General features: G+C 70.5%; 12 protein-coding genes and 1 tRNA gene. 10 read left to right on the plus strand and 3 right to left on the minus strand.

What is annotated here, in order from left to right; translation table 11 throughout:
* On the plus strand, positions 1-44,742 hold a 44,742-nt coding region (locus G4D86_RS49725), incomplete at its 5' end, for a non-ribosomal peptide synthase/polyketide synthase (RefSeq protein ID WP_164002736.1).
* 6 nt (positions 44,743-44,748) lie between these two features.
* Here the strand turns inward: G4D86_RS49725 and G4D86_RS49730 are convergent.
* Positions 44,749-45,429, minus strand: coding sequence for an aspartyl/asparaginyl beta-hydroxylase domain-containing protein (locus tag G4D86_RS49730; protein WP_164002737.1), 681 nt, complete (start codon positions 45,427-45,429; stop codon positions 44,749-44,751).
* Positions 45,430-45,732: 303 nt separating this feature from the next.
* Between G4D86_RS49730 and G4D86_RS49735 the strand changes: the two genes are divergently transcribed.
* From G4D86_RS49735 to G4D86_RS49750, 4 genes are read left to right on the plus strand one after another with little or no spacing between them, the layout of a single operon-like run.
* The gene (locus G4D86_RS49735) at positions 45,733-46,374 is read left to right on the plus strand and encodes a sugar transferase (protein WP_164002738.1); all 642 of its coding nucleotides are present in this window, start codon (positions 45,733-45,735) and stop codon (positions 46,372-46,374) included.
* Positions 46,371-46,916, plus strand: coding sequence for a GNAT family N-acetyltransferase (locus tag G4D86_RS49740; protein WP_164002739.1), 546 nt, complete (start codon positions 46,371-46,373; stop codon positions 46,914-46,916). Before G4D86_RS49735 ends, G4D86_RS49740 begins: the two co-directional genes overlap by 4 nt.
* A 12-nt stretch (positions 46,917-46,928) precedes the next feature.
* Positions 46,929-47,888 carry a 1-aminocyclopropane-1-carboxylate deaminase/D-cysteine desulfhydrase gene (locus G4D86_RS49745; RefSeq protein ID WP_164002740.1) on the plus strand — a complete coding sequence of 320 codons (960 nt, stop codon included), beginning with the start codon at positions 46,929-46,931 and terminating at the stop codon, positions 47,886-47,888.
* The gene (locus G4D86_RS49750) at positions 47,885-48,931 is read left to right on the plus strand and encodes an ATP-grasp domain-containing protein (protein ID WP_164002741.1); all 1,047 of its coding nucleotides are present in this window, start codon (positions 47,885-47,887) and stop codon (positions 48,929-48,931) included. The genes G4D86_RS49745 and G4D86_RS49750 overlap by 4 nt, the downstream gene beginning before the upstream one ends.
* A gap of 34 nt (positions 48,932-48,965) precedes the next feature.
* Here G4D86_RS49750 and G4D86_RS49755 read toward each other — a convergent pair.
* Positions 48,966-49,051 (minus strand) — tRNA-Leu (locus G4D86_RS49755).
* Positions 49,052-49,397: 346 nt separating this feature from the next.
* Here G4D86_RS49755 and sitA5 point away from each other — a divergent pair.
* From sitA5 to G4D86_RS49770, 3 genes are read left to right on the plus strand one after another with little or no spacing between them, the layout of a single operon-like run.
* Positions 49,398-50,753, plus strand: coding sequence for a SitA5 family polymorphic toxin (gene sitA5 / locus G4D86_RS49760; protein WP_164002742.1), 1,356 nt, complete (start codon positions 49,398-49,400; stop codon positions 50,751-50,753).
* The gene (locus G4D86_RS49765; RefSeq protein ID WP_164002743.1) at positions 50,753-51,103 is read left to right on the plus strand and encodes a DUF2019 domain-containing protein; all 351 of its coding nucleotides are present in this window, start codon (positions 50,753-50,755) and stop codon (positions 51,101-51,103) included. The genes sitA5 and G4D86_RS49765 overlap by 1 nt, the downstream gene beginning before the upstream one ends.
* 55 nt (positions 51,104-51,158) lie before the next feature.
* Positions 51,159-51,509, plus strand: coding sequence for a DUF2019 domain-containing protein (locus G4D86_RS49770; RefSeq protein ID WP_205520405.1), 351 nt, complete (start codon positions 51,159-51,161; stop codon positions 51,507-51,509).
* A 27-nt stretch (positions 51,510-51,536) separates the two neighbouring features.
* Here G4D86_RS49770 and G4D86_RS49775 read toward each other — a convergent pair whose 3' ends face one another.
* Positions 51,537-54,587 carry a hypothetical protein gene (locus tag G4D86_RS49775; protein ID WP_164002744.1) on the minus strand — a complete coding sequence of 1,017 codons (3,051 nt, stop codon included), beginning with the start codon at positions 54,585-54,587 and terminating at the stop codon, positions 51,537-51,539.
* 36 nt (positions 54,588-54,623) lie between these two features.
* Here G4D86_RS49775 and G4D86_RS49780 point away from each other — a divergent pair, with 36 nt between their 5' ends.
* Together G4D86_RS49780 and G4D86_RS49785 are read left to right on the plus strand one after the other, a co-directional pair.
* A complete protein-coding gene (locus G4D86_RS49780; RefSeq protein WP_164002745.1) occupies positions 54,624-55,931 on the plus strand; it encodes a glycosyltransferase in 1,308 nt (435 codons plus the stop codon).
* Positions 55,932-56,025: 94 nt separating this feature from the next.
* Positions 56,026-57,651: a cyclic peptide export ABC transporter gene (locus G4D86_RS49785; protein ID WP_164002746.1), complete on the plus strand. Its 1,626-nt coding sequence runs from the start codon at positions 56,026-56,028 to the stop codon at positions 57,649-57,651.
* Positions 57,652-57,671 lie beyond the last annotated feature (20 nt).

Below are 57,671 nucleotides of genomic sequence, written 5' to 3' on the forward strand. Positions count from 1 at the left end.
CAGGCCGAGGGTGTCACGCCCTTCATGGCGCTCCTGGCCGGCTACCAGGCCCTGCTCTCCCGCTACTCGGGCCAGGACGACGTGAGCGTCGGCAGCGCCATGGCGGGCCGCACCCGGAGCGAGACGGAAGGGCTCATCGGCTTCTTCGTCAACACGCTGGTGTACCGCACGCGCCTGCATGGAGACCCCACCTTCCGCGAGCTGCTCGCGCGCGTGCGCGACACCACGCTGGAGGCCCACGCCCACCAGGACCTGCCCTTCGAGAAGCTCGTCGAGGAGCTGAGGCCCGAGCGCGACACTGCACGCTCCCCGCTGTTCCAGGTGAACTTCACCTTCCAGAACATGCCCACCGGCGCGCTGGAGGTGCCGGGGCTGCGCGTCCAGCCGCTGCCCGTCGAGGGCGGCGCCGGACGCTTCGACCTCACCCTGGTGCTGACCGACACGCCGCAAGGGCTGTCCGGCACCCTGCAGTACGCCACGGACCTCTTCCGCGAGGAGACGGCCCGCCGCTTCGTGACGCACTTGCAGCTGCTGCTGGAGGGCGCGCTGGGCAACCCCCACCTACGCCTGTCCGAGCTGCCGCTGTTGACGAGCGCCGAGCGCCACCAGTTGCTGGTGGAGTGGAATGACACCACGTCCGACTTCCCGAGCGAGACGTGCCTGCACACCCTCTTCGAGGCCCAGGCCCGGCGCACCCCGGACGCGCAGGCGCTCATCTTCGAGGATGAGCGTCTCACGTACCGGCAGTTCGATGAGCGCGCCAACCAGCTCGCGCACCACCTGCGCACACTGGGTGTCGGCCCCGAGGTGCTCGTGGGGCTGTGCGTGGAGCGCTCCGCGGAGCTGGTGGTGGGCATGCTCGCCATCCTCAAGGCGGGCGGCGCCTTCCTCTGCCTGGACCCGGCTCACCCCACCGCTCGCATCACGTTGATGCTGGAGGACTCCGGCCTTCAGGTGCTGGTGACGCACGAAGCGCTGCTCAACCAGCTCCCCGCGCCCCTGGCCTGCGTGCCGTGCTGCCTGGATGCCGACGCGAGGGTCATCTCCCGACACCCCACCACTGTGCCCGGCTTGGACGTCCTCACCAGCCAGCTCGCCTACGTCATCTACACCTCGGGCAGCACCGGCCGCCCCAAGGGCACCCTCCTGAGCCACCGCGGGCTGACCAACTCCGCGCTCGCCGCCGTCCAGGCCCACCGCCTGTCCTCCTCCAGCCGCGTGCTGCAGTTCGCCTCGCCGACATTCGACGCCGCCATCCTCGAAATCTTCGCGCCGCTGCTCGCGGGCGCCACCCTGGTGATGGCACCGAGGGAGCGGCTGCTGCCGGACGTGCCGCTGCGCACGCTGCTGCGCGAGCATGAAGTCACCACCGTCACCCTGACGCCCTCGGTGCTGGCGCAGCTGTCGCCCGCGGAGTTGCCCCTGCTGCGCACCGTCATCTCCGCAGGCGAGGCGCTGCCCGCCGAGGTGGCCCGGCGCTGGAGCCAGGGCCGCACCCTGCTCAATGCCTACGGGCCCACCGAGGCCACGGTGTGCGCCTCCATCACCCCGGAGTCCGTCTCCCCGGCAGAGCCCTCCATCGGAAAGCCCTGGCCCAATACGCGGCTGTACGTGCTGGATGCGCGCCTGCGGCCGGTGCCCGTCGGAGTGCCCGGCGAGCTGTTCATCGGCGGCGTGGGCCTGGCGCGTGGCTACCTGCGCCGTGCGGACCTCACCGCAGAGCACTTCATCCCCCACCCCTTCAGCACCGAGCCCGGTGCGCGCCTGTACCGCACCGGAGACCTGGTGCGCTGGCGGGCCGACGGCGAAGTCGAGTACCTGGGGCGCACGGACTCGCAGGTGAAGCTGCGTGGCTTCCGGATCGAGTTGGGAGAGGTGGAGGCCGCGCTGGAGGCGAACCCCTCCGTACGCCAGGCCGTGGCCATGGTGCGCGAGGATGCGCCGGGGCTGCGGCGACTGGTGGCGTACGTGGCGCCAGCGCCCGGGGACGATCTGGACACGGCCGCGCTGCGCGCCGCGCTCCAGCAGCGGCTGCCCGAGTACATGGTCCCCGCCGCCTTCGCCGTGCTAGAGGCGCTGCCCCTCACCTCCAGCGGCAAGGTGGACCGCAAGGCCCTGCCCGTCCCTGACGCCGCGTCCTCCGCTTCCGAATACATCGCCCCGCGCACCCCCACCGAGGAGAAGCTCGCCGCCCTCTGGACCGAGGTGCTGCGCCTGCCCCGCGTGGGCGTGAAGGACCACTTCTTCGAGGTGGGCGGACACTCGCTGCTGGCCACGCAGCTCATCTCCCGCGTGCGGGGAGCCTTCGGCGTGGAGCTGTCCCTGCGCGCCGTCTTCGAGGCCCCCACCCTGGAGGCCTTCGCCCGTCGCCTCGACGCCGCGGCGCCCCAGACCTCCGCGTCCCTGGTGCCCGTGCCGCGCACGGTGCCACCTCCGCTGTCCTTCGCGCAGCAGCGCCTGTGGCTCCTCGATCAGCTCGATCCCAACAGCCCCGCCTACAACATCCCCGCCGCGCTGCGCATCTCCGGCGCGCTGGACACCGAGGCCCTGCGGCGCACCTTCGAAGCACTGGTGCACCGCCACGAGTCACTGCGCACCACCTTCCGCGAAGATTCGTCGGTCCCCGTCCAGGTCATCGCGCCGCCCGCCGCCGTGCCGCTGGACGTCGTCGACCTGCGCCACCTGCCCGAAGACGCGCGCGAGGCCGAAGCGCGCCGCCTGGCTACCGCAGAGGCCCTGCGCCCCTTCCTCCTCTCCACGGGCCCCCTGCTGCGGGCCTCGCTGCTGCGCCTCAAGGCGCACGAGCACGTGCTGCTGGTGACGATGCACCACATCGTCTCCGACGGCTGGTCCCTGGGCGTGCTGGTGCGTGAGCTGGTCGCCCTCTACGGAGCCTTCTCCTCCGGCCGGCCCCCGGCGCTTCCACCGCTGCCGGTGCAGTACGCGGACTACGCGGTGTGGCAGCGCCAGTGGCTCAAGGGTGAGGTCCTGGAGCGGCAGCTGGGCTGGTGGCGCAAGCAACTTGAAGGCGCCCCCGCGGCCCTGGAGCTGCCCACGGACTTCCCGCGCCCGCCGGTGCAGTCCTTCCGCGGCGATGCCGTTCCCGTCTTCCTGCCCATCTCCAAGGCCCTGACGGCCTTCTGTCAGGCCGAGGGTGTCACGCCCTTCATGGCGCTCCTGGCCGGCTACCAGGCCCTGCTCTCCCGCTACTCGGGCCAGGACGACGTGAGCGTCGGCAGCGCCATGGCGGGCCGCACCCGGAGCGAGACGGAAGGGCTCATCGGCTTCTTCGTCAACACGCTGGTGTACCGCACGCGCCTGCATGGAGACCCCACCTTCCGCGAGCTGCTCGCGCGCGTGCGCGACACCACGCTGGAGGCCCACGCCCACCAGGACCTGCCCTTCGAGAAGCTCGTCGAGGAGCTGAGGCCCGAGCGCGACACTGCACGCTCCCCGCTGTTCCAGGTGAACTTCACCTTCCAGAACATGCCCACCGGCGCGCTGGAGGTGCCGGGGCTGCGCGTCCAGCCGCTGCCCGTCGAGGGCGGCGCCGGACGCTTCGACCTCACCCTGGTGCTGACCGACACGCCGCAAGGCCTGTCCGGCACCCTGCAATACGCCACGGACCTCTTCCGCAGGGAGACGGCCCGCCGCTTCGTGACGCACTTGCAGTTGCTGCTGGAGGGCGCGCTGGGCAACCCCCACCTGCGCCTCTCCGAGCTGCCGCTGCTCACCGAAGCCGAGCGCCACCATCTGCTGGTGGAGTGGAACGACACCACGTCCGACTTCCCGAGCGAGACGTGCCTGCACACCCTCTTCGAGGCCCAGGCCCGGAGCACCCCGGACGCGCAGGCGCTCGTCTTCGAGGGCGAGCGCCTCACGTACCGGCAGCTCGATGAGCGCGCCAACCAACTCGCGCACCACCTGCGCACGCTGGGTGTCGGCCCCGAGGTGCTCGTGGGGCTGTGCGTGGAGCGCTCGGTGGAGCTGGTGGTGGGCATGCTCGCCATCCTCAAGGCCGGCGGCGCCTTCCTCTGCCTGGACCCGGCTCACCCCACCGCTCGCATCACGTTGATGCTGGAGGACTCCGGCCTCCAGGTGCTGGTGACGCACGAAGCGCTGCTCGACCAACTCCCCGCGTCCCTGGCCTGCGTGCCGTGCTGCCTGGATGCCGACGCCAGGGCCATCTCCCGGCATCCCACCACCGCGCCCGGCGTAGAGGTCCTCGCCAGCCAGCTCGCCTACGTCATCTACACCTCGGGCAGCACCGGCCGGCCCAAGGGCACGCTCCTGAGCCACCGCGGGTTCTGCAACTCCGCGCTCGCTGCGGTGCGGGCCCACCGCCTCTCCGCCTCCAGTCGCGCCTTGCAGTTCGCGTCTCCGACGTTCGACGCCGCCATCCTCGAAATCTTCGCGCCGCTGCTCGCGGGCGCCACCCTGGTGATGGCGCCGAGGGAGCGGCTGCTGCCGGACGTGCCGCTGCGCACGCTACTGCGCGAGCATGAAGTCACCACCGTCACCCTGACGCCCTCGGTGCTGGCGCAGCTGTCGCCCGAGGAGCTGCCCCTGCTGCGCACCGTCATCTCCGCGGGCGAGGCGCTGCCCGCCGAGGTGGCCCGGCGCTGGAGCCAGGGCCGCACCCTGCTCAATGCCTATGGCCCCACCGAGGCCACGGTGTGCGCCTCCATCACCCCGCAGTCCGTCTCCCCGGCAGAGCCCTCCATCGGAAAGCCCTGGCCCAACACGCAACTGTACGTAATGGATGCGCGCCTGCGGCCGGTGCCCGTCGGAGTGCCCGGCGAGCTGTTCATCGGCGGCGTGGGCCTGGCGCGTGGCTACCTGCGCCGTGCGGACCTCACCGCCGAGCGCTTCATCCCCCACCCCTTCAGCACCGAGCCCGGTGCGCGCCTGTACCGCACCGGAGACCTGGTGCGCTGGCGGGCCGACGGCGAAGTCGAGTACCTGGGGCGCACGGACTCGCAGGTGAAGCTGCGCGGCTTCCGGATTGAGTTGGGAGAGGTGGAGGCCGCCCTGGAGGCGAACCCCTCCGTGCGCCAGGCCGTGGCCATGGTGCGCGAGGATGCGCCGGGGCTGCGGCGACTGGTGGCGTACGTGGTGCCGGCACCCGGGGACGAGCTGGACACGGCCGCGCTGCGTGCCTCGCTCCAGCAGCGGCTGCCCGAGTACATGGTGCCCGCCGTCATCGCCGTGCTGGAAGCGCTGCCGCTCAGCTCCAGCGGAAAGGTGGACCGCAAGGCCCTGCCCTCGCCGGAGCAAAGCACCATTCCCACCGGCGTCTACGTCGCCCCGCGCACGCCCACCGAGGAGCGGCTGGCCGCGCTCTGGTCGCAGTTGCTGCACGTGGAACGTGTGGGAGCGGAAGACCACTTCTTCGAGGTGGGCGGACACTCGCTGCTGGCCACGCAGCTCATCTCCCGCCTCCGCGCCACCTTCGGCGTGGAGCTGGCCCTGCAGGTCATCTTCGAAGCGCCCACGCTCTCCGCGCTCGCTCGCAAGCTGGATGAAGCGCAGCCCGTGGGAGCCCCGAAGGCACCACCCCTGCTGCCGGTGCCGCGGACCGGCGCGCTGCCGCTGTCCTTCGCGCAGCAGCGACTGTGGTTCCTGGACCAGCTCGACCCGGCCAGCCCGCTCTACAACATGCCTGTCGTGCTGAAGCTGCGGGGCACGCTGGATGCGGACGCGCTCGGGCAGAGCCTCACCGAGCTGATGCGCCGCCACGAGTCGCTGCGCACCACGTTCCACGGAGCGCCGGAAGGCCCCGTGCAGGTCATCCATGAGGCCCTGCCGCTGTCGCTCTCCGTGGAGGACCTGTCCGGCCTCCCCGAGGAGCAGCGCCAGACCGAGGCCCGCCGTTGGGTGAATGAAGAGGTGCTGCACCCGTTCAACCTGTCCACGGGTCCGCTGGTGCGCGCCGCGCTGCTGAAGCTGTCACCCGACGAGCACGTGCTGGCGCTCACCCTGCACCACTCCGTCACGGACGGCTGGTCCATGGGTGTGCTGGTGCGCGAGCTGGCGGCGCTCTACCCCGCCCTTGCCGCCGGCCAGCCGTCGCCCCTGGCGGAGCCGCCGGTGCAGTACGCGGACTTCGCCGTCTGGCAGCGCGGATGGCTGCGGGGCGACGTGCTGGAGGAGCAGCTGGGCTGGTGGCGTGAGGCGCTGTCCGGAGCGCCGCGCGCGCTGGAGCTGCCCACGGACAAGCCCCGTCCCGCCGTGCAGTCCTCGCGCGGCGCCCTGCTGCGCCTCCAGCTCTCCGCGCCCGTGTCCGAGGCCCTGGAGGCACTGTGCCACCGCGAGGGCGTCACGCCCTTCATGGCCCTGCTGTCCGCCTGGCAGCTCCTGCTGAGCCGTTACACGGGCCAGGAGGACTTCGTCATCGGCTCACCCATCGCCGGCCGCAATCGCACCGAGCTCGAGGGCCTGGTCGGCTTCTTCGTCAACACGCTGCCGCTGCGCGCCCGGCTCGCGTCGCGGGAATCCTTCTCCGCGCTGCTGGCACGAGTGCGGGACACCACCCTGGGGGCCTTCGCCCACCAGGACGTTCCCTTCGAGCAGGTCATCGACGCGCTGCAGGTGGAACGGGACCTGAGCTGGCCGCCCCTGGCGCAGGTGTTGTTCGCCCTGCAGAACGCACCCATCCCAGCGCTGGAGCTGCCCGGCCTCTCGCTGGAGACCGTGGAGCTGGAGGGAACCACCGCGCGATTCGAGCTGGAGCTCAACCTGTGGCGCCTGCCGCGGGGCTACGCCGGACAGCTCAACTACAACACGGACCTGTTCGAGGCGGGCACCGCTGTACGCATGGCGGAGCACTTCCGCATGCTGGTGGAAGCGCTGGTGGCCCGGCCCGAGGCGGCGCTGGCTTCCGTATCGATGCTGTCGGAGGCGGAGCGCCAGCAGGTAGCCGTGGAGTGGAACGCCACTGCCTCCGAATACCCGCGCGGCGCCACCCTGCCCGAGGTCTTCGCGCTGGTCGTGGCACGCCATGGGGACAAGGTCGCCGTTGAGTTCGGCGACTCGAAGCTCACCTACCGGCAGTTGGATGAGCGTGCCAATCAGCTCGCATGGCACCTGCGCGCCCTCGGTGTGTCCACCGACTCGCGCGTCGCGCTGGCCGTGGAGCGCTCGCTGGAGCTGATTGTCTCGCTCGTCGCCATCCTCAAGGCGGGCGGCGCCTACGTCCCGCTCGATTCCTCGTACCCACGTGAGCGGCTTGCCGCCATGGTGGAGGACTCACGCCCGACGGTGCTCATCACCACCCGAGAGCTGCTGGAGAAGCTCCCCGCCGAAGGTCTGTCCACCGTCGTCCTGGGAGAAGTGTCTCTGGAGGCGCAGCCCACGCATGCGCTCCCTCTGTCCGCGCTGCCCGGCAGCCTCGCGTACATCGACTTCACGTCTGGCTCTACCGGCAGGCCCAAGGGCGTCGGGACTCCGCAGTCCGCAGTCCTGCGCACCGTCTTCGGCGTCGACTACGCGCACCTCGGCCCGGATGAGACCTTCCTCCTCATCGCACCCGTCTCCTTCGATGCCTCCACCTTGGAGCTGTGGGGCCCGCTGCTCCATGGCGCACGACTCGTCGTCTTCCCTCCGCACTCGCCTTCCGACTTGAAGGAGTTGGAGTCCGTGCTGACGAGGCACGGCGTCACCACCCTGCACCTCACCTCCGGCCTCTTCACCCAGGTGGTGGACCACAACCCCGCCGCGCTTCGTGGGGTGAGGCAGCTCCTCACCGGTGGCGACGTCGTTTCCGCGCCGCACGTGCGCCGCGTCCTCGAAGAGCTGCGCATCCCCGTGACGGCTTGCTACGGCCCCACTGAATCCACGCTCTTCGCCTCCTGCTTCCGCATGACGTCCGCGGATCAGGTCGGCACGGCCGTGCCCATCGGCCGTCCCATTGGCAACACGCAGGTGTACGTGTTGGACGCCTCCGGCCAGCTCGTGCCCTCCGGCGTCACCGGAGAGCTGTTCATCGGAGGTGACGGCGTGGCCCGGGGCTACGTCGAGCAGCCTGCCCTCACCGCGGAACGCTTCGTTCCCGACTCCTTCTCCGGCGTGCCCGGTGCCCGCCTCTACCGCACGGGTGACCTGGCCCGCTGGCGCAATGACGGCGTGCTGGAGTTCCTCGGCCGCGCCGACGCCCAGGTGAAGGTGCGCGGCTACCGCATCGAGCTGGCTGAAGTCGAAGCGGCCCTGCTCGCCTTCCCGGACGTAGCCCAGGCCGTGGCCCTGGTGCGTGAGGACGTCCCCGGCGACAAGCGCCTCGTCGGCTATGTCGCCGCTCCCGAGTCCCTCGACACGGCCGAGCTGCGCGCCTTCCTCAAGCAGCGGCTGCCCGAGTACATGGTGCCCTCCGCCCTGGTGCGCCTGGACGTCATGCCCCTCACGGCAAACGCCAAGGTGGACCGCAGGGCCCTGCCCGCCCCGGAGTCGCTGGCGTCCTCCTCGGCCGACACCTACGTCGCCCCGCGCACTCCCACCGAGGAGCTGCTCACCGGTCTCTTCGCCCAGGTGCTGCGCGTGCCGCGCGTCGGCGTCCGCGACAACTTCTTCGAGTTGGGCGGCCACTCCCTGCTGGCCACCCAGCTCATCTCCCGCGTGCGCTCCACCTTCGGCGCGGAGCTGCCGCTGCGTGCCCTCTTCGAGGCCCCCACCATCGAGGGGCTCGCGGCAAGCATCGACTCCGCGTCCGAGAGCCAGGCACCCGCCCTCATCCCCGTGCCTCGCACCGGCACACTGCCCCTGTCCTTCGCGCAGCAGCGCTTGTGGTTCCTCGACCAGCTCGAGCCCGACAGCCCCGCCTACAACATCCCCTCCGCCCTGCGCGCCTCCGGTGTGCTGGACATCGAGGCCCTGCGACAGAGCCTCGAAGCGCTGGTGCATCGCCACGAGTCCCTGCGCACCACCTTCCGCGAGGACTCCTCGGGCCCCGTCCAGGTCATCGCGCTGTCCGCCGCCCTGCCGCTGGACGTCGTCGACCTGAGCCACCTGCCCGAAGACGAGCGCCAGGCCGAAGCACTCCGGCTGGCCACCGCCGAGGCCCTGCGCCCCTTCGACCTCGCCACCGGTCCGCTGCTGCGCGTCTCGCTGCTGCGTCTCGACTCGCAAGAGCACGTGCTGCTGCTGACCCTGCACCACATCGTCTCCGACGGTTGGTCCATGGGCGTGCTGGTGCGCGAGCTGGTCTCCTTCTACGAGGCCCTCTCGTCCGGCCACACGCCGCGCCTCGAGGCACTCCCCGTCCAGTACGCGGACTTCGCTTCGTGGCAGCGCTCCTGGCTGCAAGGCGAGGTCCTCCAGGCGCAGCTCGACTACTGGAAGCAGCAGCTCTCCGGCGCGCCCGCCCTGCTGGAGCTACCCACCGACAGGCCCCGCCCCGCCGTCCAGTCCCAGCGCGGCGCGGCGTTGCCTGTCCACCTGCCCGTGCACCTGTCCGAGGCGCTCTCCGCCTTCTGCCAGCGCGAAGGCGTCACGCCCTTCATGGCGTTGCTTGCCGTCTGGCAGGTGTTGCTGGCGCGTTACTCCGGACAGGATGACGTCACTGTCGGCTCTCCCATCGCCGGCCGCACCCGCGCGGAGACCGAAGGCCTCATCGGCTTCTTCATCAATACCCTGGTGCTGCGTGCACGCGTGGCGGCGCAGGCCACCTTCCGCGAGTTGCTCGCCCAGGTGCGCTCCACCACCCTGAGTGCCTACGAGCACCAGCACCTGCCCTTCGAGAAGCTCGTCGAGGAGCTGCAGCCCCAGCGCAGCCTCAGTCACTCGCCTCTCTTCCAGGTCATGCTGGTGCTTCAGAACGCACCAGTCGCGGTGCTGTCCCTGCCCGGCCTGTCCTTCCTCCCGCTGGAGCGTGAGGCCGAAGCCACCAAGTTCGACCTGACGCTCTCCCTGGCTCAGACGTCCCAGGGACTCACTGGCACCCTGGGCTATCGCACCGACCTGTTCGACGCCTCCACCGTGACGCGCATGGTGGAGCACCTGCGCACCCTGCTGGAGGCCGCGCTCGCTTCACCCGACGCGCGCGTGGGCGAGCTGTCCCTGCTGCCCACCTCCGAGCGCCAGCAGGTGCTCGCGCAGTGGAACGACACGCACCGCGAGCTGCCGTGGGACGGGGCCCTTCACGAGCGCTTCGAGTCCCAGGTCGCGCGCACTCCGGACGCCCTCGCCGTCCTTGATGACTCGGCCTCGCTTTCCTTCGCGCAGGTCAATCGCCGCGCCAACCAGCTCGCGCATGTTCTGCGCCAGCATGGCGTGGGGCCCGAGGTGCGCGTCGCGCTCTGCATGGAGCGCGGCGTGGACATGGTCGTGGCCGTACTGGCCATCCTCAAGTCCGGCGGCGCCTACGTCCCCATGGACCCCGCATACCCGCGTGAGCGCCTGGCCTTCATGCTCCAGGACTGCGGCGCGCAACTGGCCCTCACCCAGAGCCACCTGAAGCCTCAGCTCGAAGGCGCGTCCGTGGAGGCCGTGTACCTGGATGACTCGCACGTGAGCGAAGCGCTCTCGCGCGAGTCCGAGGCCAACCCGTCTCGCGTCACCTCGCCCGAGCACCTCGCCTACGTCATCTACACCTCGGGAAGCACCGGCCGTCCCAAGGGCGTCATGGTGCAGCACGCCTCGGTGATGAACCTGCGCGCCGCGCTCGCCTCCGCCGTGTACTCCGGCGTGGAAGGGGCGCTGCGCGTCAGCCTCAACGCGCCTCTGTCTTTCGACGCCTCGGTGAAGCAACTCATCCAGGTGGCGGATGGCCATGCTCTGTGTGTGGTGTCCCAGGCGGCACGCGAAGACGTCGCGCTGCTGAAGTCCTGGGTGGAGACGCACGGCGTGGACGCGCTGGACTGCTCGCCCTCGCACCTGCGTCTGCTGCTGGAAGAGGGCCTTGGCTCCGGCCGTCCGCTGCGCGTGTTGGTGGGCGGCGAGGCGGTGGATGAGGCGATGTGGGCGAAGCTCTCGGTCCACCCCTTCATCCGCTGCTTCAACGTCTACGGCCCCACCGAGTGCACCGTGGACACCACCGCCCGCGCCATTCGCGGCGCTTCCCGGCCCACGCTGGGCGGTCCGCTGGCCAACGTGCAGGTGTACGTCCTCGATGAGCGCATGCAGCCGGTGCCCACCGGCGTCCCAGGTGAGCTCTTCATCGGCGGAGCGGGCGTGGCGCGTGGCTACCTCGGCCGCCCCGAGCTCACCGCCGAGAAGTTCGTGCCCGACCCGTTCGGCACCCTTGCGGGCGGCCGCCTCTACCGCACCGGAGACAAGGTGCGCTGGCTGGCCACGGGCGAGCTGGACTACCTGGGCCGCATCGACTTCCAGGTGAAGCTGCGCGGGTTCCGCATCGAGCTGGGCGAAATCGAAGCCGCGCTGGAGGAAGCAGCGGGAGTCCGTCGCGCCGTGGTGCTCGCCCGCGAGGACGTGCCCGGCAACCCGCGCCTCGTCGCTTACCTCGTCACCGCCGAAGGCCAGGCGGTGGACACGGCCGCGCTGCGCGCCACGCTGCTGCGGAAGCTGCCCGAGTACATGGTGCCCTCGGCCTTCGTCGCCCTGGAGGCCCTGCCGCTCAACACCCACGGCAAGGTGGACAGGAAGGCCCTGCCCACCCCCGACACGGAAGCCGGCTCCAGCACCGCCTTCGTCGCCCCGAGGACTCCGACCGAAGAGACGCTGGCCACCCTGTGGGCCGAGGTGCTGCGCCTGCCCAGGGTGAGCGTGGTGGAGGACTTCTTCGCCCTCGGAGGCCACTCCCTGCTGGCCACGCAGGTGGTCTCCCGGGTGCGCAGGGCCTTCTCGGTGGAGCTGCCCGTTCGGGCCCTCTTCGAGGCTCCCACCATCTCCGCCCTCGCCCAGCGCCTCGACGCCACCCAGCGAGACAAGGGGCCCCAGGCCCCGTCGCTGGTGCCCGTGCCTCGCACCGGCGCGCTGCCCCTGTCCTTCGCGCAGCAGCGCCTGTGGTTCCTCGACCAGCTCCAGCCCGGCGGCGCCGTCTACAACATGCCCGCCTCCGTGCGGCTGGTGGGCGCGTTGGACCAGGAAGCCCTCCAGCGCAGCCTGTCTGAGCTGGTGCAGCGCCACGAGTCGCTGCGCACCACCTTCCGCGAGGAGTCCTCGGGCCCCGTCCAGGTCATCGCTCCGCCCGCCGACGTGCCGCTGGACGTGGTGGACCTGAGCCACCTGCCCGAAGACACGCGTCAGGCCGAAGCACTCCGCCTGGCGACCGCCGAGGCCCTGCGTCCCTTCAACCTCTCCACGGGTCCGCTGCTGCGCATGTCCCTGCTGGTGCTCGATGAGCGCGAGCACGTGCTGCTGCTGACCCTGCACCACATCGTCTCGGATGGCTGGTCCACCGGCGTGCTGGTGCGCGAGCTGGTCTCCGCCTACGAGGCCTTCTCCTCCGGCCGCACGCCGCAGCTCGCCCCGCTTCCCATCCAGTACGCCGACTTCGCTTCGTGGCAGCGCTCGTGGCTGCAGGGCGCGGTCCTCCAGGCGCAGCTCGACTACTGGAAGCACCAGCTCTCCGGCGCGCCCGCCCTGCTGGAGTTGCCCACCGACAGGCCCCGCCCCGCCGTCCAGTCCCAGCGTGGCGCCCTGCTGCCCGTCCACCTGCCCGTGCATCTGTCCGAGGCGCTCTCCGCCTTCTGCCAACGCGAAGGCGTCACGCCCTTCATGGCGTTGCTTGCCGTGTGGCAGCTCCTCCTCTCGCGCTACTCCGGACAAGACGACGTCACCGTCGGCTCCCCCATCGCCGGCCGTACTCGCGCGGAGACCGAAGGCCTCATCGGCTTCTTCATCAACACCCTCGTGCTGCGCGCACGCGTGGCGCCTCGAGCCACCTTCCGCGAGCTGCTCGCCCAGGTGCGCTCCACCACCCTGAGTGCCTACGAGCACCAGCACCTTCCCTTCGAGAAGCTCGTCGAGGAGCTGCAGCCCCAGCGCAGCCTCAGTCACTCGCCTCTCTTCCAGGTCATGCTCGTGCTGCAGAACGCGCCGGCCTCGGCGCTGTCCGTGCCCGGCTTGTCCTTCCTCCCGCTGGAGAGCGAAGCCGAAGCCACCAAGTTCGACCTGACGCTCTCCCTGGCCCAGACGCCCCGAGGGCTGTCGGGCGCCCTCCGCTACCGGTCTGACTTGTTCGACGCTTCCACCGTGACGCGCGTGGTGGAGCACCTGCGCACGCTGCTGGAGGCAGTGCTCGCTTCGCCCGACGCACGCGTGGATGAGCTGCCCATGCTTGCCCCCGCCGAGCGCACGCTGCTGCTCGAGTCCTTCAACGCCGCGCCGGAGCACGCTCCGTCGCTGGAGCCCCTGCACGCGCTCATCGAGGCGCAGGCCGCACTCCGGCCGACTCAACCCGCGGTGGCCTGCGAGAACCAGGTCCTCACGTACGCGGAGCTGAACGCTCGGGCCAACCAGCTCGCCTGGCACCTGCGCTCGCTGGGCGTGGGCCCCGAGACATGCGTGGCCCTGTGCCTGGAGCGCTCCGTGGACACGGTGGTGGCACTGCTTGGCGTCTGGAAGGCCGGCGCCGCCTACGTCCCGCTGGACCCTGCTCAGCCCGCCCTTCGCCTCCAAGCCCTGGTGGAAGAGGTCGCCGCGCCCGTCGTGGTGACGGTGTCCTCGCACGCGGCCGCCTTCGCATCCTCCCAGGCCCACCCGGTGCTGCTGGATACAGATGCCGGCCTGCTCGCGAGCCTGAACACCGATGCACCTTTCTGCCAGGTGCATCCGGACAACGTGGCCTACGTCCTCTTCACCTCGGGTAGCACGGGCCGTCCCAAGGGCGTCGCCGTCTCCCACGGGCAGCTCGCCCACTACGTCCACGCCGCTACCCAGCGCCTGGGCCTCGCCGACTGCTCCAGCTTCGCCCTCGTCTCCACCTTCGTCGCCGACCTCGGCAACACCGTCCTCTTCCCTGCCCTGTGCACCGGCGGCCAGCTTCACGTCCTCACTCACGAGCGCGCCAGCAACCCGGCCGGCGTGGCCGACTACTTCCAGCGCCACGCCGTCGACTGCGTGAAGCTCGTCCCCTCGCACCTCGCGGCCCTCATGACGGCGGCGGAGCCCCGCCACGTCCTGCCTCGAAAGAAGCTGGTGCTCGGCGGTGAGTCCTCTTCCTGGGCACTCCTGGAGCAGGTGCGCGCGCTCGCGCCTGACTGCGAGGTCTTCAACCACTACGGCCCCACCGAGACGACGGTGGGCGTGCTCGCCGGCCGCGTCGAGTGGCCCACCCCGGGCTCCTCACCGGCCACCGTGCCGCTTGGCCGGCCCCTGGCCCTCTCGCGCCTGTATGTCCTCGACGAGCACCTGCAGCCCGCCCCCATCGGCGTACCGGGAGAGCTGTTCATCGGCGGCGCCCAGGTGACGCGTGGCTACCTGCACCGCCCCGAGCTGACGGCGGAGCGCTACGTGCCCGACCTCTACTCTCCGGTGCCCGGCGCGCGCATGTACCGCAGCGGCGACAAGGTGCGCTGGCTGGAAGACGGGCGCGTCGAGTTCCTCGGCCGCGCTGACTTCCAGGTGAAGGTGCGTGGCTTCCGCGTGGAGCCGGGTGAAATCACCACCGTGCTGCGCGAGCACCCCTCCGTGCGCGAGGCCCTGGTGGTCGCCCGCGAGGACGTCCCCGGTGACAAGCGCCTGGTCGCCTACGTCGTGGGCGCAGCGGACCTCTCCGCGGACGCGCTGCGCGAGGCCCTCAGGGCCCGCCTGCCCGAGTACATGGTGCCCTCGGCCTTCGTCGCACTGGAGGCCATGCCGCTGACGCCCAACGGCAAGGTGGACCGCAAGGCCCTGCCCGTACCTGACGCCACCTCCTCGGCTTCCGAGTACGTCGCCCCCCGCACCCCCACCGAGGAGATTCTGGCCTCTCTCTGGGCCGCACTGCTTCGCGTGCCGCACGTCAGCGTGCAGGACGACTTCTTCGCCCTCGGCGGCCATTCCCTGCTCGCCACTCAAGTCGTGTCGCGCGTCCGCTCCGCCCTCGGAGTCGAGCTGCCCCTGCGCGCCCTCTTCGAGGCGCCCACTGTCTCCGCCCTCGCCGCCCGCATCGACTCCGCCCGCGACGCCGCCACCGGCCTCGAAGCCCCCGCCATCCTCCCGGTGCCTCGCACGGGGCCTCTGCCCCTCTCCTTCGCCCAGCAGCGCCTGTGGTTCATCGACCAGCTCCAGCCCGGCGGCTCCTCCTACTCCATGCCCCGCTTCGTGCGCATGGAGGGCCCCCTCGACGTGGCCGCCCTGCGCCGTGCCTTCGAGGAACTGGTGCTGCGCCATGAGGCGCTGCGCACCACCTTCACCCAGCACGAAGGACAGCCCCTCCAGCTCATTGCTCCTCACGCCGAGCTGCCGCTGAACGTCGTGGACCTCAGTGGCCTGGAGCCCCAGGCCGCTCGCGCGGAGCTGGAGCGGCAACTGCGCGAAGACACGCTCAAGCCCTTCCACCTCGCCACCGGCCCGCTGGTGCGCGCCGGCCTGTGGAAGCTGGGCACGGCGGAGCACGTGCTCTCGCTCAACATGCACCACATCGTCTCCGACGGTTGGTCCATGGGCGTGCTCGTGCGCGAAGTCGCCGCGCTCTACGACGCATTCGCTCACGGCAGGCCCTCGCCGCTTGCCCCGCTGGCCCTCCAGTACGCCGACTACGCCGTCTGGCAGCGTCAGTGGCTCCAGGGTGAAGTCCTCGACGCGCAGCTCGCATATTGGCGCGGCCAGCTGGCGGGTGCTGTTCCGCTACAGCTGCCCATCGACAAGCCCCGTCCGCCCATGCAGACGTTCCAGGGCGCCCAGGTCCCCATCGAGCTGTCGCTCACCACGTCCGGCAAGCTCAAGACCTTGAGCCAGCAGGAGGGCGCCACGCCCTTCATGCTGCTGCTGGCCGCCTTCCAGGTGCTGCTGTCGCGCTACTCCAGCCAGGAGGACATCTCCGTCGGCACGCCCATCGCGGGCCGTCAGCGCGGTGAGCTCGAAAACCTCATCGGCTTCTTCGTCAACAGCCTGGTCATGCGCGCGCGAGTGGACTCGCGCCTCACCTTCCGCGACCTGCTCCGGCAGGTGCGGGAGTCGGCGCTGGGAGCATACGCACACCAGGATGTGCCCTTCGAGCGGCTGGTGGAGGAGCTGCAACCCGCTCGCGACCTGAGCCGCAGCCCGCTGTTCCAGGTCTTCTTTGCTCTGCAGAACGTTCCCGCGGCCACGCTACGGAATGAGGAGCTGACGCTGAGCCCGATGGAGGTGGACAACCCCTCCATCAAGTTCGAGCTGCAGCTGAGCCTGGCGGACTCGCCCGAGGGCTACCAGGGCGTGCTGGGTTACAACACAGCCCTGTATGAGGCGGGCACCGCCGTGCGCATGGCGGAGCACTTCCGCACGCTGGTGGAAGCGCTGGCCTCCCAGCCAGATGCACCGATGGGGCGCATCCCCATGCTCGCGGCGGACGAGCGGCAGCAGGTGCTCGTGGAGTGGAACGCCACTGCCTCCGAGTACCCGCGCGGTTCCACCCTGCCCGAGGTCTTCGCGCAGGTCGTGGCCCGCTTCCCCGACAAGGTCGCCGTCGAGTTCGGCGACTCGAAGCTCACCTACCGAGAGCTGGATGAGCGTGCGAACCAGCTCGCGTGGCACCTGCGCGCCCTTGGCGTGTCCACTGACTCGCGCGTGGCGCTGGCCGTGGAGCGCTCGCTGGAGCTGATGGTCGCGTTGGTGGGCACCCTCAAGGCCGGCGGCGCCTACGTCCCGCTGGACTCCTCGTATCCGCGAGAGCGCCTTGCCGCGATGGTGGAGGACGCGCGCCCGACAGTGCTCGTCACCACGCGAGAGCTGCTGGAGAAGCTCCCCGCCGAAGGTCTGTCCACCGTCCTCCTGGGAGAGGTGTCTCTGGAGGGGCAGCCGAAGTCGGCGCCTCCTGCGGCTGCGCTGCCCAACAGCCTCGCGTACATCGACTTCACCTCCGGCTCCACCGGCAGGCCCAAGGGCGTCGGCACTCCGCAGGCCGCCGTCCTTCGCACCGTCTTCGGTGTCGACTACGCACACCTCGGGCCGGATGAAACCTTCCTCCTCATCGCGCCTGTCTCCTTCGACGCCTCCACCCTGGAGCTGTGGGGCCCGCTGCTCCATGGAGCGCGGTTGGTGGTCTTCCCACCCCATTCGCCTTCCGACTTGAAGGAGCTGGAGTCCGTGCTGGTGAAGCACGGCGTCACCACGCTCCACCTCACCTCCGGCCTCTTCACCCAGGTGGTGGACCACAACCCCGCCGCGCTTCGTGGGGTGAAGCAGTTGCTCACCGGTGGCGACGTGGTGAGTGCACCCCACGTGCGGCGCGTGCTGGAAGGAATGTTCATTCCGGTGACGGCCTGCTACGGCCCCACCGAGTCCACCCTCTTCGCCTCCTGCTTCCGCATGACGTCCGCAGAGCAGGTGGGCGCTGCCGTGCCCATCGGCCGTCCCATTGGCAACACGCAGGTGTACGTGCTGGACGCCTCCGGCCAGCCGGTGCCTTCCGGCATCACCGGAGAGCTGTTCATCGGCGGTGACGGCGTGGCCCGGGGCTACGTCGAGCAGCCCGCGTTGACGGCGGAGCGCTTCGTCCCCGACTCCTTCTGCTCCACGCCCGGTGCCCGCCTCTACCGCACGGGCGACCTGGCCCGCTGGCGCCATGACGGCGTGCTGGAGTTCCTCGGCCGCGCCGACGCCCAGGTGAAGGTGCGCGGCTACCGCATCGAGCTGGCCGAAGTCGAAGCCGCTCTCGTGTCCCACTCCATGGTGGCCGAAGCCGTCGCGCTGGTGCGCGAGGACGTCCCCGGTGACAAGCGCCTCGTCGGCTACGTCGTCGCCCCGGACTCCCTGGACTCCGCCGAGCTGCGTGCCTTCCTCAAGCAGCGGCTGCCTGAGTACATGGTGCCCTCCGCCCTGGTGCGCCTGGACGCATTCCCGCTCACGGCCAACGCCAAGGTGGACCGCAGGGCCCTGCCCGCCCCGGGGTCAGTAGCTTCCTCCTCGGCTGACACCTACGTCGCCCCGCGAACTCCCACCGAGGAGTTGCTCGCCGGCCTCTTCGCCCAGGTGCTGCGCGTGCCGCGCGTCGGCGTGCGCGACAACTTCTTCGAGTTGGGCGGCCACTCCCTGCTGGCCACCCAGCTCATCTCCCGCGTGCGCTCCACCTTCGGCGCGGAGCTGCCGCTTCGCGCCCTCTTCGAGGCGCCTACCGTTGAGGGGCTCGCCGGGAGCATCAACGCCGCCTCCGGAAGCCGTGCGCCCGCCATCGTCCCGGTGCCCCGCACCGGCGCGCTGTCCCTGTCCTTCGCGCAGCAGCGCCTGTGGTTCCTCGACCAGCTCGAGCCCAACAGCCCCGCCTACAACATGCCCGCCTTCGTGCGGCTGGAGGGGCCGCTCGACGCGGACGTGCTGCGGCGCAGCCTTGCCGCGCTGGTGCAGCGCCATGAGGCGCTGCGCACCGTCTTCACGCAGCACGAGGGACAACCCCTCCAGCTCATCGTGCCTGACGTCGAGCTGCCTCTCACCCAGATGGACCTGACCGGCCTCCCGCCGGAAGCCGCCCAGGAGGAGCTGCGAAGCCAGCTCCGAGAAGACAGCCAGCACCCCTTCAACCTCGCCACCGGTCCGCTGGTGCGCGCGGGGCTGTGGAAGCTGAGCCCCACCGAGCACGTGCTCGCGCTCAACATGCACCACGTCGTCTCGGACGGCTGGTCCATGGGCGTGCTGGTGCGGGAAGTGGCCGCGCTCTACGAGGCCTTCTCGGCCGGCCAGCCCTCGCCCCTGGCGCCGCTGCCGCTCCAGTACGCGGACTACGCTGTCTGGCAGCGGCAGTGGTTGCAGGGGGCGGTACTCGAAGCGCAGCTGTCCTGGTGGCGTCAGCAGCTCGCGGGCGCATCCACCCTGGAGCTGCCCACGGACAAGCCCCGTCCGCCCATGCAGACGTTCCGTGGCGACCGGGTTGCTGTCTCCCTGCCGCTCTCCGCCTCCGAGCAGCTCAAGGCCCTGTGCCAGCAGGAGGGCGCCACGCCCTTCATGCTGCTGCTCGCCGCCTTCCAGGTGCTGCTGTCGCGGTACTCCGGGCAGCAAGACATCTCCGTCGGCTCGCCCATCGCGGGCCGGCAGCGCAGTGAGCTCGAAGGGCTCATCGGCTTCTTCGCCAACACGCTGGTGTTCCGCGCCCATGTGGACGGCCGTGACTCGTTCCGGCACCTGCTGCGGCAGGTGAAGGACTCAGCACTGGGGGCGTACGCGCACCAGGACGTGCCCTTCGAGCGGTTGGTGGAAGAGCTGCAGCCCACGCGCGACCTGAGCCGCAGCCCGCTGTTCCAGGTGCTCTTCACCTTGCAGAACGCGCCCACGCCCGAGTCCACGCCGCGGAAGCAGACGCTGTCGCTGCACCCGTTGAAGGTGGAGAACTCCACGGCCAAGTTCGAGCTGCAGGTCGTCCTGACCGATACGTCAGAGGGCTACCAGGGCTCGCTGGGCTACAACACGGACCTGTTCGAAGCGCGCACCGCCGCACGCATGGCGGAGCACTTCCGCACGCTGGTGGCGGCGCTTGTTTCTCAGGCAGATGCACCGATGGGGCGCATCCCCATGCTCGCTGCGGAGGAGCGTCAACAGGTATTGGTGGACTGGAACGCCACCGCCGCCGACTACCCGCGTGACTCCACCGTGCCCGAGGTCTTCTCCCGCGTCGTGGCACGCTTCCCCAACAAGGTCGCCATCGAGTTCGGTGACGCCTCGCTCACCTACCGGCAGCTGGACGAGCGCGCCAATCAGCTCGCCTGGCACCTGCGCCGCCTCGGCGTCTCCACCGACTCGCGCGTCGCCGTCGCGCTGGAGCGCTCGCTAGAGCTCATCGTCACCCTGGTCGCCATCCTCAAGGCAGGTGGCGCCTACGTCCCGTTGGACCCGAGCTACCCCCGCGAGCGCCTCGCCGCCATGCTGGAGGACTCGCGCCCCCTCGCTCTCGTCACCTCCGGCGCGCTGCTGCCCAGGCTTCCCGCCGAGGCCGTCCCCACCGTGGTGCTCGAGTCCCTCTCCCTGGAGGGCCTGCCCACGCACGCGCCGCCTCTTTCGGCCCTGCCTGGCAGCCTCGCCTATGTCGACTTCACCTCCGGCTCCACCGGCAGGCCCAAAGGCGTGGCCATTCCGCAGGCCGCCGTCCTGCGCACCCTCTTCGGCATCGACTACGCCCACCTCGGGCCCGACGAAACCTTCCTCCACATCGCCCCCATCTCCTTCGACCCCTCCACCTTCGAGGTCTGGGGCCCGCTGCTGCATGGCGCGCGGCTGGTCATCTTCCCGCCCCACGCCCCCTCCGACGTCCAGGAACTGGGTGAGGTGATTACCGGGCGCGGCGTCACCACCCTGCTCATCACCGCTGGCCTCTTCTCCCAGTTGGTGGAGCACAACCTGCCCGCCATGCGGGGGCTGAGGCAGGTGCTCTCCGGTGGTGACGTGGTGAGCGCGCCCCACGTGCGCCGAGTGCTGGAAGAGCTGCGCATCCCCTTCACCGACTGCTACGGCCCCACCGAAGTCACCTTCGTCACCTCCTGCCACCGAATCACCGACGCCTCCACCCTGGGCGCCTCCGTCCCCATCGGCCGGCCCATCGGCAACACCCAGGTGTACGTGCTGGACTCCCACGGCCAGCCGGTGCCCCCCGGCGTCATCGGCGAGCTGTTCGCTGGCGGTGACGGCCTGGCCCGTGGCTACGTGGAGCAGCCCGCTCTCACCGCGGAGCGCTTCGTCCCCAATCCCTTCTCCTCCGTCCCCGGCGCACGCCTCTACCGCACCGGAGACCTCGCCCGCTGGCGCGCGGACGGCATCCTCGAGTTCGCCGGCCGCGCGGATGCCCAGGTGAAGGTGCGTGGCTACCGCATCGAGCTCGCCGAAGTCGAAGCCGCTCTCGTGTCCCACTCCATGGTGGCCGAAGCCGTCGCGCTGGTGCGCGAGGACGTCCCCGGCGACAAGCGCCTCGTCGGCTACGTCGTCGCCCCGGACTCCCTGGACTCCGCCGAGCTGCGCGCCTTCCTCAAGCAGCGGCTGCCTGAGTACATGGTGCCCTCCGCCCTCGTGCGCCTGGACGCCCTGCCCCTCACGGCCAACGACAAGGTGGACCGCAAGGCCCTGCCCGCCCCGGAGTCCCTGGCGTCCTCCTCGGCCGACACCTACGTCGCCCCGCGCACGCCCACCGAGGAGCTGCTCGCCGGTCTCTTCGCCCAGGTACTGCGCGTGCCGCGCGTGGGCCTCCACGACAACTTCTTCGAGCTCGGCGGCCACTCCCTGCTGGCCACCCAGCTCATCTCCCGCGTGCGCTCCACCTTCGGCGCCGAGCTGCCGCTTCGCACGCTCTTCGAAGCCCCCACACTGGAAGCACTCGCCCGGCACGTGGAGCAGGCCTCGCGCAACACCGGCCTGCCCGAGCTGACCGCGACGCCCGTGGGGCCCCGGGTGCCGCTGTCCTTCGCCCAGCAGCGCCTGTGGTTCCTCGACCAGCTCCAGCCCGGCACGGCCACCTACAGCATGCCGCACTTCCTGCGCCTGCGCGGGCCGCTGGACGCCTCCGCGCTGGAGCGCGCCTTCTCCGAGCTGGTCCGCCGCCACGACTCCCTGCGCACCACCTTCCATCAGGAGGCCGGTGAGGCGTTCCAGCTCATCGCCCCGCACTCGCCCTTCGTGCTCTCCGTCCTCGACGTGTCCTCACGCGAGGACCGAGAGGCCGAAGCCCGCCGCCTCGCCACGGAAGAGGCCCGGCGCCCGTTCCACCTCGCTTCCGGTCCGCTGCTGCGCGCACTGCTGCTGCGCCTGGACTCGCGTGAGCACCTGCTGCTGCTGAACCTGCACCACATCGTCTCCGACGGCTGGTCGCTGGACTTGCTGGTGCGCGAGCTGAGCACCCTCTACCGCGCCTTCACCGCCGGCCAGCCCTCGCCGCTCCCCGAGCTGCCCGTGCAGTACGCGCACTACGCCGTCTGGCAGCGCGCCTGGCTGCACGGAGACAGCCTCGAACAGCAGCTCTCCTGGTGGCGCCAGCACCTGGAAGCCGCGCCGCACGCGCTGGAGCTGCCCACGGACTTCCCACGTCCGCCCGTGCAGTCCTTCGCCGGCGCCAGCGTCCACTTCCAGCTGCCCGAGCCCCTGAGCCAATCGCTCCAGTCGCTCTCCCTCCAGCACGGCGCCACCCTCTTCATGACGCTGCTGGCCTCCACGCACGCGCTGCTGTCGCGCTACAGCGGCCAGGACGACATCGTCGTCGGCTCGCCCATCGCGGGCCGCCGCTTCGCCCAGCTCGAAGGCCTCATCGGCTTCTTCGTCAACACGCTCGCGCTGCGCTCGCGCCTGCACGACGACCCGTCCTTCTCCCAGCTCCTGTCCCGCGTCCGAGAGAACACCCTGGGCGCCTACGCCCACCAGGACGTCCCCTTCGAGAAGCTGGTGGAGGAGCTGCAGCCCCAGCGGGACCTGAGCCGCTCCCCGCTCTTCCAGGTGATGCTCGTCCTCCAGAATGCGCCCCGGCCGGCCGCCTCAGCGCAGCCCGACGCGCTGTCCGTGCTCCCCGTGGAGACGGAGAGCCTGGGCGGGGCGAAGTTCGACCTCACCTTCACGTTCAACCCGTCGCCCCAGGGGCTGATGGGCACGGTCACCTACAGCACCGCGCTGTTCCGTGAAGACACCGTGCGCCGGCTCGTCACCCACCTGCGCATGCTGCTGGAAGGCGCCGTGGCGCGGCCCGAAGCGCGCCTGTCCGAGCTGCCGCTCATGGACGCAGCCGAGCGCCAGCAGGTGCTGCTCGACTGGAACGCCACGCGCTCCGACTACCCGCGCGACGCCACCATCCACGAGTTGTTCCAGGCACAGGCCCGGCTCACGCCCGACGCGGTGGCCCTCGTCTCCGGCAACGAGCACCTCACCTACCGCCAGCTCGACGAGCGCGCAAACCAGCTCGCGCACCACCTGCGCTCGCTGGGCGTCGCTTCCGGCACTCCCGTCGCCGTGGGCCTGGAGCGCTCCTTCGAGCTCATCATCTGCCTGCTCGGCATTCTCAAGGCGGGCGGGGCCTACGTGCCCCTGGAGACGGCCTACCCGCGCGAGCGGCTCGCGCTGCTGCTGGAGGACTCGGGCGCCGCGCTGCTGCTCACCGACTCCCGTCTGGCCAGCCGCCTGCCGCCCTTCTCCGGCCGCACGGTGCTGCTGGACTCGGAGTCCGCCCTCCTCGCGAGCCAGCCCACCCACGCTCCCGAGTCCCCAACACAGGCCCTGGGGCTGGCCTACGTGATGTTCACCTCCGGCTCCACCGGCAGGCCCAAGGGAGTGATGGTGCCGCACCGGGGCGTGGTGCGCCTGGTGCGCGGCGCGTCCTTCATCCACTTCGGCCCCGAGCACGTCTACCTCCAGCTGGCCCCCGTCGCCTTCGACGCCTCCACGCTGGAAATCTGGGGCGCGCTGCTCCATGGCGCGCGACTGGTCCTCGCACCGCCGCACGCGCTCTCGCTGGAGGAGCTTGGCGCCCTGGTGCGCCAGCATGCGCCTTCCACCCTCTGGCTCACCACTGCGCTCTTCGAGCAGATGGCCCTGCACCAGGGTGAGGCGCTGGCCCGCGTGTCCCAGCTGCTGGCCGGTGGCGACGTGATGCCCGCCCAGCGCGTGCGCGAGCACCTCTCGCGCCTGCCGACGGACGCACTGTTCGTCAACGCCTACGGCCCTACGGAGAACACCACCTTCTCCACGACACACACCCTCCGCCCGCACTCGGTGGTGGGCCACTCCGTTTCGATTGGGCGGCCCATCTCGCAGTCCACCACCTACGTGCTGGACGCCTCACTCAGGCCGGTGCCGGTGGGCGTGCCCGGCGAGCTGTACGTGGGCGGAGACGGTCTGGCCTGGGGCTACCTGGGCCGGCCGGAGCTGACGGCGGAGCGCTACATCCCCGACGGCTTCAGCGACACCCCGGGCGCGCGCATGTACCGCACCGGCGACGTGGCGCGCTGGCAGGCGGACGGCACGCTCGAGTTCCTGGGCCGCGCCGACTTCCAGGTGAAGCTGCGTGGCTTCCGCGTGGAGCCCGGCGAAGTGGAAGCCGTTCTGCGGCTCCAGCCCGGCGTGCGCGAAGCGCTGGTGCTGGCGCGTGAGGACAGCCCCGGCGACAAGCGCCTGGTGGCCTACGTCGTGGGCGAACCGGAGGTCTCCGGGGACGTGCTGCGCGAGGCCCTCGCGGCCCGCCTGCCCGAGTACATGGTGCCCTCGGCCTTCGTCCTGCTGGAGTCCTTCCCGCTGACGGCGAACGGCAAGGTGGACCGCAAGGCCCTGCCCGCACCGGACGCCACGTCCTCCGCTGCCGAGTACGTCGCCCCCCGCACTCCCACCGAGGAGCAGCTCGCCGCCCTCTGGGCCGAGGTGCTGCGCCTGCCCCGAGTGGGCGTCCGCGACAACTTCTTCGAGGCGGGCGGCCACTCCCTGCTGGCCACCCAGCTCGTCTCCCGCATCCGCGCCAGCTTCGGCGTGGAACTGCCCCTGCGCGCGGTCTTCGAAGCCTCCACGCTGGAGGCCCTGGCGCGCCGGCTCGAAGTCTCGGTGCCGCAGGATTCCGCGCCGCCCCTGGTCGCGGTACCGCGCACGACTCCACCCCCGCTCTCCTTCGCGCAGCAGCGGTTGTGGCTCCTCGACCAGCTCGCGCCCGGTGGCGCCGCCTACAACATCCCCTTCGCGCTGCGCATGTCGGGCCGGCTGGACCTCGAGGCCCTGCGCCAGAGCTTCGAAGCGCTGGTGCATCGCCACGAGTCGCTGCGCACGACGTTCCGCGAGGACGCCTCGGGCCCCATCCAGGTCATCGCCCCGCCCGCCGCGCTGCCGATGGATGTCGTTGACCTGAGCCACCTGCCCGAAGACACGCGCCTGGCCGAAGTGCGCCGACTGGCGGCCGCCGAGGCCCTTCGTCCCTTCGACCTCGCCAACGGTCCGCTGCTGCGGGCCTCGCTGCTGCGCCTGGAGTCCGAGCACCACGTGCTGCTGATGACGATGCATCACATCGTCTCCGACGGCTGGTCCATGGGCGTGCTGGTGCGCGAGTTGGTCTCCGCCTACGAGGCCTTCTCCTCCGGTCGCACACCGCAGCTCGCCCCGCTTCCAATCCAATACGCGGACTTCGCCTCGTGGCAGCGCGGCTGGCTGCAAGGCGACGTCCTCCAAGAGCAGCTCGACTACTGGAAGCAACAGCTCTCCGGCGTGCCCGCCCTGTTGGAGTTGCCCGCCGACAGGCCCCGTCCCGCCGTCCAGTCCCCGCGTGGCGGCGCGTTGCCCGTCCACCTGCCCGTGCACCTGTCCGAGGCGCTCTCCGCCTTCTGCCAACGCGAAGGCGTCACGCCTTTCATGGCCCTGCTCGCCGTCTGGCAGGTGCTTCTCTCGCGCTACTCCGGCCAGGACGACGTCACTGTCGGCTCTCCCATCGCCGGCCGTACTCGCGCGGAGACCGAAGGCCTCATCGGCTTCTTCATCAACACCCTGGTGCTGCGTGCACGCGTGGCTCCTCGAGCCACCTTCCGCGAGTTGCTCGCCCAGGTGCGCTCCACCACCCTGAGTGCCTACGAGCACCAGCACCTGCCCTTCGAGAAGCTCGTCGAGGAACTGCAGCCTGCGCGCAGCTTGAGCCACTCGCCGCTCTTCCAGGTCATGCTGGTGCTGCAGAACGCACCGACCTCGGCGCTATCCGTGCCCGGCTTGTCCTTCCTCCCGCTGGAGAGCGAGGCCGAAGCCGCCAAGTTCGATCTGACCCTTTCGCTGACCCAGACGCCCCGGGGCCTGTCGGGCGCGCTCCGCTACCGCACCGACCTGTTCGACGCGTCCACCATTTCCCGCATGGTGGAGCACCTGAGCACCCTGCTGGAGGCCGTGCTCGCCTCGCCCGACGCACGCGTGGGTGAGTTGCCCATGCTCGCCCCCGCCGAGCGCACGCTGCTGCTCGAGTCCTTCAACGCCGCGGCGGAGCACGCTCCGTCGCTGAAGCCCCTGCACGCGCTCATCGAGGCGCAGGCCGCACTCCGGCCGACTCAACCCGCGGTGGCCTGCGAGGACCAGGTCCTCACGTACGCGGAACTGAACGCTCGGGCCAACCAGCTCGCCTGGCACCTGCGCTCGCTGGGCGTAGGCCCCGAGACGTGCGTGGCCCTGTGCCTGGAGCGCTCCGTGGACACGGTGGTGGCGCTGCTCGGCGTCTGGAAGGCTGGCGCGGCCTACGTCCCACTGGACCCGGCTCAGCCCGCCCTTCGCCTCCAAGCCCTGGTGGAAGAGGTCGCCGCACCCGTCGTGGTGACGGTGTCCCGCTACGCCGCCTCCTTCGCCTCCGCTTGCGTGCGGATGGATGACGACGCGGAGCTGCTGGCGAGCCAGCGCACGGATGCGCCGACAAGCGGCGTGTCCATGGACAACGTGGCCTACGTCCTCTTCACCTCGGGCAGCACCGGCAGGCCCAAGGGCGTCGCCGTCTCCCACGGGCAGCTCGCCCACTACGTCCACGCCGCCACCCAGCGCCTGGGCCTCGCCGACTGCTCCAGCTTCGCCCTCGTCTCCACCTTCGTCGCCGACCTGGGCAACACCGTCCTCTTCCCCGCTCTGTGCACCGGCGGCCTGCTTCACGTCCTCACTCACGAGCGCGCCAGCAACCCTGCTGGCGTGGCCGAGTACTTCCAGCGCCACGCCGTCGACTGCGTGAAGCTCGTTCCCTCTCACCTCGCGGCCCTCATGACGGCGGCGGAGCCCCACCACGTCCTGCCCCGCAAGAAGCTGGTGCTCGGCGGTGAGTCCTCCTCCTGGGCCCTCATGGAGCAGGTGCGCGCGCTCGCGCCTGACTGCGAGGTCTTCAACCACTACGGCCCCACCGAGACGACGGTGGGCGTGCTCGCCGGCCGCCTCGAGTGGCCCACTGCCGGCTCCTCACCGGCCACCGTGCCGCTTGGCCGCCCCCTGGCCCACTCGCGCCTGTACGTCCTCGACGAGCACCTGCAGCCCGCACCCATTGGAGTGCCAGGAGAGCTGTTCATCGGCGGCGCCCAGGTGACGCGTGGCTACCTGCACCGCCCCGAGCTGACGGCGGAGCGCTACGTGCCCGACCTCTACTCTCCGGTGCCCGGCGCGCGCATGTACCGCAGCGGCGACAAGGTGCGCTGGCTGGAAGACGGGCGCGTCGAGTTCATCGGCCGCGCCGACTTCCAGGTGAAGGTGCGTGGCTTCCGCGTGGAGCCCGGTGAAATCGCCACCGTGCTGCGCGAGCACCCCACCGTGCGCGAGGCCCTGGTGGTGGCCCGCGAGGACGTCCCCGGTGACAAGCGCCTGGTCGCCTACGTCGTCTCCTCTGAGGCAGTGCCCACGGAGTCCCTGCGCGCCTTCCTCCAGGAGCGACTGCCGGCCTACATGGTGCCCTCGGCCTTCGTCGCACTGGAGGCCATGCCGCTGACGCCCAACGGCAAGGTGGACCGCAAGGCCCTGCCCGTGCCCGACGCCACCTCCTCGGCTTCCGAGTACGTCGCCCCTCGCACGCCCACCGAGGAAATCCTCGCCTCCCTCTGGGCCGCACTGCTTCGCGTCTCACAGGTCAGCGTGCAGGACGACTTCTTCGCCCTCGGCGGCCACTCCCTTCTCGCCACTCAAGTCGTGTCGCGCGTCCGCTCCGCCCTCGGAGTCGAGCTGCCACTGCGCGCCCTCTTCGAGGCGCCCACTGTCGCCGCCCTCGCCGCCCGCATCGACTCGTCCCGCGACGCCGCCACCGGCCTCGAAGCTCCCGCCATCCTCCCCGTGCCTCGCTTCGGGCCGCTTCCCCTCTCTTTCGCCCAGCAGCGCCTGTGGTTCATCGACCAACTCCAGCCCGGCGGCTCCTCCTACTCCATGCCCCGCTTCGTGCGCATGGAGGGCCCTCTCGACGTGGACGCCCTGCGCCGTGCCTTCGAGGAACTGGTGCTGCGCCACGAAGCGCTGCGCACCACCTTCACCCAGCACGAAGGACAGCCCCTCCAGCTCATCGCTCCTCACGCCGAGCTGCCGCTCAACGTCGTGGACCTCAGTGGCCTGGAGCCTTCCGCAGCCCGTGCCGAGCTGGAGCGGCAACTGCGCGAAGACACGCTCAAGCCCTTCCACCTCGCCACCGGCCCGCTGGTGCGCGCCGGCCTGTGGAAGCTGGGCACGGCAGAGCACGTGCTCTCGCTCAACATGCACCACATCGTCTCCGACGGTTGGTCCATGGGCGTGCTGGTGCGCGAAGTCGCCGCGCTCTACAACGCCTTCGCTCACGGCAGGCCCTCGCCGCTTGCCCCGCTGACCCTCCAGTACGCCGACTACGCCGTCTGGCAGCGTCAGTGGCTCCAGGGTGAAGTGCTCGACGCCCAGCTCGCCTATTGGCGCCAGCAGCTCTCCGGAAACTCTCCCCTGGAGCTGCCCACCGACAAGCCGCGTCCGGCCGTGCAGGCCTTCCGCGGCGCCAGCGTGCCCGTCCGCTTCTCACCCCAGCTCTCCGAGGCGGTGAAGGCGCTGTGCCAGAAGGAAGGCCTGACGCCCTTCATGGTGCTGCTGGCCGCCTTCCAGGTGCTGCTGTCGCGCTACTCCGGCCAGGAAGACATCTCCGTCGGCACGCCCATCGCGGGCCGCCAGCGCGGTGAGCTCGAAGGGCTCATCGGCTTCTTCGTCAACACCCTGGTCATGCAGTCCAGGGTGGAGGGCCGCGCCTCGTTCCTCCAGCTGCTGCGGCAGGTGAAGGAGACGGCCCTGGGCGCCTACACCCACCAGAACGTACCCTTCGAGCGGCTGGTGGAGGAGCTTCAGACCACGCGGGACATGAGCCGCAGCCCGCTCTTCCAGGTCCTCTTCGCCCTGCACAACACCCCCAACGCCCCCTTGCAGAGGCAGGAGCTGACGCTGCGCCCGATGGAGGTGAACAACCCCTCCATCAAGTTCGAGCTGGAGCTGAGCCTCTCGGAGTCACCCGACGGCTTCCGCGGTGCGCTGGGCTACAACACGGACCTGTTCGATGCGGGCACCGCCAGGCGCATGGCGGTGCACTTCCTCACGCTGGTACAGGCCCTCGTGGCCCGGCCCGAGCAGGTGCTCGAAGCAGTCCCCCTGCTCACGCCCGAAGAGCGCCACCGGCTGCTGGTGGACTTCCACGACACGAGCACTGTCCTCCAGCGCTCCGTCATTCCGCAGCTCATCTCCGCGCAGGTGGCCCGCACGCCCGACGCCACCGCCCTCGTCATCGGCACCGAGCGCTTCACCTACGCGCAGCTCGATGCGCGCGCCAACCGCCTCGCGCATTACCTCCAGTCGCTCGGCGTCGGGCCCGAAGTGCGCGTCGCCGTCTGCATGGAGCGCACCGCCGACCTCGTCGTCGCCCTGCTCGCCGTCCTCAAGTCCGGGGGCGCTTACGTCCCGCTGGACCCGGCCTACCCGCGCGGCCGCCTCGACTACACCCTCTCCGACTCCGGCGCGCAGCTGCTGCTGTCCCACCAGAGCCTGCTCGCCTCGCTCCAGCTCGACACCCAGGGCCTGAGCACCGTCTGCCTGGATGCGCTGCCGGAGACTTTCTCCCAGTGGCCTGCGTCCGCGCCGGCCTGCCATGCCGTGCCGGAGAATCTCTCGCACGTCATCTACACCTCGGGCTCGACGGGCAAGCCCAAGGGCGTGGCCATCTCCCACGCCAGCTCCACCGCCTTCCTCGACTGGTCCCTGCGCACCTTCTCGCGTGAGCAGCTCGCCGGCACCCTGGCCGCCACCTCCATCTGCTTCGACCTGTCCGTCTTCGAGCTCTTCGCGCCCCTCTCTTGCGGCGGCACCGTGCTGCTCGCGGCCAACGCGCTGGAGCTCGCCTCGCTGCCCGCCGCCTCCGAGGTGACGCTCGTCAACACCGTGCCCTCCGCCGTCGCCGAGCTGCTGCGGATGGGCGCCATTCCTCCCTCCGTCACCACCGTCAACCTCGCCGGCGAAGCCCTGCCAGGCACGCTGGTGCGTGGCCTCTACGCCACCGGCACCGTCCAGCACGTCTTCAACCTCTACGGCCCCACCGAGGACACCACCTACTCCACCTTCACTCGCGTCCCCGAAGGCCCCGGAGAGCCCACCATCGGCGTCCCCCTGCCCGAGACGTCCGGCTACATCCTCACCCCCAGCCTCCAGCTCCAGCCCATCGGCGTCCCCGGTGAGCTGTACCTGGCCGGCGCCGGCCTCGCTCGCGGCTACCTCGGCAGGCCCGACCTCTCCGCCGAGCGCTTCGTGGCCGACCCCTTCAGCACCACCCCGGGCGCGCGCATGTACCGCACCGGAGATCTGGCGCGCTGGAGGGCCGACGGACAGCTCGACTACCTGGGCCGCATCGACCACCAGGTGAAGGTGCGCGGCTTCCGCATCGAGCTGGGTGAAATCGAATCCGCCCTGCGCCAGCACCCCACCGTGCAGGGCGCGGTGGTGATGGCGCGCGAGGACTCGCCCGGTGGCGACAAGCGCCTGGTGGCGTACGTCGTGCCCGCCGAGGGCGCGAAGCTTGAAGTGGAAGCGCTGCGCCGCCACCTGCGCCAGCACGTGCCCGAGTTCATGGTGCCCTCGGCCTTCGTGCCGCTGGACACCTTCCCCCTCAATCCCAACGGCAAGGTGGACCGCAAGGCGCTGCCCGCTCCGGACGGAGCGCTGTCGACCCGGGAGTACGTGGCACCCCGCACGCCCACCGAGGCGCGGCTGGCCGCGCTCTGGGCGGAGCTGCTGCGCGTCGAACGCGTCGGCGTCCAAGACAGCTTCTTCGAGCTGGGCGGACACTCGCTGCTGGCCACACAGCTCATCTCCCGCGTGCGCACCACACTGGAGGTGGAGCTGCCGCTGCGCGCCCTCTTCGAAGCGCCCACCCTCCAGGGGCTCGCCGCGCGCATCGACGCCGCGCGTGAGTCCGGCCTCGCGAGCCGGGCGCCCGCCATCGTCCCCGTGTCCCGCACGAAGGCCCTGCCGCTGTCCTTCGCCCAGCAGCGGCTGTGGTTCCTCGACCAGCTCGAGCCCGGCAGCCCCGCCTTCAACATCCCCTCCGCCCTGCGCCTGTCCGGTGCACTGGACACGGAAGCCCTCCGTCGCGCCCTCGAAGCGCTGGTGCACCGGCACGAAGCCCTGCGCACCACCTTCCGCGACGAGCCCGCAGGCTCCGTCCAGGTCATCTCCCCGCCCGCGCCCCTGCGCATGGACGCCATTGACCTGCGCTCGCTGCCTCCCGAGCAGCGCCAGGCCGAGGCCCAGCGGCTGTCCGAGGAAGAGGCCCTGCGCCCCTTCAACCTGAGCATGGGCCCGCTGCTGCGCGCGTCGCTGCTGGTGCTCGATGAGCAGGAGCACGTGCTGCTGCTCAACGTCCACCACATCGTCTCCGATGGCTGGTCCCTGGGCGTCCTGACACGCGAGGTGGTGCAGCTCTATGCCGCCTTCGCCTCCGGCCGTCCTTCGCCCCTCGCACCGCTGCCGCTCCAGTACGCGGACTTCGCCGCATGGCAGCGCCAGTGGCTCCAGGGCGACGAGCTGGAGACGCAGCTCGATTGGTGGCGGCGTCAGCTGGAAGGCGCGCCGCAGGAACTGGAGCTGCCCACGGACAGGCCGCGCACGCAGCGCTCCATGCCCCGCGCGGCCCACGTCCCCATCGTGCTCCCGCGAGAGATCTCCGAGGCCGTGGAGGCCGTCTGCCTTCGCGAAGGCCTCACGCCCTTCATGTTCCTGCTGGCCTCGTTCCAGCTGCTGCTGTCGCGCTACACCGGCCAGGACGACATCAGCGTCGGTACGCCGGTGGCCGGAAGAGACCGCGCCGAGCTGGAGGGTCTGGTCGGCTTCTTCCTCAACACCCTCGTCCTGCGCACGCGCCTGGACGGAGACCCCACCGTGCGCGAGCTGCGGGCCCGCGTCCGGGACACGGCCCTGGGCGCCTTCGCCCACCAGCTCATCCCCTTCGAGCAGCTCCAGCCGATGCGCGGCCTGCGCCAGGCGCCGCTGTTCCAGGTGATGTTCATGCTGCAGAACCTGCCCTCGACGGAGCTCTCCGTGCCGGGGCTGACGTTCCGCTCGCTGAGCACGCAGGGCCGCGTCGCCAAGTTCGACCTGACGCTGGTCCTGTCGCGCAGCGAGGCCGGCTTCCACGGTGGGCTGGAGTACGCAGCCGACCTGTTCGACGCGTCCACCGCGGAGCGCATGGCCCGGCACCTGCGCGTGCTGGTGGAAGCCCTCGTCTCGGCCCCCGAGCGCCGGCTGTCGAACCTCACCCTGCTGGCGGGAGACGAGCGCCGCCAGTTGCTGGTGGACTGGAACGCCACCCACGCGCCGTTCCCCGACGCGTGCGTCCACTCGCTCTTCGAGGCCCAGGTGCGTCGCGCGCCGGATGCGCTCGCCGCGTCCTTCGAGGGACAGCACCTCACCTACGCGCAGCTCGACGCGAAGGCCAACCAGCTCGCGCACGCGCTGCGCCGCCGTGGCGTGGGGCCGGAGGTCCGCGTCGCGCTCAGTGTCGAGCGCTCACTGGACGTCGTCGTCGGCCTGCTGGGCATCCTCAAGGCCGGCGGCGCCTGGGTGCCGGTGGATCCGCTGCTGCCGCGTGAGCGTCTGGCCTTCATGTTGGAGGACAGCGGCTCGGCCGTGCTGGTGACGCAGTCCGCGCTGCTGGAGCGCTACCCGGAGGGACACCGTGCTCGCGCACTCAGCCTCGACACCGAGAACGACGCGCTGTCACGCGAGAGCGCCGAAGCGCCCGTGACAGGCGTGGCCGCGCAGCACCTGGCCTACCTGCTCTACACGTCCGGCAGCACCGGCCTGCCCAAGGGCACCGCCGTCGAACACCGGAGCGTCGCCAACCTGGTGACGCACGAGGCAGTGGCCTACGGCATCGGCCCGGGCAGCCGCGTGCTGCAGTTCGCCAACCTGAGCTTCGACCTGTCGGTGGAAGAGGTGTTCACCACGCTGACCTCCGGGGCCACGCTGGTGCTGGCGCCGCTGGAGAAGCTCATGCCGGGAGCGCCGCTGCACGCGCTGCTCCACGAGCAGGCGCTCACCGTCATCAGCCTCACGCCGGCCGCCCTCGCGGCCACCCCGGCGGACGGGCTGCCCGAGCTGCGCACCGTCATCTCCGGTGGCGAAGCCCTGCCCGCCGACGTGGTGGCGCGCTGGGCTCCGGGCCGCAGGCTCCTCAACACGTACGGCCCCACGGAGGCCACCGTCATCGCCACGCTCACCGAGTGCGTCGCGGACGGCCGCGTGCCCTCCATCGGCCGGCCGCTCGCCAACGTGCGCGCGTACGTGCGGGACACGCACGGCGAGCCGGTGCCCGTGGGTGTGAAGGGCGAGCTGTACCTTGGAGGCGTGGGTGTGGCACGGGGCTACCCCGGGCGCCCGGCACTCACCGCAGAGCGCTTCGTGCCGGACGTATTCTCCGGCGAGGCGGGCGCGCGCCTGTACCGCACCGGCGACGTGGTGCGCTGGCGCGGGGACGGCACGCTCGACTTCGTCGGCCGCGTGGACGCGCAGGTGAAGGTGCGCGGCTTCCGTATCGAGCTGGGCGAAGTGGAAACAGCACTGGCCCGACTGCCTGCGGTGAGCGAAGCCGTGGTGGTGGCACGTGAGGACGGCCCCGGCGGCAAGCGGCTGGTGGGCTACGTGGTGGCGCGCGAAGGCGCGGAGACGGACGGAGCCACCCTCCGCGCCGCCCTCAAGGAAGCCCTGCCCGAGTACATGGTGCCCGCGGCCGTGGTGGTACTGGCCGCCCTGCCGCTCACCCCCAACGGCAAGGTGGACCGCAAGGCCCTCCCCGCGCCGGACTTCGCGAGCGACGCGGGGACCTACGTCGCGCCTCGCACCCCCACAGAGGAGCGCGTCGCGGAGATATGGCGCCAGCTCCTCAACGTCGAGCGCGTGGGCGCCACCGACAACTTCTTCGACCTGGGCGGCCACTCGCTCCTGGCCACGCAGGCCATCAGCCGCATCCGCGCCGCCTTCGGCGTGGAGCTGCCCCTGCGCGCCCTGTTCGAGTCCCCCACCGTGGAAGGCGTGGCGCGCCTGATTGACGCCGCGCTCGAAGGCAGGGGCGCAACGGTCATCCGCAAGCAGCGGGACACCCTCGCGCTGTCGCTGCCGGTCATCCCGCTGGAAGACGTGGCCGCGCGCGAGGAGGCGCGGCCCCGCCCCGTGGAGCCGCACGGCGATTCCGCCCCGGCCCGTCCGCTCTCCGCCGAGGAGCGCCAACAGGTATTGGTGGACTGGAACGCCACCGCCGCCGACTACCCGCGTGACTCCACCGTGCCCGAGGTCTTCTCCCGCGTCGTGGCACGCTTCCCCAACAAGGTCGCCATCGAGTTCGGTGACACGGCGCTCACCTACCGGCAGCTGGATGAGCGCGCCAATCAGCTCGCCTGGCACCTGCGCCGCCTCGGCGTCTCCACCGACTCGCGCGTCGCCGTCGCGCTGGAGCGCTCCCTGGAGCTCATCGTCACCCTGGTCGCCATCCTCAAGGCCGGTGGCGCCTACGTCCCGTTGGACCCGAGCTACCCCCGCGAGCGCCTCGCCGCCATGCTGGAGGACTCGCGCCCGCTTGCGCTCGTCACCACCGGAGCGCTGCTGCCCAGGCTTCCCGCCGAGGCCGTCCCCACCGTGGTCCTCGAAGCCCTCTCCCTGGAGGGCCTGCCCACGCACGCGCCGCCTCTTTCGGCCCTGCCTGGCAGCCTCGCGTACATCGACTTCACCTCCGGCTCCACCGGCAGGCCCAAGGGCGTGGCCATTCCTCAGGCCGCCGTCCTTCGCACCCTCTTCGGCATCGACTACGCCCACCTCGGGCCCGACGAGACCTTCCTTCACATCGCTCCCATCTCCTTCGACCCCTCCACCTTCGAAGTCTGGGGCCCTCTGCTTCATGGCGCGCGGCTGGTCATCTTCCCGCCCCACGCCCCCTCCGACGTCCAGGAACTGGGTGAGGTGATTGCCGGGCGCGGCGTCACCACCCTGCTCATCACCGCTGGCCTCTTCTCCCAGTTGGTGGAGCACAACCTGCCCGCCATGCGGGGGCTGAGGCAGGTGCTCTCCGGTGGTGACGTGGTGAGCGCGCCCCACGTACGCCGGGTTCTGGAAGAACTGCGCATCCCCTTCACCGACTGCTACGGCCCCACCGAAGTCACCTTCGTCACCTCCTGCCACCGAATCACCGACGCCTCCACCCTGGGCGCCTCCGTCCCCATTGGCAGGCCTCTGGCCAACACCCAGGTGTACGTGCTGGACGCCCACGGCCAGCCCGTGCCCCCGGGCGTCGTTGGCGAGCTGTTCGCCGGCGGTGACGGCCTGGCCCGCGGCTACGTGGAGCAGCCCGCTCTCACCGCCGAGCGCTTCGTCCCCAACCCCTTCTCCTCCGTGCCGGGCGCCCGCCTCTACCGCACGGGCGACCTCGCCCGCTGGCGCACGGACGGCATCCTCGAGTTCGCTGGCCGCGCCGACGCCCAGGTGAAGGTGCGCGGCTACCGCATCGAGCTCGCCGAAGTCCAAGCCGCCCTGCTCGCCTTCCCCGGGGTGCGCGAGGCCATCGTCGTGGCCCGCGAGGACCGTCCCGGCGACAAGCGCCTCATCGGCTACGTCGTGGCTCCCGAGTCGCTGGACCTGGCGGCCCTGCGCGCGGACCTCAAGCAGCGGCTGCCCGAGTACATGGTGCCCTCCGCCTTGGGACGGCTGGATGCCCTGCCCCTCACCGAAACCGGCAAGGTGGACAGGAAGGCCCTCCCGGCCCCCTCGTCCTTCCAGTCCCAGAGCACCTCCCGTCCGCCACGCACCGAGTGCGAGCGCGAGCTGGCGGCGCTCTGGGCGCGCATCCTTCACGTGGACGCGCCCGGTGCGGAGGACGACTTCTTCGAGCTGGGCGGCAACTCGCTGAGCGCCACGCAGGTCATCTCCCGCGTCCGCAAGCACTTCCGCGTGGAGCTGTCCTTCGCGGACTTCTTCTCGCGGCCCACCATCGAAGCCCTGGCCCGGCGCATCGAGGAGCTGTCGGTGGACCGGCCCGCGTCGCTCCAGCCCCTGCTCCGGCCCCGGACGGGAAGCGGCCACCCGCCCCTGTCCTTCGCGCAGCAGCGCTTGTGGTTCTTCTCGAAGCTGGAGCCCGACAGCGCCACGTACAACCTGCCCTCCGCCGTGCGCCTGGAGGGCCCGCTCGACGTGCCCGCGCTCGCGAGGACGCTGCGGGACGTGCTCCAGCGCCATGAGTCCCTGCGCACCACGCTGCAGGAGCATGACCACCAGCCCGTCCAGGTCGTCGCGGACCGGCCCGCGCTCCCGGCGGGGTGGATGGACCTGGAGGCCCTCCCCGAGGCCGAGCGCGACGCCGCGCTCCAGCGCATCCTCGAGCACGAGTCCCAGCAGTCGTTCAACCTGGAGACGGGCCCGCTGTGGCGCGTCCTCCTGGTGCGCCGCTCGGAGCAGCAGCACGTGCTGCTGCTCACCCTCCACCACGTCATCGCGGACGGCTGGTCTTTGGGTGTCCTCACCCACGAGCTGAGCACGCTGTACACGGCGCACGTCGAGGGCCGCACCGCGAACCTCGAGCCGCTGCCAGTGCAGTACCCGGACTTCGCCCTCTGGCAGCGCGCGTGGCTCCGAGACGAGGTGCTGAACACCGAGCTCGGCTGGTGGCGCCAGCAGCTCCAGGGCGCGCCCAAGGCCCTGGAGCTGCCCACCGACAGGCCTCGTCCGGCCACGCAGACCTTCCGCGGCGCCGCGCACATCTTCCACTTCCCGCGCGAGCTGTCGGAGGCCCTCGAAGCGCTCTGCCGCCAGGAGGGCACCACGCCCTCCATGGTGGTGCTCGCCGCGTTCCAGGCGCTGCTCTCGCGCTACTCCGGCCAGGACGACGTCAGTGTTGGCACGCCCATCGCCGGCCGCACGCACGCGGAGCTGGAGGGCCTCATCGGCTTCTTCGTCAACACGCTGGTGCTGCGCACGAAGCTGGACGGAGACCCCAGCTTCCGCGCGCTGCTCGCCCGCGTGCGGGACGTGATGCTCGATGCCCACGCGCACCAGGACGTCCCCTTCGAGAAGCTGGTGGAGACGCTGCGGCCCGAGCGCGCTCCGGGCCGTACGCCGCTCTTCCAGGTGATGCTCGCGTACCAGAACGCGCCCATGCCCGAGCTGATGGGCCCGGGGCTGAAGATGGGCGGCATGAAGGTCGAGAGCCGCTCGGCGAAGTTCGACCTCATCCTGGCCATCTCCGACCGCGGCCATGGCCTGCGGGGACAGCTCGAGTACAGCACCGACCTGTTCGACGCAGCCACCGCTGCGCGAATGGTGCAGCACCTGCGCGTGCTGCTGGAGGCGGCGCTCGCGGCCCCGGACCGGCCGCTCTCGAGCCTGTCCGTACTGACGTCCGAGGAGCGGCACCTGCTGTTCCACGCGTGGCGAGAGCCGTCCGCCGCCTCGGTGGGAGACGCCAGCCTGCACAGGCTCTTCCAGGCACAGGCCCGGCTCACACCGGACGCGGTGGCCGCGGAGCTGGACGGCCAGACGCTCACCTGGAGTGAGCTGTATCAGCGAGCCCGCCAGGTGCACCGCTCGCTGCTCGTGCGCGGGCTGGTGGAGCTGCCCGAGCCGCCTCCGCTGGGGCCGGTGCCACGCACGAACGCGCTGCCGCTGTCCTTCGCGCAGCAGCGGCTGTGGTTCCTCGACCAGCTCGAGCCCGGCAGCCCCACCTACAACATCCCCATCGCCGTGCGGCTGGAGGGAGCACTGGATGTCGAAGCCCTCCAGCGCGGCCTCAACGAGCTGGTGCGCCGCCATGAAGCCCTGCGCACCACCTTCCACGACCAGCAGGGCGAGCCCATCCAGCGCATCGCGCCCCATGCCGAGCTGCCGTTGGACAGGGTGGACCTGAGCAGTCTGGGCGAAGCCGCGCTCCAGGAAGCCCGGCACCTGCTGGCCCGGGAAAGCCTCCGCGGCTTCAACATGGCCACCGGCCCGCTGCTGCGCGCGGTGCTGCTGAAGCTCGCGCCGGCCGAGCACGTGCTGATGCTCAACATGCACCACGTCATCTCGGACGGCTGGTCCCTGAACGTGCTGGTGCGCGAAGTGGCCATTCTCTACGCGGCCTTCAGCCAGGGCCAGCCTTCGCCGCTGCCCGAGCTGTCCCTGCAGTACGCGGACTACGCCGTGTGGCAGCGTCAGTGGCTCCAGGAGGAGGTGCTCGAAGCGCAGCTCGCCTGGTGGAGCCGTCACCTCGCGGGCGCGGCGCCGCTCCAGCTGCCCATCGACAAGCCGCGTCCGCCGGTGCAGACGTTCCACGGCGCCTTCGTCCCCGTCCACCTGCCGCAGGCCCTGTCCCAGGCCCTCAAGGCCCTGTGCCAGCGTGAAGCCGTCACGCCCTTCATGGTGCTGCTGGCTTCCTGGCAGGCCCTGCTCGCCCGCTACTGCAACCAGCAGGACATCTCCATCGGCTCGCCCATCGCAGGCCGCCAGCGCGGTGAGACGGAGGGCCTCATCGGCTTCTTCGTCAACACCCTGGTGCTGCGCGCACAGGTGCGCGGCGACGAGTCCTTCCGCCAGTTGCTCCAGCAGGTGAAGGAGACGGCGCTGGGCGCCTACGCCCATCAGGACGTGCCCTTCGAGCGGCTGGTGGAGGAGCTGCGGCCCGAGCGCGACATGAGCCGCAGCCCGCTCTTCCAGGTCCTCTTCGCCCTGCAGAACACTGCTGTCGGCGGCCCCGCCCAGCAGCAGCCGTCCAGCATGGCCATGCGCCCGATGGAGGTGGAGTTCCGCGCCACCAAGTTCGAGCTGGAGCTGGGCCTGACCGAGACGGCCCAGCAGGGCTTCACGGGCATGCTGGGCTACAACAGCGACCTCTTCGAGCCCGCCACGGCCCACCGCATCGCGGAGCACTTCCGCGTGCTCACCGAGGCGCTGGTGGCACGGCCCGAAGCACCCCTGGCCTCCATGTCCATGCTGTCCATGGAGGAGCGTCAGCAGGTGCTGGTGGACTGGAACGCCACGGCTGTCGAGTATCCCCGTGCGTCCACCCTGCCCGAGGTCTTCGCGCAGGTGGTGACTCGCTTCTCGGACAAGGTCGCAGTCGAGTTCAGTGACGCGAGGCTCACCTACCGGCAGTTGGATGAGCGCGCCAACCAGCTCGCGCACCACCTGCGTGGCCTGGGCGTGTCCACGGATTCGCGCGTGGCCATTGCCCTGGAGCGCTCCCTGGAGCTGATTGTCGCGTTGGTGGGCATCCTCAAGGCCGGCGGCGCCTACGTCCCGCTCGACCCGGCGTACCCGCGCGAGCGCCTCGCCGCCATGGTCGAGGACGCACGCCCCACGGTGCTCATCACCACGCGCGCGCTGCTGGAGAAGCTCCCCACGGACAGCCTGTCCACCGTGGTGCTGGACGACGCGGACCTCTCAGGGCTGCCCACACATGCACTGCCCCAGGCCGCGCTGCCCGACAGCCTCGCGTACATCGACTTCACGTCTGGCTCTACCGGCAGGCCCAAGGGCGTCGGCACCACGCAGGCCTCCGTCCTGCGCACCGTCTTCGGTGTCGACTACGCACACCTCGGGCCGGATGAGACCTTCCTCCTCATCGCCCCCGTCTCCTTCGACGCCTCCACCCTGGAGCTGTGGGGCCCGCTGCTCCATGGAGCGCAGTTGGTGGTCTTCCCGCCCCATTCGCCTTCCGACTTGAAGGAGCTGGAGTCCGTGCTGGTGAAGCACGGCGTCACCACCCTGCACCTCACCGCCGGCCTCTTCACCCAGGTGGTGGACCACAACCTCTCCGGCCTGCGCACCGTGAAGCAGCTGCTCACCGGTGGCGACGTGGTGAGTGCACCGCACGTGCGCCGCGTGCTCGAAGAGCTGCGCATCCCGGTGACGGCCTGCTACGGCCCCACCGAAGGCACCCTCTTCACCTCCACCCACCGCATGACGGACGTCGCCCACGTGGGCACCTCCGTCCCCATTGGCAGGCCCCTGGCCAACACCCAGGTGTACCTGCTGGACGCCTCCGGCCAGCCGGTGCCTCTGGGGGTGACGGGAGAGCTGTTCATCGGCGGTGACGGCCTGGCCCGCGGCTACGTGGAGCAGCCCGCCCTCACCGCGGAGCGCTTCGTCCCCAATCCCTTCTCCTCCGTCCCCGGCGCACGCCTCTACCGCACCGGAGACCTCGCCCGCTGGCGCGCGGGTGGCGTCCTCGACTTCCTCGGCCGCGCGGATGCCCAGGTGAAGGTGCGCGGCTACCGCATCGAGCTGGCCGAAGTCGAAGCCGCCCTGCTCGCCTTCTCCGAGGTGCGCGAGGCCGTCGTCCTCGTCCGCGAGGACGTCCCCGGCAACAAGCGCCTCGTCGGCTACGTCGTGGCGCCCGAGTCACTGAGCACCTCCGCCCTGCGGGCGCAGCTCCAGCAGCGGCTGCCCGAGTACATGGTGCCCTCCGTCCTGGTGCGCCTGGACGCCATGCCCCTCACGGCCAACGCCAAGGTGGACCGCAAGGCCCTGCCCGCTCCCGATTCGGTGCAGGCAAGCCAGGACACCGTCTATGTGGCGCCGCGCACGCCCACCGAGGAGCTGCTGGCCCTCCTCTTCGCCCAGGTGCTGGGCGTGCCGCGCGTGGGCATCCACGACAACTTCTTCGAGCTGGGCGGCCACTCCCTGCTTGCCACGCAGCTCATCTCCCGCGTGCGCGCAGCCTTCAACGTGGAGCTGCCCCTGCGGGCGCTCTTCGAGGCACCCACCGTCGCCGCCCTCGCCGCACGCATCGAGGCGGCAATGCAGGAAGGCACCTCCCTGGCTCCGCCGCTGGTGCCGGTGCCGCGCACGGACGCGCTGCCACTGTCGTTCGCCCAGCAGCGGCTGTGGTTCCTCGACCAGCTCGCGCCCGGCAGCCCCACCTACAACATGCCCTTCGCCGTGCGGCTGGAAGGAGCGCCGCACATCGAAGCCATGCAGCGCAGCCTCACCGAGCTGGTGCGCCGCCACGAGGCCCTGCGCACCACCTTCCACGCGCGGCAGGGCCAACCCATCCAGGTCATCGCTCCCGCCACCGAGCTGCCGCTGCACGTGGTGGACCTGAGCGCCCTGGGTGAGGCCGCGCCCCAGGAGGCTCGACGCCTGATCGCCCGGGAGGGCACGCACGCCTTCGACCTGGCCACGGGCCCGCTGCTGCGCGCGGTGCTGCTGAAGCTCGCCCCGGCCGAGCACGTGCTGGTGCTCAACATGCACCACATCATCTCGGACGGCTGGTCCATGGGGGTGCTAGTGCGCGAGGTGACTGCCCTCTACGCCGCCTTCAGCCAGGGTCAGCCCTCGCCGCTGCCCGAGCTGCCCCTGCAATACGCCGACTACGCCGTGTGGCAGCGCCAGTGGTTGCAAGGCGCCGTGCTCGAGGAACAACTGAGCTGGTGGCGGCAGAAGCTCGGGGGCAACGCCCCGCTGCAGCTGCCCATCGACAAGCCGCGCCCACCGCTGCAGACCTTCCACGGCGCCTCTGTTCCCGTGCACCTGCCACAGGCCGTGGCCCAGGCGCTCAAGGCCCTGTGCCAGCGCGAGTCCGTCACGCCCTTCATGCTGCTGCTGGCTTCCTGGCAGGCCCTGCTGGCCCGCTACTGCAACCAGCAGGACATCTCCATCGGCACGCCCATCGCCGGACGTCAGCGCGGGGAGACGGAGGGCCTCATCGGCTTCTTCGTCAACACGCTGGTGCTGCGCGCACAGGTGCGCGGCGACGAGTCCTTCCGCCAGTTGGTCCAGCAGGTGAAGGAGACGGCCCTGGGCGCCTACTCCCACCAGGACGTGCCCTTCGAACGGCTGGTGGAGGAGCTGCGGCCCGAGCGCGACATGAGCCGCAGCCCGCTGTTCCAGGTCCTCTTCACGCTGCAGAGCGCTTCGGTCGCCGGCCCCGCCCAGCAGCCTTCCGGCATGGGAATGCGCTCGATGGAGGTGGAGTTCCGCGCCACCAAGTTCGAGCTGGAGCTGGGCCTGACGGAGACGGCTCAGGGCTTCTCGGGGTCGCTGGGCTACAACACCGACCTCTTCGAGCCCGCCACGGCCCGCCGCATCGCGGAGCACTTCCGCGTGCTCACCGAGGCGCTGGTGGCACGGCCCGAGGAGCCCCTGGCCTCCGTGTCCATGCTGTCCGTGGAGGAGCGCCAGCGGGTATTGGTGGACTGGAACGCCACGACTGCTGAGTATCCCCGCGCGTCCACCCTGCCCGAGGTCTTCGCGGAGGTGGTGGCCCGCTTCCCGGACAAGGTCGCCGTCGAGTTCGGTGACGCGAAGCTCACCTACCGGCAGTTGGATGAGCGCGCCAATCAGCTCGCCTGGCACCTGCGGAACCTGGGCGTGTCCACCGACTCGCGCGTGGCCCTGGCCGTGGACCGCTCACCGGAGCTCATCGTCTCCCTGGTGGCCATCCTGAAGGCCGGCGGCGCCTACGTGCCGCTGGACGCGTCGTATCCCCGCGAGCGCCTCGCGGCCATGTTGGAGGACTCGGGCCCGAGCGTGCTCGTCACCACGCGCGCGCTGCTGTCGAAGCTGCCCACGAAGGGGCTCGTCACGCTGGTGCTGGAGGACGTGCCCGTGGAAGCACCGCCCGCGCACGCGCCGCCCTCCACGGCCCTGCCGGAAAGCCTCGCGTACATCGACTTCACCTCCGGCTCCACCGGCAGGCCCAAGGGCGTGGGCACTCCGCATGCCGCCGTGCTGCGCACCGTCTTCGGTGCGGACTACGCCCACTTCGGGCCCGAGGAAACCTTCCTCCTGCTGGCCCCCATCTCCTTCGACGCCTCCACCCTGGAGCTGTGGGGCGCGCTGCTGCACGGGGCGCGCCTCGTCCTCACGCCTCCTGGGGCGCCGTCTCTCGAAGAGTTGGGCCAGCTCCTCCAGCGCTCCGGCGTCACCACGCTCTGGCTCACCTCCGGCCTCTTCACCCAGATGGTGGACGGCAACCTGGTGGGCCTGCGCACCCTGAAGCAGGTGCTCACTGGCGGTGACGTCGTGAGTGCGCCGCATGTGCGCCGCGTGCTGCAAGCGCTGCACGTGCCCGTCACCAATGGCTACGGCCCCACCGAGAGCACCGTCTTCGCCACCAGCTTCCGCATGACGGACGCGGCCCAGCCAGGAGCCACCGTTCCCATCGGCGGGCCGCTGGGCAACACGCGCGTCTACGTGCTGGACGCGGGCGGGCAGCCGGTGCCCGTGGGTGTCCCGGGAGAGCTGTTCATCGGCGGAGACGGCCTGGCCCGAGGCTACGTGGGGCAGCCCGCCCTCACCGCCGAGCGCTTCGTGCCCGACGCCTTCTCCGGTGTGCCCGGCGCCCGCCTCTACCGCACGGGAGACCTGGTGCGCTGGCGTGCCGACGGTGTCCTCGACTTCGTCGGCCGCGCGGATGCGCAGGTGAAGGTGCGCGGCTACCGCATCGAATTGGGCGAAGTCGAAGCCGCCCTGCTCACCTTCCCCGAGGTGCGCGAGGCCGTCGTCGTGGTCCGCGAGGATGTCCCCAATGACAAGCGTCTCGTCGGCTACGTCGTGGCGCCCGAGTCGCTGGACCTGACGGTCCTGCGCGTGGGCCTCAAGCAGCAGCTGCCCGAGTACATGGTGCCCTCCGCGCTGGTGCGCCTGGATGCCATGCCCTTGACGGCCAACGCCAAGGTGGACCGCAAGGCCCTGCCCGCACCGGATGTATCAATGGCTCGCGCGGAGTACGTCGCTCCCCGCACCTTGCTGGAAGAGCAGATCGCGCAGGCCTTCGCCGAGGTGCTGAACGTCGAGCGTGTCAGCGTGAAGGACGACTTCTTCGCTCTCGGAGGCCACTCCCTGCTCGCCGTGCGCCTCATGGCCCTGATTCGTGAGCGCACCGGCCTGGCGCTGCCCCTGTCCGCGCTCTTCCAGGGCTCCACCGTCGAGCAGCTCGCCGCCCTGGCGCTGACGTACCAGGACTCGAGCGCCCGCAAGCCCAACCTGGCGCGGCTCGACACGGGCACCTCCAAGCGCCGGCCGCTGTTCCTCGTTCATGGCGGAGGCGGGGCGCTGCTCAGCTACGCCGGCCTCGTCCATCACCTCGGTGAAGACAGGCCCATCTTCGGCCTCTTCGCCCCCGGGCTCGAAGGCGGAGAGCTGCCTCCCGCCTCCATGGAGGACCTGGCCCGCCTCTACGTGGACCAGGTGCGCGAAGAGCAACCCCGAGGCCCCTACCTGCTCGCGGGCTGGTCCCTGGGCGGACTGGTGGCGTTCGAGATGGCACGGCAGCTCCAGTCCATGGGCGAGCAGGTGGAGCTACTGGCCTTGATTGACAGCCTCGCGCCCGACGGCCGGCCCCACGAACTGCCGCCGCCGCTGAGGCGGCTGGTCTCCTTCGCGCAGATGGTAGGACTCCCGCTGCAGGAGCTTCCGCCCGTGGAGCTGGAGCAACTGAACGGGCTGGAAGGCGCGGAGCTGATGCAGCGGGTGATGGAAGGACTGCGGAGCCTGCCCGCCGCCGGAGGCCTGGAGCCGGAACAGGCCGGCCGCCTCTTTGCCGTCCACGAGCGGCTCACCGCGGCGCACCACGGCTACGTGCCCGGAGGAACCTTCACGGGCACCGCCGAGCTGCTCCGCGCCTCGGTGCAGCCCGAGCACCTCCTGGCCGGGGATGGAGGCTGGTCGAGCTGGGTCTCGGGTGGCGTCAGGACGAGCGAAGTGCCGGGTGACCACCTCAGCCTGATGGAGCCGCCGAACGTCGCCACCCTGGCGGAGACGCTCAACAAGCTCCTGCGTGCATTGGAGACCTGACGGCCCTCACAGCGTCGCGCTCTCGCGCTTGACCAGGGCGTGGTAGGCCTGACGGCTCCGGGAGAGCAGCACGCGAGGCGTTCCGACCAGGGAGAGCGCCTTGCCGACGCACGCCGCCAGGTACCCCACCTGGTGGACGTAGTCGCGCAGGTCCTTGGCCGGCAGCAGCTCCGCGACCTCGCTACTGCTGTCGAAGTCGACGATGAGGTGCACGCGGTGGACCTGGGAGGCGTTGCGCACGGCGTGCCGGTAGCTCGTGTCGAGGAACCAGATGTCTCCCTCCGGGAGGTGGTAGTCGACTCTGTCGATTTTGAAGATGACCTCCTCGTGCGTGATGAGGGGGAAGTGGAACCGCAGCATGCCCGCGAGCACGGCGCCGTTGATGTCGCGGTGCTCCTTGATCCACCCCCCTGGCCCGAGCCGGGCGAGCGCGACCCGCCGGATGTCCGTGCCCAGCGTCCGCGCGAGCGCCCAGAACCGGCTGTCGGGGCCGTAGCCCGGCAACTTCGGCTTCCCGTTCTTCTCCAGGACGATGGCCGACCAGCTCGCCCCGTTGCCGAGCGCGACCCACTCCTTCTCCAGCGCCGCCACCTCGTCCAGGTAGTCCCGAGGGTCGAAAGCACCGGCCCGCACGCGGTACGCGCCGCGGGTCCTACGAAGGCTGTTGTTCCGTAGGCTGTTCTCCATCCCCCACCTCCTGACCGCGCACGGCTCTTCCGCGGTCGTCCGGAGGATGGGCAGCACTCCGTCTCCTGTCGAGCCACCCCGCCGCCGGACTCCTGCCTTCCAGAACGTTCAAGGCGGGACACCCCCCCAGGAGAATGACGTTGGAGCGCCGTTTGCGCGCCCCGCCTACACCCATCTGGTGATGTCGGACACCTTCTCCCAGCCCTCCCGGGCGATGGGAAGGAGTGAAGCGGGCCTTAGCTTGAGGTCTCGGGGCTACACGGAATCCCACCTCCTCACATGGCCGAAGGCCGCTCAACGTCCATGCTCTACCCATCCCTCAGGCGGACAGTCGATGTCGTCGCTTCGGCCGGGGCGCTCGCCGTCTCCGCCCCGGCCATGTTGCTCGTGGCCCTTGGAATCCGCGCCACGATGGGGCCACCCGTCTTGTTTCGCCAGACGCGCATCGGACTCGACGAGAAGCCCTTCACCATCTTCAAGTTCCGGACGATGCGCGACGCACACGACGGCTCCGGGCGGCTGCTGCCCGACGCGCAGCGGCTGACGCCCCTCGGAGAGCTGCTGCGCAAGACGAGCCTCGACGAGCTGCCTCAGCTCTTCAACGTCCTGCGGGGGGACATGTCGCTCATCGGCCCGCGACCCCTCCTGACGGAATACCTGCCCTACTACACGGCGCGGGAACGGCTTCGCCACACGGTCCGCCCGGGCGTGACGGGGCTCGCCCAGGTCAGCGGCCGCAACCTCCTCTCCTGGGACGAGCGGCTGGAGTTCGATGCCCGGTACGTCGAGCGGCGCTCGGCCTCGCTCGACGCATGGATCCTCCTCAAGACGGTGTTCAAGGTGCTCGGTCGCGCGGACGTCCTGACGGTCCCCGGCAGCCGACTGGGAACGCTCGTCCAGCACCGCACCCGCGCGGTGGCGGCCCTCCAGGAAGTGCAGGCATGAACTCGATTCTGGCAAGAAGGCTCGAGGCGTCGGACCTCCCCCTGCGGCACCAGTGGCTGAACGACCCCTCCATCCACGGGCAGATGCTGGTGTCTCCACCGGTGGGGCTCGCTGAGACGCAGCAGTGGTTCAGCAAGACGCTCCTCAACGAGAGCCGCAGGGACTTCGTCTTCACCCTCGATGGAGCGGCCCCCACGGAGGTGGTGGCCATGGGAGGGCTGACCGACATCCACCCGAGACATCGCCGCGCGGAGCTCTACATCTTCGTCCGGCCCGGGATGACGGGGAGGGGTATCGGCTCGCGAGCCACCGTCTGGCTGTGTGAGTACGGGTACTCCGAGCTCGACCTGCACCGCATCTACCTGCACACCACGGACCTCAACGACGCCGCGCGCCGGCTCTACGCGCGCCTGGGCTTCAAGGACGAGGGCACGCTGCGTGGCCACGCGTTCCACCGGGGCCGGTTCATCGACCGGCACGTGCAGGGGGTGCTGCGCAGTGAGTGGCGCAAGCCGCGCGAAGAGCGCGAGGTCCCTGGATGAGGAGCGCTCTCGATGCGATTCAACACACCCGTCTCCCGACTCGGCCGGCTGAGCACCGACCTTCGGATAGACCTGCGAGTCAAGCGCGATGACCTCCTGCCCCTCACCGGTGGCGGGAACAAGGTGCGCAAGCTCGCTCGCATCCTGGAGGCCGAGGAGCAAGCCGGCACCGGCATCAACGCCCTCGTCACGAACGGAGGGCTCCAGTCCAACCACGCGCGTGTCACCGCGCTGCTCGCCGCCTCCCGGGGCTGGCCCTGCAAGCTCGTCCTGCACACCGAGCCCGGGGACGTCCCGCCCGCTTCGGGCAATTTCCTGCTGATGAGGCTGGCGGGCGCCGACCTCCGGCTCGTCACCGCGGACGAGGTGGCCCGCGCCCTGGAGCTGGCACGGGAGGAGCTGGTCGCGGCGGGCTTGCGCCCCCGCGTCATCCCGGGTGGAGCCCACACGCTGGAGGGCGCCCTGGCCTACGCCGATGCCGTGGACGAGCTCCTGGAGGACCCGCTCCTGAGGGGGTGGACGCCCGACTATGTCGTCGTGGCGAGTGGGACCGGGGCCACCCAGGCCGGGCTGGTGGCCGGGTTCGCCAGGGCGGGCCTGCGCGGCACGCGGGTGGTGGGGGTGTCCGTCGCCCGCCGCAACCCGCGCGGCCACGCGGCGGTGCAGTCCTCCTGCGAGGAGCTGGCGCGTGCCCTGGGGCTGGAGCCGCTGACGGTGGACTTCCGGGACGAGTGGGTCGGCCCCGGCTACGAGAAGCCCACGCCCGCGACGCTGGAGGCCCTCCAGCACGCGGCGCGCTCCGAGGGGCTCGTGCTGGACCCCACCTATACCGGCAAGGCGTTCGCGGCGCTGCTGGACCTGGTGGCACGCGGCGAAATCACCCAGGGCGCGCGGGTCCTCTTCTGGCACACCGGTGGGCTGCTCAACCTCATGACCGCTCACGCCCCCTTTGCTCCGAGGCCCACGTCATGAGCAACGTCCTCCTGACCTGCGTCGGCCGTCGCAACTACCTCGTCCGCTTCTTCCAGGAGGCCCTGGGCGGACAGGGGCATGTGTTCGCCGCGGATGTCTCGGGTGACGCGGCGGGCATGCAGGAGGCGGAGCGCGCCTTCCTGCTGCCGCCCATCTCGCATCCCCGGTACATCCCCCACCTGCACACCCTCTGCGCGCGCAACGAGGTCCGGCTGCTCATCTCGCTGAACGACCTCGAGCTCGAGTTGCTCTCCCACCACCGCGGCGAGTTCGAGGCGCGAGGCGTGACGGTGGTGGTTTCTCCGACCCCGGTCATCCGCACCTGCTTCGACAAGCTGGAGACCGCGCGCCGGCTCGCCGAGCTGGACGTGAAGACGCCGCGGACCGCCACCTCGCTGGCAGCCGCGGAGGAGGCGCTCGCGTCCGGAGAGCTGTCGTTCCCCGTGGTCGTGAAGCCCCGCTGGGGCAGTGGCTCCATCGGCACGAGCTTTCCCCGTGACCACGAGGAGCTTCGCCTCGCCTTTCCGCTCACGCACCGGCTGGTGCAGCGCAGCATCCTGGCGGGAGCGAGCGCGTCGGACCTGGACAACGCGGTCCTCGTCCAGCAGCTCGTCTCCGGACCGGAGATAGGAATGGACGTCGTCAATGACTTGCACGGCACGTTCGTCGCGGTCCTGCCGCGCATCAAGCTGTCCATGCGAGCGGGAGAGACGGACAAGGCGGTGACCCACGAGGACGCGCGGCTCGTCGAGCTGGGCAGGAAGCTCAGCCAGGGGCTGGGGCACATCGGAGGGATGGACTGCGACGTCATCGACTCGCCGGACGGCCTGTACGTGCTGGACCTCAACCCGCGCTTCGGGGGCGGCTACCCCTTCTCCCATGCCGCCGGCGCGAACCTCCCCGCCGCGCTGCTCGCATGGGCGCGCGGCCAGCAGCCCCGTCCGGAGTGGCTCCAGCAGCACCCGGGGGTGATGTCCGCCAAGTACGACACGGTGACCGTCGCCCGCCACACGCCCGTGCCCGTCATCGCGCTGGAGGAGTAGCGCTCCGAACGAGCCGCCCCGGGCCGGTGAGAAGTGCACGAGCCGGGGATCGAACCCGGACGACCCTTGCGGGTCAGCGGATTTTAAGTCCGCTGCGTCTGCCAGTTCCGCCACTCGTGCGCCAACAGTTCCGGCACCCTACCGCGCCCCCCGCTGGAGGTGTGTGGCACCCACCGGGTACCCAAATTCCCCAACGAGGTGAAGCGGCTCCTGCCTTGCCGGACCGGAACCCTGGCTGGTGGCAGAACATACCAGACCCGGGACGGCCAGAAGGAGTGGGTCATCCGGCGGACTGCGCACGATCACGCTCGCTGGTGTGACGTTCCCATAGGTATGCCGTCAGCCCCACGCGCTCGCCGCAGCGCCGATTCAGTCCGGAGCACCTTTCAGTTCTATCTGGTATTGCATGACCTCGTGTCGACGATGGACTCCCGACGAAAGGGGGCCTGCGCCAGGAGGGCCTCGCATGCTGTCACGATGGTCGATTCCCCTGTTGCTTGTGATGCTGGCTGGATGCAGCGGCACCTCGAAGTCCGTACGCCTGCACACGGGCCACGGCGAGCCCATCGTCCTTATCCCACGCAGCGGCGATGCCGCGCCGGTGGATCTGGACGAAGACGACTTCGTTGAAGCCGTAGAAGCGCTGGCCCGGAGCGTGCGGCCTTCCACCCGTCCCCAGGAAACGGCCCGGCGGTTGTTCGAGGTGGATTCGCGCGGAGGCTCGTACCTGTATGAGCCGCGCAGCCACCGTGTCATCCCGCTGGGACCGGGCGAACACCTGGAGGGCGAACAACCCGCGACAGAGATGGAGTTGACGCGCGCCTACCTGCGCTGGTGCGAGCGCACGAACAAGCCCGGCGATTGCCTGCGCCTCCTGGTGGAGAATCCCACTGTCACCGGGGATGGCCGTTTCGCCCTCGCCATGGCCCTGGCCCAGGGCGCCGTGTGGGATGAGATGATGGACGCCTTCAAGGACATGGCCGACCCCCAGGCCATGATGTCGGCGGTCTTGTGGACGTGGACCACGTACATGATCTTGCTCGCGGTGCCCGAGCCTTTCTCGAAGGGCGTGGCCGCCGTTATGACCGCCTCGCTCATTGCCTACGTGGGCGTCGATACGTTCTGGAGCCTCATCGTGGGCTTCAAGCGGTTGGTGGAGGCGGCGGAGCGGGCCACCACGTTTGACGAACTCCGCGAGGCGGGAGAGCGCTACGGCAAGGTCATGGGCCGCAATGCGGCGCGCGCGTTCGCCATGTTGGCCACGGCCGCCATTGGGAACACGGCGGCGGGGATGGGGGCGAAGGTGCCAATGCTCCCCGGCGCCGTGCAGGCGGCGGTGCATGCCGAAGCGCAAATGGGCATCAGGCTCGCGGCGGTCGCGGACGTGGGCACGGTGGCCGTGAGCGCCGAGACCGTCACCATCGCCCTCGCGCCCGGCGCCGTGGCCATGGCGGCCAGAGGCACGGGCGGCGGTGCCTCCGTCAAGGCGCGTCCCACGGGTTACAAGGCCTGGGGCTCGTTCAGTGGCTTCAAGAAGGCCATGGGCCCGGCGGGCAAGAACAAGGAATGGCACCACATCGTCGAGCAGACCCCGGGCAACGTGACGCGCTTCGGCCCCCAGGCCCTCCACAACACCGAGAACATCACCCCGCTGGACAAGAGCCTGCACACGGATGTCAGTGCCCTCTACTCATCGATTCGCCATTCCATCACGCAGTCGTATACACAGACCGTGCGGCAGTGGTCGAGCACACAGTCCTACGAGGTCCAACGCGAGTTCGGGCTGTTGGCCATTGAGAACGTGAAGAAGAGGGTCTGGTGATGACGTTGGAAGAACTGGTCGAGCAGTTCGCTCGGAATGTCGCGGCCCAGACTGATGCCATTCATCGAGGAGATTCCAGGACGGGGAACAAGCACGCCAAGCAGTACACCGCCGCGCTTCAGGCGCTACGCGCGCAGGGGGATACTGGGCGAGACGCCCTCGCCGTGCTGATGAAGCATCCGCGTACGGATGTTCGAGCCATGGCGGCTGGGTTCTTGCTCCGCTACCGGACGGCGGAAGCCAAGGCCGTGTTGGAGGCTGCGGCAAAGGAAGGAGGCGTCGGCGCCCTCGACGCAATCATGACCCTGAGACACTGGGAGAACGGAACCTGGGCGCTCGATCCGGAGTAGGCCAACGCGAGTTCGGGCTGCTGGCCATCGAGAACGTGGCGAAGGGGGTCTGGTGATGACGCTGGAGGATCTTGTCGAGCAGTTCGCCCAGAACGTCGTCGCGCAGACCGAGGCCATCTTCCGGGGAGATGCCAAGACCGGGAACAAGCACGCCAGGAAGTACGGTGCCGCCGTCGATAAGCTCCTGGCCCATGGAAACGCAGGGCGTGATGCCCTCCTCGTCCTGCTCAAGCATGAGCGCATGGATGTGCGTGTCATGGCCGCCGCCCATCTGCTCCGCTACCGGACGGCCGAGGCGAAGGCTGTTCTGGAGGAAGCCGCCAAGGGCCAGGGGCTCGTGCCCTTTGAAGCCGGACAGGCATTGAAGCGGTGGGAAGAAGGAACCTGGGCGCTCGATCCGGAGTAGCTGACAACACCATCGAGCGCGGCTCCCTTACGGAGCATCTTTCGTTTCATACACCAGCGCTTCGACCCACGCCGTCTGCCAGTGCTCGTGGAAGTGCCGCACCAGGATGTCGTCGCACGTCAGGTTGGCCACCGCCGCCAGCGCCAGGGCCTGCTCGCGCTGCTCCACCTGACCGGCTCTCGCCACCCTCTGCAATTCCTCCACCGCCTGTCCGGGCTTGAAGCGCCACGCCAGCACCGAGCGTGATGGCTCGGCCCGCTCCGCCCCCAGCGCCTCCTGCGCCGCCTGGCCCAGCAGCGTCGCCGGCGGGAACCACACGAACAGCGTCGGTAGCAGGTGCTCGGCCAGCGCCTCCCTCCCCAGCTCCCTCACGACTCCCTGCCTCAGCCGCTGGTCCGACGCCACCAGCGCCGCCCAGTGGCTCAGCGGAACCTGCCTGCTCGCGATGGCCACGAAGCCGGCCAGCATCGCCCCCGACGTGAGCAGCCCGTGATGACTCCCCTCCAGCGCCCGCGCTTCCACGTCGTAGCCGGTGTGCAACAGCCCTTCCCCGCTGTCGTACAGCCACCCGAAGCTCATTCCCTCTCGCAGCGCCCGCGCACGCGACTCCGCCGCCTCCAGGCCGAGCCGCACCTCTCCCGTGGCCGCCTCCCGCGCGGAGTGCAGCCCGCTCTCCACCACCAGCAGCGCCGCGGCCAGCACTCCACTCTCCGTCGTGCTGATGCGCCTGGGGCTCCCGTCGTAGCGCGCCAGCAGGTGCCCACGGTGACGCTCCCGTCGCTCGATGGCCTCCAGGCTCTCTCCCACCCTGGACACCCACTCCTCCAGCCCCACGTAGCCCAGGTGGTACGCGCTCAGCGGCGCCACCAACCTCAGCCCCAGGTCCGTCGGCGACAGCGCCTCCGCCCCGCCCTTCGGCGCCGACTGCTCGTACAGCTCCCAGCAGCCGCGCGCCAGGGTGCGCAGCTGCTCCACCTGCGCTGGCGGCGCAGCAACCGCCGCGGCGGGTCGCCCCTGGCGAACGAGCATCACCAGCATGGGAGTCCAGGACAGCAGCACCGGAGCGGCCCAGGGCAGCGCCCACGGATTGAGCACGGCGAGCGCCCCGCCGATGCCGAGCGTCATCACCAAGGACCCCGCCATCTCCGGGAGCGCGAGCACGGTGCGGAGGCTTCGCGCCTCCCGGTTGGACTGGGCAAACGTCGTCCAATCCAACATCCGGCTCCGGTCGAACGCGAGCTGGTACAGGGTGCGGAGAATGGCGTCGAGCGAGACGCCGGTGAACAAGAAGAGTCCCCCCATGTTGCCGACGGCGCCCACGAGGAGCTTCGGAACCGTGAAGAGCACGGTGCGCACGCCGGAGACGACGGACCCGGAGCTCCACGCGGAACGGAACATGTGCCCCAGCGCCGCGAGCAGCGCGTGGCGGCTGCCCCACAACGACATCCCGAGCGTCCACGCCCACGCGGTACGGCTCGGAAGCCATAGCCATCCGGAGGCGAGCAGCACGAGCGTCGAGAGGTAGTGCAGGCTCTCGAGGAGGGCCGCCAGCAGCTTCCAGCGCTCGTAGAGTGACAGCGTATTCGGAACGCGGCGCCCGTCCTGTGACGGCATCCTCGGCATCAGCCACGGCAGCCATTGCCAGTCTCCGCGGACCCAACGGTGCCAGATACGTGCGTAGACGGAGAAGTCCCTCGGAGGACTCTCGAACAGCTTGATGTCGTGGACGAATGCGGCGCGCGCGAAGATTCCCTCGAGCTTGTCGTGGCCCAGGATGGCGTTCTCGGGGATGCGGCCCTCGAGGCAGCGCGCGAAGGCGGCCACGTCGTAGATGCCCTTGCCCATGAAGTCGCCCGTACCGAAGAGCCGCTGCTGCAGGACCAGCGGCACGTCGCGCCCGGCGCTCTTCTTCTCCCGGGCGATGGACAGGGACCACCCTCCCGTCGCCAGCCAGTGCGCCCGGGTCGGCTCCACGTCGAGGTAGGGCTGGAGGAGCGAATAGCCAGCCACGACCTTCCTGCCCGTCGCGTCGAACCGCGCCTGGTTCAACGGATGGTGCAGCGTCGCAACCAGCCGGGCCGCATCGCCGGGCAGCAGGTGGGTGTCCGCGTCGAGCGTGATGACATAGCGCACCGTGCGCACCACCCCGGGCACCGGGCCCAGGTAGCTCGTGTCCTGGGCGCCCAGCAGCAGCCGGTTGAACTCGTCCAGCTTGCCCCGCTTGCGCTCCCAGCCCATCCAGTGGCCCGCGACGGGGTTCCACCGCCGCTCCCGGTGGAAGAGGAAGAAGCACGGCTGTTCGCGGTACCCGTGCCGCTCGTTGAGCTCACGGATGCCCTGCTCCAACCGCGCGAGCAGCTCCCGCTCGCCGGGCAGGTGCTGCTCGGGTGCGTCCCGGAAGTCGGTCAGCAGCGCGTAGTAGAGCTCGGGCTCCACGTTGCCCAGGTAGTTGACCTCCAGCATCCGCAGCTGCGTGTCGATGTCCTCGGCGCTCGACACCAACAGCGGCGTGACGACCAGGGTCCGCGTCTGCGCGGAGAGCACCCGCCGCGGGTCCAACCTCGGCAATGGCGTCGCGGCGGGCACACACCTGGAGAGCACTCCGTTGAACCATTCCTGGAGGGTCATCAAGAGCAGCGGAACGAAGAGGACCTCCAGCAGCACGAGAGCCTGCACGGGCGCCCCTCGCGCCGCGAGCAGCCGGTCCACGCCGAGGAGCGTGAGCAAGAGGAGCGCGAAGAGGGCGCCCACATACGCACTCCCCGCATGCCGCTTCACCCACCGCGCGGCGCGCATGGACGCGGGAGCGCGGTACCCCAGGCGGGCCTCGAGGGAAGGCCGCCCCTCCGCAATCAGCCAGGTTCCCACATGCCTCCGGCGCGTGTCGCTGGCGTCGTGCGCCAGGCCGAGCCAGACGGCCTCATGGGCGACGTCGAGCGGCGTCTTCTTCGACCTTTCCGCCAGCTCGAGACAGGCCTGCCGGTAGCGCTCGCGCGTGGGCTCGTCCATCGCCGCGAAGGCCCCTGCGGGGTCTCCTTCGAGGAGCGAGTCGAGCTGTTCTACCAACGGGGCGCGCATTGACTCTCCAGAGGCAAGTTGGCATGAGATTACCGCATGGGCCGGTTCTTCCTCACATCCCGTGGAAGTCTGGGTGACGTCTACCCCTTCATCGGACTCGGGTGCGAGCTCCGGAAGCGCGGCCATGAAGTGACGTTGATCCTCAATGAGGTCCATCGCCCGTCCGTGGAGAAGACGGGCCTTGGCTTCGTGCCGTATGCGCCCGTCTCGGCCCATCTCGAGGAGCAGGAGGCCAACCGCCACCTCGGGAAACCGGACGCCCCCCAGCACGCCCTCTCGTACGAGGCGCGGCTCCGTCGCTGGCACCTTCCCGAGCTGCGTGCGACCTACGCGGCGCTGGCGGAGCAGGCCGACCCACGCGACTCGGTCGTCGTGGCGCGCGGGCTGACCTTCGCCGGGCGGCTGGCCCAGGAGCGCCTTGGGATACCCCTGGCGACGGTGTACCTCTCGCCCCCCGAGTCGATACGCCTGTGGCTCGGCGTCCCGCTGCTCCTCAACCGGCCGCCGCCCACCCGGTGGCTCTACGACCTGCTGTGCGTGCCGAAAATCGACCGGCACCACGACCCGCAGTATTCGTTCATCAACGAGTTCCGCGCGGAGCTCGGGCTCGCCCCCGTCAAACACATCCAGAGCCGCTGGCTCGAGTCCCCGCAGCTGGCGCTCGGACTGTGGCCTGACTGGTTCTACCCGCGCCTGGGCCACTGGTCGCGCCACATGCGAACGCCCGGCTTCGTCCTGCACGAGACGCGTGTGGACGAGCCGCTGTCCGCCGAGCTCGACGCCTTCCTGTCCGCGGGAGCACCGCCGGTGGTGTTCGCGCCCGGGACGTTCCGGAGCAGCGGCGCCGAGGCGTTCTTCTCGACCAGCCTCGACATCTGCCAGCGGCTCGGGCGCCGTGGCCTGTTCCTGTCTGAGTCACGTGCACAGGTGCCGGCCTCCCTCCCCGAGTCCATCGCGACATTCGCCTCCGTGCCGCTGCGCAAGGTGCTGCAGCGCTGTGCCGCGCTCGTGCATCACGGTGGCATCGGGACCACGGCACGCGCCCTCGAGGCGGGGCTGCCGCAGTTCGTCGTCTCGGTCTTCGGTGACCAGCCGGTCAACGCCATGCGCCTGAGCCAACTGGGCGTCGCGGGCACCGTGCACGAGCGCGACTACCGCGCCGACGCGGTGACGCCCATGCTCCAGCGGCTCTTGACGGACACCCGGGTGCGCGAGGCCTGTGCGACCCAGGCCCGGCGGATGGCCGGGCAGGACGCGACGGCACTGGCTTGTGACGCCCTGGAGGAATTGCTCGCGAGCCGCTCCCGCGCGGAGCCGGCTCGACTCCGGCGGGCGGCGACCTAGGCGGCCGCTCGCTACGGGCCCGCGGATTCTGGCAAGCTGGCCCTGGCGGCCTTCCCAGGCGGCCTCCGCGACGCACAGCCGGACACTCCCCATCATGCGCTCCCTCTTCCTGCTGTTGTTCCGTCGCTCGAGCACCTCGGTCATCCTGATCGCCGTCATCGGGAGCGTCGCGGGACTGTGTAACAGCGCCCTGCTCGCGTTGATCAGCGAGGCGTTGAAGAACCGGGCGTCCGTCACGACGATGATGATCGTCGCGTACCTCGCCCTGAGCCTGGGTGTCATGGCGAGCAACCTCCTCCCGGAGCTGCTGCTCTCGCGGCTGTCGCGCTCCTTCGCGGCCGACCTGAGGCTGCGCATTGGCCGGCGCGTCCTCGCGGCGCCGCTGCGCCGCCTCGAGGCCCTGGGCCATGGCCCCGTGCTCGCCGCGCTCACGCACGACCTGCAGACGGTGGTCGCCACGGCGTCGGCGCTCCCCTCCCTCGTCATCGGGTCGACCATCGTGCTCGGCTGCCTGGGCTACATGGCGTGGCTCTCCGCGAAGGGGCTGTTGCTCGTGGTGCCGGCCATGGCCGTGCTCGCCGGCATCTACGCCCTGGGGGCCAGGAAGATGGCCCCGCTCTGGCGCGGGGAGCGTGACGCGCAGGATGACCTGTACCGCCAGCAGCAGCACGTGCTGGAAGGGGTCAAGGAGCTCAAGCTGCACGGGGGCCGCCGGAGCGAGTTCTTCGAGCACGACTTCACGCCCGCCGTGGACACGGTGCGGCGCACGGGTGTGCGTGCCTCGGACAGCGTCGCGCTGTTCAGCAACTTCCTGCACTTCTTCACGTGGCTGGTGCTCGGCGTGGCGCTGTTCGGGGTGAACATCCTGACCCCGAGCGACACCGGCGCCACGCAGGGCTACGTGATGACGCTGATGTACATGTGGGGCTCCTTCCGCGGGCTCATCGAGAGCATCGGCCGCTGGACCCAGGCGGGAATCGCGCTCGAGAAGCTCGCGCAGCTCGACGTCTCGCTCACCGAGGCGATGAAGGACGAAGACTCCAGCAGCGCGGCGCTCGAGGCCGTGCACAGCGAGCGCCACGAGGTGCGCTTCTCCGACGTGACGTTCTCGTTCGAGGGGCAGGACGGGCACGCGTTCCGGGTGGGGCCGCTCGACTTCGAGCTGCGGCCCGGTGAGCTGGTCTTCGTCGTCGGCGGCAACGGCAGCGGGAAGACGACGCTGGCCAAGCTGCTCACGGGCCTCTATGCGCCGGAGTCCGGGCAGCTCCTGTGGAACGGCGCCGCCGTGACGGATGAGAACCGCGAGGCCTACCGCAACACGTTCTCCGCCATCTTCTCCGACTTCCACCTCTTCGAGAACGTGCGCGGGGTGCCCTCGGAGCGCCTCGAGAAGCATGTGGAGGAGTACCTGCGGCTGTTCTCGCTCGACACGAAGCTGCGGGTCGTCGACGGCCGCTTCTCCACGACGAGCCTCTCGACGGGCCAGCGCAAGCGCCTCGCGATGTTCGTCGCGCTGCTGGAGGACCGGCCCTTCTATCTCTTCGACGAGTGGGCCGCCGACCAGGATCCGGAGTTCCGCGAGGTCTTCTACCGGCACCTCCTCCCCGAGCTGGCGGCGCGCGGCAAGGGCGTGGTGGTCATCACCCACGATGACCGGTTCTTCCACCTCGCCCACCGGGTCATCAAGCTCGAATACGGAAGGCTCGTCGCCGCGGCGTAGCAGGCCCGGGGCCCCGGAGG

Origin of the sequence: Pyxidicoccus caerfyrddinensis, assembly GCF_010894405.1 — a bacterium.
Taxonomy (GTDB): Bacteria; Myxococcota; Myxococcia; order Myxococcales; family Myxococcaceae; genus Myxococcus; species Myxococcus caerfyrddinensis.

Bases quoted from the DNA above. Each gene is read 5' to 3' on its own strand.
- G4D86_RS49730 (WP_164002737.1), bottom strand. From the start codon at position 45,429: ATGGAGAACAGCCTACGGAACAACAGCCTTCGTAGGACCCGCGGCGCG.
- G4D86_RS49735 (WP_164002738.1), top strand. From the start codon at position 45,733: ATGCTCTACCCATCCCTCAGGCGGACAGTCGATGTCGTCGCTTCGGCC.
- G4D86_RS49740 (WP_164002739.1), top strand. From the start codon at position 46,371: ATGAACTCGATTCTGGCAAGAAGGCTCGAGGCGTCGGACCTCCCCCTG.
- G4D86_RS49745 (WP_164002740.1), top strand. From the start codon at position 46,929: ATGCGATTCAACACACCCGTCTCCCGACTCGGCCGGCTGAGCACCGAC.
- G4D86_RS49750 (WP_164002741.1), top strand. From the start codon at position 47,885: ATGAGCAACGTCCTCCTGACCTGCGTCGGCCGTCGCAACTACCTCGTC.
- sitA5 (WP_164002742.1), top strand. From the start codon at position 49,398: ATGCTGTCACGATGGTCGATTCCCCTGTTGCTTGTGATGCTGGCTGGA.
- G4D86_RS49765 (WP_164002743.1), top strand. From the start codon at position 50,753: ATGACGTTGGAAGAACTGGTCGAGCAGTTCGCTCGGAATGTCGCGGCC.
- G4D86_RS49770 (WP_205520405.1), top strand. From the start codon at position 51,159: ATGACGCTGGAGGATCTTGTCGAGCAGTTCGCCCAGAACGTCGTCGCG.
- G4D86_RS49775 (WP_164002744.1), bottom strand. From the start codon at position 54,587: ATGCGCGCCCCGTTGGTAGAACAGCTCGACTCGCTCCTCGAAGGAGAC.
- G4D86_RS49780 (WP_164002745.1), top strand. From the start codon at position 54,624: ATGGGCCGGTTCTTCCTCACATCCCGTGGAAGTCTGGGTGACGTCTAC.
- G4D86_RS49785 (WP_164002746.1), top strand. From the start codon at position 56,026: ATGCGCTCCCTCTTCCTGCTGTTGTTCCGTCGCTCGAGCACCTCGGTC.